This is a genomic window from Saccharicrinis aurantiacus (assembly GCF_001660705.2).
Classification (GTDB): Bacteria; Bacteroidota; Bacteroidia; order Bacteroidales; family Marinilabiliaceae; genus Saccharicrinis; species Saccharicrinis aurantiacus.
Map to the genome: position 1 here is coordinate 1 of NZ_LYBV02000053.1, position 41227 is coordinate 41227.

34 protein-coding genes and 2 tRNA genes are annotated in these 41227 nt (G+C 34.5%); 8 read left to right on the top strand and 28 right to left on the bottom strand.

Annotation, left to right across the window (positions count from 1 at the left end; genetic code table 11):
• Positions 1-232: 232 nt before the first annotated feature.
• The 7 genes from A8B35_RS22440 to A8B35_RS22470 all read right to left on the bottom strand — a co-directional run bounded on the left by A8B35_RS22440 (position 233) and on the right by A8B35_RS22470 (position 8889).
• Complete coding sequence (locus A8B35_RS22440) at positions 233-3289, bottom strand: type I restriction endonuclease subunit R (RefSeq protein WP_075604084.1); 3057 nt, start codon at positions 3287-3289, stop codon at positions 233-235.
• 306 nt (positions 3290-3595) lie between these two features.
• Positions 3596-4246, bottom strand: a complete 651-nt coding sequence (locus tag A8B35_RS22445; protein WP_075604085.1) for an AAA family ATPase — start codon at positions 4244-4246, stop codon at positions 3596-3598.
• Positions 4247-4530: 284 nt separating this feature from the next.
• Positions 4531-5271 carry a transcriptional regulator gene (locus A8B35_RS22450; RefSeq protein WP_139314994.1) on the bottom strand — a complete coding sequence of 247 codons (741 nt, stop codon included), beginning with the start codon at positions 5269-5271 and terminating at the stop codon, positions 4531-4533.
• A gap of 3 nt (positions 5272-5274) precedes the next feature.
• Entirely contained in the window at positions 5275-5547 is a 273-nt protein-coding gene (locus A8B35_RS22455) for a helix-turn-helix domain-containing protein (protein WP_075604087.1), read from the bottom strand.
• Positions 5548-5876: 329 nt separating this feature from the next.
• Positions 5877-6815: a hypothetical protein gene (locus tag A8B35_RS22460; protein WP_075604088.1), complete on the bottom strand. Its 939-nt coding sequence runs from the start codon at positions 6813-6815 to the stop codon at positions 5877-5879.
• A 75-nt stretch (positions 6816-6890) separates the two neighbouring features.
• Positions 6891-8165, bottom strand: coding sequence for a site-specific integrase (locus A8B35_RS22465; protein WP_075604089.1), 1275 nt, complete (start codon positions 8163-8165; stop codon positions 6891-6893).
• 526 nt (positions 8166-8691) lie between these two features.
• Positions 8692-8889, bottom strand: a complete 198-nt coding sequence (locus A8B35_RS22470) for a hypothetical protein (protein ID WP_075604090.1) — start codon at positions 8887-8889, stop codon at positions 8692-8694.
• A gap of 198 nt (positions 8890-9087) precedes the next feature.
• Between A8B35_RS22470 and A8B35_RS22475 the strand changes: the two genes are divergently transcribed.
• From A8B35_RS22475 to A8B35_RS22485, 3 genes are all read left to right on the top strand, one after another.
• On the top strand, positions 9088-9843 hold the full coding sequence (locus A8B35_RS22475; RefSeq protein ID WP_075604091.1) for a hypothetical protein: 756 nt from the start codon (positions 9088-9090) through the stop codon (positions 9841-9843).
• Positions 9844-10320: 477 nt separating this feature from the next.
• Positions 10321-10743, top strand: coding sequence for a hypothetical protein (locus tag A8B35_RS22480; protein WP_139314995.1), 423 nt, complete (start codon positions 10321-10323; stop codon positions 10741-10743).
• Positions 10744-10909: 166 nt separating this feature from the next.
• Positions 10910-11371: a DUF5675 family protein gene (locus A8B35_RS22485; RefSeq protein WP_075604093.1), complete on the top strand. Its 462-nt coding sequence runs from the start codon at positions 10910-10912 to the stop codon at positions 11369-11371.
• Between the two features lie 246 nt (positions 11372-11617).
• Here the strand turns inward: A8B35_RS22485 and A8B35_RS22490 are convergent, their stop codons facing one another.
• A complete protein-coding gene (locus A8B35_RS22490) occupies positions 11618-14131 on the bottom strand; it encodes a P-loop NTPase fold protein (RefSeq protein ID WP_075604094.1) in 2514 nt (837 codons plus the stop codon).
• A gap of 1777 nt (positions 14132-15908) precedes the next feature.
• Here A8B35_RS22490 and A8B35_RS22495 point away from each other — a divergent pair.
• Positions 15909-20129, top strand: a complete 4221-nt coding sequence (locus tag A8B35_RS22495; protein ID WP_075604095.1) for an SMEK domain-containing protein — start codon at positions 15909-15911, stop codon at positions 20127-20129.
• Here A8B35_RS22495 and A8B35_RS22500 read toward each other — a convergent pair.
• The 20 genes from A8B35_RS22500 to A8B35_RS22595 all read right to left on the bottom strand — a co-directional run bounded on the left by A8B35_RS22500 (position 20116) and on the right by A8B35_RS22595 (position 37919).
• Positions 20116-21357 (bottom strand): McrC family protein, encoded by a 1242-nt coding sequence (locus A8B35_RS22500; protein WP_075604096.1) that lies wholly within the window; start codon positions 21355-21357, stop codon positions 20116-20118. The genes A8B35_RS22495 and A8B35_RS22500 overlap by 14 nt on opposite strands.
• Positions 21357-23006: an McrB family protein gene (locus tag A8B35_RS22505; RefSeq protein ID WP_083634692.1), complete on the bottom strand. Its 1650-nt coding sequence runs from the start codon at positions 23004-23006 to the stop codon at positions 21357-21359. The genes A8B35_RS22500 and A8B35_RS22505 overlap by 1 nt, the downstream gene beginning before the upstream one ends.
• Before the next feature lie 157 nt (positions 23007-23163).
• On the bottom strand, positions 23164-23775 hold the full coding sequence (locus A8B35_RS22510) for a hypothetical protein (protein ID WP_075604097.1): 612 nt from the start codon (positions 23773-23775) through the stop codon (positions 23164-23166).
• Positions 23776-23850: 75 nt separating this feature from the next.
• A complete protein-coding gene (locus A8B35_RS22515; protein WP_075604098.1) occupies positions 23851-25452 on the bottom strand; it encodes a putative phage abortive infection protein in 1602 nt (533 codons plus the stop codon).
• A gap of 6 nt (positions 25453-25458) precedes the next feature.
• The gene (locus tag A8B35_RS22520; RefSeq protein ID WP_075604099.1) at positions 25459-25767 is read right to left on the bottom strand and encodes a type I restriction-modification system subunit M N-terminal domain-containing protein; all 309 of its coding nucleotides are present in this window, start codon (positions 25765-25767) and stop codon (positions 25459-25461) included.
• A gap of 8 nt (positions 25768-25775) precedes the next feature.
• Positions 25776-26357 carry a hypothetical protein gene (locus A8B35_RS22525; protein WP_075604100.1) on the bottom strand — a complete coding sequence of 194 codons (582 nt, stop codon included), beginning with the start codon at positions 26355-26357 and terminating at the stop codon, positions 25776-25778.
• 334 nt (positions 26358-26691) lie between these two features.
• A complete protein-coding gene (locus tag A8B35_RS22530) occupies positions 26692-27381 on the bottom strand; it encodes a hypothetical protein (RefSeq protein ID WP_139314996.1) in 690 nt (229 codons plus the stop codon).
• 123 nt (positions 27382-27504) lie between these two features.
• Positions 27505-27843, bottom strand: a complete 339-nt coding sequence (locus tag A8B35_RS22535; RefSeq protein ID WP_075604102.1) for a hypothetical protein — start codon at positions 27841-27843, stop codon at positions 27505-27507.
• A gap of 11 nt (positions 27844-27854) precedes the next feature.
• A complete protein-coding gene (locus A8B35_RS22540; protein WP_075604103.1) occupies positions 27855-29363 on the bottom strand; it encodes a hypothetical protein in 1509 nt (502 codons plus the stop codon).
• Between the two features lie 51 nt (positions 29364-29414).
• Complete coding sequence (locus tag A8B35_RS22545) at positions 29415-30389, bottom strand: endonuclease/exonuclease/phosphatase family protein (protein ID WP_075604104.1); 975 nt, start codon at positions 30387-30389, stop codon at positions 29415-29417.
• Between the two features lie 9 nt (positions 30390-30398).
• Positions 30399-30821: a hypothetical protein gene (locus A8B35_RS22550; RefSeq protein ID WP_075604105.1), complete on the bottom strand. Its 423-nt coding sequence runs from the start codon at positions 30819-30821 to the stop codon at positions 30399-30401.
• 11 nt (positions 30822-30832) lie between these two features.
• Entirely contained in the window at positions 30833-31348 is a 516-nt protein-coding gene (locus A8B35_RS22555; RefSeq protein WP_075604106.1) for a hypothetical protein, read from the bottom strand.
• Positions 31349-31556: 208 nt separating this feature from the next.
• Positions 31557-32411 (bottom strand): DNA/RNA non-specific endonuclease, encoded by an 855-nt coding sequence (locus A8B35_RS22560; RefSeq protein ID WP_075604107.1) that lies wholly within the window; start codon positions 32409-32411, stop codon positions 31557-31559.
• A 429-nt stretch (positions 32412-32840) separates the two neighbouring features.
• A complete protein-coding gene (locus A8B35_RS22565; RefSeq protein WP_075604108.1) occupies positions 32841-33491 on the bottom strand; it encodes an AAA family ATPase in 651 nt (216 codons plus the stop codon).
• Positions 33492-33695: 204 nt separating this feature from the next.
• Complete coding sequence (locus tag A8B35_RS22570) at positions 33696-34433, bottom strand: transcriptional regulator (RefSeq protein WP_139314997.1); 738 nt, start codon at positions 34431-34433, stop codon at positions 33696-33698.
• A gap of 3 nt (positions 34434-34436) precedes the next feature.
• A complete protein-coding gene (locus A8B35_RS22575; protein WP_075604110.1) occupies positions 34437-34709 on the bottom strand; it encodes a helix-turn-helix domain-containing protein in 273 nt (90 codons plus the stop codon).
• Between the two features lie 176 nt (positions 34710-34885).
• The gene (locus tag A8B35_RS22580; RefSeq protein ID WP_075604111.1) at positions 34886-36025 is read right to left on the bottom strand and encodes a hypothetical protein; all 1140 of its coding nucleotides are present in this window, start codon (positions 36023-36025) and stop codon (positions 34886-34888) included.
• A gap of 62 nt (positions 36026-36087) precedes the next feature.
• Entirely contained in the window at positions 36088-37347 is a 1260-nt protein-coding gene (locus A8B35_RS22585; protein ID WP_075604112.1) for a site-specific integrase, read from the bottom strand.
• 397 nt (positions 37348-37744) lie between these two features.
• Positions 37745-37818 (bottom strand) — tRNA-Arg (locus tag A8B35_RS22590).
• A 27-nt stretch (positions 37819-37845) separates the two neighbouring features.
• A tRNA-Arg gene (locus A8B35_RS22595) sits at positions 37846-37919 on the bottom strand.
• A gap of 366 nt (positions 37920-38285) precedes the next feature.
• Between A8B35_RS22595 and A8B35_RS22600 the strand changes: the two genes are divergently transcribed.
• From A8B35_RS22600 to A8B35_RS22615, 4 genes are all read left to right on the top strand, one after another.
• Positions 38286-38738 carry an SPOR domain-containing protein gene (locus tag A8B35_RS22600; protein WP_075604113.1) on the top strand — a complete coding sequence of 151 codons (453 nt, stop codon included), beginning with the start codon at positions 38286-38288 and terminating at the stop codon, positions 38736-38738.
• A gap of 80 nt (positions 38739-38818) precedes the next feature.
• Positions 38819-40009 carry an FprA family A-type flavoprotein gene (locus tag A8B35_RS22605; protein ID WP_075604114.1) on the top strand — a complete coding sequence of 397 codons (1191 nt, stop codon included), beginning with the start codon at positions 38819-38821 and terminating at the stop codon, positions 40007-40009.
• A gap of 191 nt (positions 40010-40200) precedes the next feature.
• Entirely contained in the window at positions 40201-40473 is a 273-nt protein-coding gene (locus A8B35_RS22610; protein WP_075604115.1) for a DUF493 family protein, read from the top strand.
• Between the two features lie 134 nt (positions 40474-40607).
• Positions 40608-41036: a hypothetical protein gene (locus tag A8B35_RS22615; protein WP_139314998.1), complete on the top strand. Its 429-nt coding sequence runs from the start codon at positions 40608-40610 to the stop codon at positions 41034-41036.
• Positions 41037-41227: the final 191 nt, after the last annotated feature.

Genomic DNA, 41227 nt, shown 5'->3' on the forward strand with positions numbered 1-41227 from the left:
AAGCCAAACAGTGTCGCCATCAAACTAAACTTGTATTTCGGTTTGACTATTGCTGGCTTTAAAAATCTCTATATTGCTGTGCATTTATTTAATTATCAATGTTCAATTACGAGTTATCAATTACGAATGATCAATGTACAATTATCAATTACGAATGATCAATGTACAATTATCAATTGCTAATTAGGAATGATTAATTCGTAATTAGCAATTGATAATTTGTAATTAAATCTTAAGCTGTGCGTCCGTAAAACTCGTTCATATATTCTTTTACCACCATTGCATTAATGGCTTTGCTTTTGGCAGCATCAATGGCGAGATGGTGTTTGGTTTTAAATTGTTGAATCACTAGGCGGAGTATCATTTTCTCCACATAGTTTTCATTCTCCAGTACTTTTGATTTTTGTTCTATTTGTGCATCAACTTCTTTTTTAAGGCCTTGCAGCACTTCGAAAAGTTTAGATTCACTATCTGTTAAGGGATCTTTTTCCATTAACCTTTTGTGCAAACGTGCGTATTTTTCGTCGTTGTTATATTTGGCGCGAAGTAAGAGGTTTTTTCGCTCTAATTCACGTGCCTGGTTGTATATTTTTTCGAGTTCGGCAATATTGGCTTCCATCTCTTCTTTTGAGACTTCGTTTAAGTTTTTCTTCTTAAAAAGACGTTCTAATTCCTCTTTTAGCGAGATAAACTCAGGGTCTTTTGGGTCGAAATTACCGCCCAGGGCTTCACGTGTTTTTTGCAGCGTATCTTTGAGTTGATCGGCCAGAATCATTTCTTCCTCCTTTACTTTGGTAAAGGCAAAAATAACGTCTTCTAAGGCTATGTTTAGTAGGTTACTTGTATCGACACTATTTTCGAGACGTTCTTTGGTATTAATGATGGCCAAACGGTTATTGGCATCACGTGATAGAACGGTTAACTTTTTAAAGTCGAGTTTCTGTAGCAATTCGTAATTACCCGAAAGACGTATTAAGTTATACAAGGCCTTGGCGTTATTTAGTGCCTTGGTAATTTGTAACATGGTGGCCCTGTCGTTTATTTGACTGATTTGTTGGGTAAACACCTCGCCATTTTCAGTATCGAATTGAAATAGTAGATCTTTTATTTCAGCAATTTCCGTTTTGATCTCTTCATCTGATTTAAAGAGATTGGTGTAGTGTTGCATTTCGTCGCCCAACTCGGATTGTAACTCGTTGAAATAATCGCGATTGGTTTTATCAAACTCCTTTTGTATATCGGCAAAATCGACTACATATCCGTACTGAAATGTTTTATAGGTACGGTTTACTCTAGTGAGTGTTTGAAGCAGGTTATGCGCTTTAATAACACGACCGATGTACAATTTTTTGAGGCGTTTGGCATCGAATCCAGTGAGTAGCATGTTAAATACAAAGAGGAAATCTATTTTTCCTTTTTTGAAATCTTCGACTAGGTCTTTACGCTCTTGCTTGGTTCCGATGTCGTGCAGAATAACTGCAGCTGTTTTAACGCTGCTATCTTGTTTCTTTTGTGCTCCATAACTTACTTTGGAGTCGGCAGCCATAAGCAGTGCATCGTCAATGGGCTGCGCATATTTGTTTTGGAATATTTCGTACATCTGCTTGGCCTGTTTGGCCGAGTCGCATACTACCATACCACCAATTGAGTTGTCGTTATTGGCAATACGTGCTTTCTCAAAATCCATCACAATATAATCGAGCATAGGCTCTACAAACTTATGATGGGCATATATTTCTGTTTTATCGGCATTCCCTTTTAGTATCTCAATTTCTTCGAGGGTTTGCTGCAGCGTAAGCTTGTATTGTGTTTCTATTTCTTCGCGAATTAAACGCAAGGTATAGCCATCTTTTATGGATGCATTGTAATAGTATTTGTGAATATAGTTCCCAAATAAGGATTTGGAATTGTACTCGCTACCTAACAAGGGTGTGCCTGTTAATCCAATCTTTATGGCCTTACTATCGGCTTGCTCCAAGTTTGCTAAGAAACTTCCTTTGGGATTGTAACTACGATGTACCTCATCCAGGAAGAAAACACGTTGTACGTTTACTTGATAATCTCCGTTTTTGATCACACTAGGATCGTCTTGAAATTTTTGGATGTTAACCACGGTAATTTCAGCCTTACCTGCACTGTTATGAATTACGGCTGTGGATTTGATATCACGAGCAAAGGCATCGCGAGAATCTATTTCGTGTACCACCAAACCACGTGCTCTAAATTCTTTACTTGCCTGTATGAGTAGGTCGAGTCTATCGACAATGAAATAAAATTTTGGCACCACACTATTTTTGTGAAAATATGCTGTGAGGTGTTTTACGTTGTAAAAGGCTAGTGCTGTTTTACCACTGCCTTGGGTATGCCAGATGATTCCTTTTTTAATGCCCTCATCGAGCTTTTTAGTGATGGCTTTGGTTGCAAATATTTGCGGATATCGCATCACGTGTTTTTCTAGTCCACCATGTTCTTTGACGTAAGCAATGGCAAATTGTAGCAAGAATGCCAATCGGTCTTTTTGAAAGAGCGAGGTGCAAATACGATTTGTTGGCGTATTGGGGCTTTTATTGGTAACAAATTCTTTGGAGCTTTTAATACTTAAGAGATTGTTGTCTTTTAAAACCGATGTTTCCGTGGCGTCATCAACAGTGCCAAGTAAGGTTTCTAAATTAAAGGTTTCTTCTTCTCGGAAGTAGTTAAAGGGTGGCTTTACATATGAAGTAGTAGCATAAAAAGCACCTTCGATGGGTTCTGGCGAATTATCGTCGTACTCCATATTATTGGAGAATACCATGAGTTGGGTGATGTTTACGAACTTACGAAACTTCTTATTTTTAAAACGACGCTCTATTCTATTGTGCTCGGCTATCACACCATCGCGGTTATTGGGTTTTTTAACTTCAATAAAGGCTAAGGGCAATCCGTTAATTAGCAATATTATGTCGGGACGGAATTCTTCATCGTCTTTTTTGTAGGTTAACTCGGTAACTACATTAAAGGTATTGTTGCTGAAATTCTCAAAGTCGATGAGGCGTGTTCCCGATTGGTCTATTAATTTCTCGTAAAAGGCTTTCCCTAAGTCTTCGTTTTCTAAACACAGTGCTACTTCGTCGTAGGTACGTGAAATGTCGAAGTCATTTAATGTTGGGTTTAAACGTTTGACACTTTCTTTAAATATATTGGTTGACGCGTCCCATGATTGATCGTTTAAAGATAAATAGGTATATCCCAGACGAATGAGATGTAGTATGGTTGGTATTTTTACTCTTGAGTCTTCGTTGAATATCATTTCTAGTTAGTTTGCCTTGGCTTTAGAATTACTAAATTGCTTGCTAATTTTTGGGATGTGTAAGATAGAAAAAAATATGGGTTTTGTTTGGGAGGGATTTAGTGTGGGGGATTTAGTTTTGAGGCTGAAGACTGAAGTGATTTACAGTTTTGTTTAGTATCAGGTATCAAGATACAAGTATCAAGATTATTTGCAGCGGTTTGTAAATGATAAGTTATCAGTGTTAAGTTATAAACGGTATTTGCAGCTTAGCCGTTTGGGCGAACACGTGAGGACACGTGCACGAGTATTGGATGCGAAAACAAATTACTTTCTTTTATCCGGTGCATCTTTTGGAAAGGTGATTACATTCATCATTTCGCGCATGCGGCTTCGGACACGTTGGCCGTAAAGTTTTTCTATGTCCTGGGCATTGAGGTTGGTGGTGGCGTGTGTGATGAGGCGATTATTGATAAAGAGGTCGTAACGACTAAGTAAGACTTCGGCCAATACATTGCACTCGGTGCCAAAATGTTTTATGTTGGATTCGGCTCCCAGGTCATCTAAACAGAATGTTTTGGGTATTCTGCTGCCTTGTTTTATGGTGAAGCTTTTTTTGCTGTATCTATGAATGGATTCGAAGCCGTCTTTTTGGAATTCGAAGGTTATATCGCGACATGCCTTAAGGGCATAGCGTTGGTGTGTTTGAAGGATGGTTTGCATGAGTTTCATCAATGCGGTTTTGCCACAGCCTACGGGACCGATGAGGAGGATTCCCTTGCGAGGATCCATTTTATGTTGTTGACATCCGTTGGCATCGTTAATGAAATAGACGAATAGTTTTTTGATGATGTGCATGTCTTCATCGTACAAGCGGAAGTGCGAACCGTAAGTGAGCTTGCCTTGCTTGGTGATGTAGTCGAGGGACTTTTGGAAGTCGTAGATGATGGTGTTGTTTTGGATGGTATAAAATTTCATTTTAGTGATAAGTGTTAAATGATAAGTTATAAATGGGATTTGCAGCTTGGTGTTTTAGTTTTTAGGCTGAAGGCTGAAGTGATTTACAGCTTCGTTTAGTATCAGGTATCAAGACACAAGTATCAAGATGACTTACAGTTATTTGATAATTATTAATGGTTAATTATAAATTGTTAATGCATGGCGTGGCGCCTTGAGATTGCTGCTGCGCGCAATGACGCAATATCTTGGTATTTGCGGCTAATAATAGCAATAGCGTGAGGACACGTGCACGAGCTGTACCTTCAAAGGGGTTCATCGTAGTTGTTGGATGAGGGCGGTGGTGATATAGGTCGGAGTTTGACTTTTTGAGTGTTATTTGGGGCTTTATTTTGGTTTTGGAAGCGCTGTTGTGATACTTCCTTTGCCTTGGTTGTAAACTTTTGAATATTGAGTATCCAATTGCGTGCGGATGCTTTCCAATCTTTCATGGGTGATTTGCCACCAACTAACCAGCCGTTACTTTCGTAATGATTGAAGAAGCGTTCGGCTTCGGAATCGGATTGTGATTTTTGTTGGAAATAGATTTTGATGTATTCGATGGGTGGTGGAGTGAATTGTTGTTTTTTCATATCGGTATTTTCTTGTGATACTATTTCTTCTGAGAAAGAATTTTCTTCTTCTTTAATAGAGAGTGTATTGTTTATATGTTTATTAAAAGGTATCACTTTTGATACAGGTGGTGTACAGGTACCTGTATCAAAAGTGTACATGTCAACTTTACTTCCTTGATTAGGATCAAAGGATGGATGATAACGTATGAAACCGTATAATTCGAGCGCTTTAAGTGCTTTTGAATAGGTATTTGGGGAGCCAATCTTAGACATTTTCATAATTTCCATACGTGTAATTATTATGGGGTTCACAAATCGACAACGATTCCATATTCTAAACAAGGCTAGATAAAGACTAATGTGCAATGGTTTTACCTTAGCATTTGCATCCATCAAGGCGAAAACAGTTGTTTGATGCTTGATGTAGTTCATACCTTAGTATGATTGTTTGTTTTTCTGTAATAGGTCATTTATCTCACCGTTATCATAGTAAATAGTGCCACCTATTTTGGTAAAAGGCAGGGCACCACTTACTCTCATATGCTGCAAAGTGCCAGGAGAGATGTTGAGTAATTCTCGTACCTCATAGGATTTGAGCCATCGTTTTTCGGCTGAGTTGTTATTTTGCTTTAGGAGCTTTTGGATGTCTTCTAAAAGCTCAATTTTAAATTCTCTTAGATCGTCTGTTGTTAATACTTCTAGTGCCATAATATTTGATTGATATTGATTTGACACAAAGGAAAGTAGAAAAACAATACGAAAACAGTGGCAGGGGGTGGTACCACCCCCTAACCACCCCATGATTATCAATCACTTATAGGTGCTATTTATTTTTTCAGCTTGTTTGCATTGAACGATTTGTACAGATTTAATATCATATTTTTTACGACTTCTGCGGAATTTTTATCAATATTATAGTACTTCTTGTAGAGACTATTTCCTGACACTTGTGAACTTGAAGTTGAATTGAGTATTTGTGAAAATATTTGAAGGGTGTCTTTTTTTGTTTTACCCTGTACAATTTTGGCCTCAATGAATTACCGTAAAAGACATGCTAATTGAGGAACTGATAGGTTCGTATCAACTTTTTGAAATGATGGTTGGTCTATTATATTATTGGGTTCTTCTGTTATTGAATAATTACAAAAAAGAATTTCCTTTTCAAGCCAATTAAGTATATTTTTCTTTAAAGACTTATGCTTATTGGTATATCGATATTTCTTATTCTCTATTAATTGAGAGATGTTTTTCTGGAATAATGATAATTTATTAGGGTCAAGTTGCTCATTATCAAATTTTGCTTTATCCTCAATATAGGAGATTACATAATTGTATGCTGATATAGAATTGAAATTATTGGTAATAAATAACGAAACCATATTATAAGTAAGAGTATCGTTATCACTCTTTGAATGCATTACCTTTGCAATTTTAGTTACTAGTTGTTCGAGATAGTGGAGCTGGGTGAAATTATAATTGTTCTTATTTGCTTTAAGCAAATGGTACAGCGCTCGTTCTAGACCGTATATCTGCTTACATTTTTGAATTACTAGGTTTAATTGTCTAGAAATATTTATCATCTTTTTGTCGAAGTAAATACCTGGAACAACAGATTTATAGTCGAAGTATTTAGGAAATTGTCGTTCTAAAAACCCCAAAAGGTTAACGAATATTTCAATATACTCTTCATGGATTAATTTATTACATGTAGCCATTGATTGGCATAATTCATGAGTTCTATAGAAATAGTTTAAGATACGTATGGTTCTTTTTTGAAGAGCCCGTATCTGTGTTTTCAGTTTCTTTGGTTCTGCTCCAGAACTAACCAGTTGAAATAGTTCGTTATTTGCTGAGATTTGGATTTCGTGCATTTCGTCATGGTGGTTAACTCCAAGTGTCAATAAATAAAACACACAGCTTGAAGACCTAGCTTGTTTTTTGGCTAGGTCTTCCATTTGGTTGATAAGATTTAACATGTAGATGTAGATTTATTAGAATTTCATATTGAATATAATAAATAAGGGATCCACATTAAAATGAGAGTTAGTGTTTTATGACACGCTTGTATTAATACATGAGTTCGTATCAGCTTTATTGCCTCTGTTTAGTTCTAATTTTTCATTTAGTGCAGACATATCAGCTCCAATTTTATCATTAAGTACTTTGGCGTATATCTGGGTTGTATTAAGGCTTGTATGGCCGAGTAATTTACTAACTGTTTCTATGGGTACTCCATTGGCAAGGGTTATGGTTGTTGCAAAGGTATGCCTAGCTAGGTGAAAGGTTAAGTTTTTTTTGATGCCACATATTTCAGCAATTTGTTTGAGGTAAAGATTTATGCGCTGATTAGTAATTGTAGGGAAAAGCCTACAAAACCGTTGTGCTTTTGGATGATCTGCATATTTTGCAAGCATTTCTTTTGCCTCTGGGAGCAAAGGAATATGAATAGCTACATTGGTTTTCTTACGTTTTGTACTGATCCATTGATTACCATCTATTCCTATGATTAAATTCTCCGGACGAAGTGTTATTAAATCAGAATAGGCAATGCCTGTATAGCAAGAGAATACAAATAAGTCTCTCACAAGTTCGTGTGAAGAGCTTGTAAAACAATATGTTTTAAGTTTTATAAGCTCTGTAGTGGAAAGAAATTCTCGCTCTGTTTTTGTATAAGTAACTTTATATGCTAAGAATGGATTTTTTTCTATCCACTCCATCTTTAATGCTAAATTTAACATCTTTCTTAATCTGATGAGATGTTTCATTACCACATTATGTGATAGCTTATTGGTTAGGGAGATTACTTCGTAAGAGCGTAGGAAGGCTTCGAATTCATTTACGAAGCGGTAGTCGATCTTCTTTAGGCTAATATTGTCTACTTGTCTTATTTTATCCAAAAATTCGAGTAGATATTTTTCTGTTGTTTTGTAATGTTTTAAGGTGCCTGAGCTTAATTGTGATGATTGAGTGTTGTAATGGTACTCAATAAGCGATTTTAGTGTGTTGCCCTGGTCTAAGATGCCAAAGAATTTATTCTTTAAAATAATAGGGGTTATAGGTTCTTTATCGAGTGTTAACTGTCGATAATTTTCAGTTATATTCGACCTGATATGATTGATGTACGAATTTGATTTCCTATAATCTTTGTAATGGTGCGTAATTGTTTCTTTCTTCTTATCCCAAGAATTTGTGGGTATCTTTTTTAATACACTAAATTCAATTCTTTTTGAGTTTACAGTAAGTCGACACGAGATGATACTATAGTCTGCATCTTTTTTTGTTAATCTAGCAATAAATCTAATTGCAAATGTTTGATTGTCTTTCATGATAATAAATGTTTGATTTTGATGTAAATTCTACGTTGGCACTAAAGAATTATCATCTTTATGATATCAATATCAATCAAACCTCATCATACAATAGAGATGCAAATGGCGCATAACCCCTTGTAAATGTTATTATTTCATTCTAATCGGGAGTAAAATACGAATATTTTATCACTCCCGAATAACTCCCGATTAATTCAATATATATTGGATTATATTGAATTGATAAAAAACAAAAAAGCCTGTAAATCATACGATTTACAGGCTTTTGATGTTTGTTATTAAATTAACAGTGATCCCGTTAGGATTACATCATCGCTTTGTAATAATCGTATAATTAGCTAGTTAACTGATTTAAAAAGTAAGCTACTCACTGATTACTCACCTAATAATTGATTTGTATTAACTTAATTAGTAGTCCTTTGACTTTTACAAAGATACAAAAAAGCATTGCTTTAGTAAACCAATTTAACACAAATTGTATGGGATGAAAATAGAAGTTTAGAGTAGCCAAATAGCATTATGCTTAATCGTTTAGGTATTCTTGCACCAGGCTATTTTGGATACCTGTGTAGTTCGCAAAATCATCAGTTGTAATAAACTGATGCTGCTCTTTACCCATATTGTCTTTAATCTTTTGCAAGAGTCTCCTACTTGCTTTTTCGCTTTTACCAGTGATGCGTTGTACATCCTTGGGATAAATGCACACTCGTGTCAATTTCATAATGCCATTATTACTATATCTATACTTTATCCATACTTAAAGTATACTTTATTACACTTTCTAATATACTAAATACAAGGTTTATTCTAGGCCTTTTGGGTCCAAAAATACGATAAATGGTCATATAGGACATCGAGATTTGAAAGGCTGAAAAACCACGCTTACATTGCTATTATTAATCCATTAAAAAAGGGAATTATGGCAAGGCAAAAAGGAATTATTAAGTTGGAAGGGCGTGTTGGAGATTTGTCTTTTTACAAAAGTGATGGTCAATACTTAGCACGAACTAAGGGAGGCGTAGATGCGGATCGTATTAAGAATGACCCGGCTTTTGTGCGTACTCGTGAAAATGGTGCTGAATTTGGCAGAGCTGGTAAGGCCAGTAAATTACTGCGTAATGTTTTTAAAGCTCCGCTAGCGGTAGCTTCAGATAAAAAAGTAGCGAGCAGATTAACTACTCAGATGTTAAAAGTAGCTCAATCGGATAGCTCTAACATTAGAGGGGAACGTACAGTAACCAAAGGTGATTTGGGTTTGTTACTGGGCTTTGAGTTTAATGTGAACACGAGTTTGGAGGATATCATGAAAGTGAGTTCTGCGGTTAGCTTCGATAGAGCAACTGGAGCTGCCACTGTAAGTACTGATTTTACCAACCCTAAATTGGAGTTGGCAGAGATTGAAGGTGCTGATGTGGCTCGCATGACCATTGGTGTGGCAGTGGTTGATTTTGAGAGTGCAGAATTTGAAGTAAATGTGGCACAGTCTGATGCTATTGATATTACTTCGAAGGATGCTTTAACTTCATCTGTATCAGCGAATATTTCTGCAGATAGTACGCTTCCTGTTTTTATTGTTTTAGGTATCGAGTATTACCAAAAGGTGAATGACGAATTGTACCTCATCAATAGTCAAGATAGTAGAGCACTTACTATTGTTGGCGTTGATACTGTATAGTTATTAGCCGTTAGGATGCTTCGCTTTAAGTGTTGGGTTTTACAGCTTAGATATTAGGGATTGGATATTAGAATAGGGAGATGGAGGATACGGCAATTTCACGGAATGGGAAAGCGGGATTTTTAGGAGGCACTTTTGTGAGTGTGTTGCATGGCGTTTCGATTGGGGGCATGGTGGAAACTATTGTGTATACCATTTTAGGAACTGTGGTGAGCTTTGGCGTATCGTGTTTTTTGAAATATATCGTTAAAAGGTATCTCAAGAGAGGGGCTTAAAGATTTGGTTGTTTGCTTAGGTTGATTCAGTGGTAATGACTACTGATGGTGTTTGGTGTAGCCCTTGGATTCTCAGTCCGGGGGCTTTTTTGTTCTATCTCTTAGGACGCTAGGCTTTAGGTGTTAGGTATGATTTTAGAGTTTTTAAGGTTTGATTATGAAGTTATTTGAGAGGATAAGTGCTTTGTTGGGTGATGGATTGGTGAAGGACGTTGGAGACCTTGTCGATAGGTTTGTGACAACGGGTGCTGAAAAGCAAGAGGCGAAAGCGTTGCTTTTGGAACTGCAGCACAAACAGGAAATGGAAGCTTTGAAACTATCCTTGGAAACGGAGCAGGAGTTTAATCAACGAATAAAAGATTTGGAGGGTACTGCGAGTGATTTAAGCCAATCGGGATGGATGGGAAAAGTAGTGCTTTTCTTACGTGGAGCACAGCGACCTGTGTGGGGTTACTTTGTGGCTTTTATGGATTATATGGTATTTGCCGGGCGTTGGAGTTTAAATGCTAATGAGCGATTGGAATCAGCTTTTTGGATAATTAATTTTTTGGTTCTGGGCTTTTTATTTGGTGAGCGTGCCGTGAAGAATGTGGGACCATTGGTGAGTAAGATGATGAAGAAGTAGGTGCTAGGACGCTGCGCTTTAGGTGTTAGGCTTTAGGTATTAGGATGCTTTACGGCTTGCCTTGAGATTGCTTTGCTGTGCGTGCAATGACGCAATACCGTGGGATTAGTAAAGAGTTAATAGGCTGAAGATTGAAGGCATAAGTGGATTGATAAAAAGGTGTGTTATGGAGTTAAAGGTTTTAAGATATAGTGATTCTAAGGGGAGTACATTGGGGCTTTTGTTTATTGATGGTTTGTTTGCTTGTTATACTTTGGAGGATGAGTATAAAGCAATTAAAGAATACGGCAAAACAAGGATAACTGCAGGCAGGTATCCAATACGATTACGTTGTTTTGGTGGGCATCATTGGAAATACTTGAAACGTTTTGGAGCAGCATTTCATAAAGGAATGCTGCAAGTAATGAATGTACCATTATTCTCTGATATCCTGATCCACATTGGTAATGATGCAGATGATACGGCAGGCTGCTTGCTCTTGGGCAACGTAGCCAACAATAACCAGGTTAAGAATGGTTTTATTGGTAGCAGCACTATTGCTTATTTACGTATCTATGCAATGGTTAGGGATGCTTTATTGAGAGGTGAGGAAGTATTTATTACTTATGCTAATGAGTTGCATTTGTAAATCTAGTGAACTATCTCTGGGCAAGCCCAGAGCCATCATTTAAAAAAGAACAGCTTCGCTATTCACTTTACAACAGTATGAACGTAGCAAACCTAAAGAATTAAACCCATGTTAGGTTAATATAACAAGCCCTAGTATTACTCTATAAAATATATTCTACTTCCGCTAATGGGGTATACCTTAAAATTAGTCGCTCAAAGCTAAAATAGTATGCGATGGTTTTATACTTGATTACACTTTAAATATTCAATAAGTAACGACTAACTGGACTACCTTACCTGTCCGCTCATTATAAGGTTCACCTTTTAATTTAGCTTGCCCATTTAAAGCTTGACTTAAATATTCAACTTCTTCTTCTTTTAATGGCTCTGTATCTAGTCTGCTTAAAATATTTTTTGCCAATAAATAACGATAATAATAAATGCGTATTTGTCGTGGTGTTGCAGAATTCATTCTCTTTATTGCCTTATCCAATACCTCTTTTTCATATATACTTAACTCAAAGGACTCATTGTTTGCTTTATTAGGAGATTCAGTACTATTCAGTGATTTATCCGTTATTTCTATTAAATTGGGAGTATTACCACTATCACTAACTTCCATCTTAGTATTCTTTTCTCTATTGGAATCCAAATCTACAATTCCCTTTTTCACTTTGCCTTCACTCACAAAATCATTTTGAGATTCTAGCTCCTTTGTCTCAACCCTATCTTTTGTTAATGCTCCAAAATAGTCCATCCGTTCTTTAGAACTTAATGTAGATAATTGAATGCCCGAAATGAAAAGTTTATCCATATATTCCTTCTCAAGTTGGACTAACTTATCTTCAAGTTTATTATCTTTTAAAATGTTGTTTAGATTATCAAAATACTTGTTTTTAATTGCAAATTTTAGTTTATCTTGATCAACAGCAACTAATATTAACATTCGTTTAATAATAGTTTGCTCCTCAAGCATCACTCGCAAAGCATCAATGACGTGTACCATCTTATCAACCCCACAACGATCTAGGTCATCAACAAATAGCAATACCCTTGGAGGTTTACTAAAGAATCGCCTTAATATGAAATTATCATATTTATAATACCAGGCGTTCAACAAGAACACAATTTCATTTTGTATTTCAGCTTGTAAACCGAGAGTCTCTTTAAAACTTACTCCTTGAGTATAACGTTTAATAATAGTGGTGGCTTTTAGTCCATATTTATTGTAGATATACATTAATGTTAAACCAAATGTTCCCAATAACGCACTCAACAATTCGGGGATTATCTCAGTCACTTCACTTGGAACTACTTCATACTTATATAATAGATATAAACATGGAATAATAACGAATAACGCAAATACTAAAGTTATAAATGTATTAGGGATATGGCGAATTGACTGTAACCAAATTGTATTTAGTATTCTACCAAAATAATTACTGCCTAAATACTTACTGGATAAACACTCATAAAGGTAAGCCCATACAGCCTCAGTATCCTGATACTTCCAAGCATGGAATTTTACAAAATGAAATGGTTTGTCTTTTTTCTTCTTATCAAGTTTTTTACCCGTATCATAATTAATATTAAACAAGCTGCACAAGTATTTTATAAAATATGTTTTACCTCGGCCCCATTGCCCAAATACACCAACCATTTGACCTTCCTCTCTTTGCATACTCTCTAACAGCCTCGCAAACTCCTTAGCAATAACAGGAACGTTAAATACAGGTTCTATTTTATCACTTCTAAAATAATTAAACCCATGAAAGAGTTCTGCAAAATTTAGCTCTTCCTCTGCTTCTTCTGCTTCTTTATTCTCCTCTTTAAGTTCACCAGCTGATTCTGAGGAATCTGAAGCCAGTGTTTTATTGCGTCTTCCATGAGGACTCCCCTCATAAGAACTAGAATCTGAATACTCATGCCACAACTCTTCACCATAATCAATAATATTTGCACCTTTCGGCATTTTTTGAATAAGGAAGCTGTGCATTTTTGATATAGGTGTTTTATTACCAAAATTAGCCCCCCTATTATTTGACAAGTAAACAAGAGCGTTTCTGGAGTATATGCTCAATACATTATCTGGAGCATAAATAAAAGCGATTTTCCACTTAACAAATTGATGTATACGAATCTTATCAATTTCTTCTAATTGATTTGACTTAGCTTTATTAATAATCTCTTTTATTAGCATACTTACTGTAAGCATGGCTTCCTGCGGAGAATTACCGTTACTTAAATACCCTAACCATGAGTATTCTTTATCGTGCTTATACTTCTTCGATACTGCTTTAGGCCCTTTTCTTTTATATATACCAAATTTAAAAGAACTACCCCCACGAATGCCACCTAAATCAGAATAACCTACTTCTAAATCATAACAAAAGTATTCGGGATATTCTTTAGAGCCACAGTACATATCGAGTTTCATATTTTGAACGACTTCTTCTGGCCACTTTTCTTTAAAGTCTTTTAACCTAGCTGCTTTATCACTTTCAATGTAATTAGTGGTGGTATTTATGTTTGAAACCTCACTTGATGCAAGGTATTCAAGATATTTTGAAACAGAACCAAGTTCTAAAATTTGCAATCCCTTTTTTGTTATAGTATACCTGTGAGAATTCTCTTCTTTTAGATATCCTTCTTTTGCAGCAAACTCAACAGCCGATTTTTTTTCTATAGGTTCATCTTTTCCGGGTGGGGCATAAAAACCACGTTCATTACATTCTGTCAGGATTTGAAATATTATATTATCTTGTTTATTGGTCATGGTTTAATAAATTAAAGAATCATAGAATGAGGTAACTTATTTTATATTGGAGATGTTGTTCATTTCTTATGAGTCATTGTATCTATCTGCTTTTTAATACCCTAGGTGTATTTTGTGAAATTATAATTATAAAAATAATTAACAATAAAAGTATGAATATTTCATTAATAATCAGTTGTATGTAGGACGTTAAGTTGATTTTATCTAAATATAATTTTGAGCTTAAAGGCTTAAACAACCCCTTTTTACAAGTTGATAAATGAAGTCAAGGTTGGAGGTGCTATTTTTTGATGCCCTAACAGGGGTTAGTGCTTAGATGTTGGCTATTAGGGGTTTTACAGTTTGCTTTTAAAAAGTTGCCGATGGCATCAATAAAATGGGAACTGCACCCGCAGGGCTTGACCTTTACTATTTATCGGCTTGGGAGAATTTTGTGAGAGGATTTGAGTTTAATTGTTAGGTGTTAGTTTTTAGGACGCTACGCTTTGGTTGCTAGTTGCTAGTAGGTTGATTTAGGTTTAAGGCTGAAGACTGAGGGCTGAAGTGTTTTACTGCTTGGTTGTTAGCTATTGGGGATTTAGATTTAATACAACTGTTTGTTTGCAGAGCTGCCCGGTAGGGCCAGGTGCCTACAGCTAGCGATAGGAATGGAAGCGCAATGAATGGAGCGCAGCGGAATGGGTTGCGGTGGAATTGTGCGTCGAGCCGACTGCGAGTGGAGCAAGGGTGGCAGATTGGAAGTGAACGTAGTGAATGGGAAATGGCATATGTTGCCGCATTAGTTGGCGTGTGTTTTTGTTTGAATAGGTGTTGGTTGGGAGTTATTTGCTATTAGGAATTTACAGCTTGCTTATTGCAATAGGCTTTCTACACAAAAACCATGACAACTAATGCGAGCCACACGAGGGGTGCAATAGTTTGAAATACAATGGAGGCTAATGGAGCTGCTCAAAATTTAAAAAAGTGTGTTTTTACACGCTTTTGTTTTGGGATGCTGAAAGCTGCTGAGAATAAGTGAAACGTAGTGGTAATTGTACTTGCGATAGCAAAGTACAATTATCATGGAGTGGAATGTTTTGAAGCGACTTGAGGCATGTACAGTGGAATAGCAGGAATGTATTTTAAACTATTGTGCCACGAAGCCCGCAGCGACTAGCAGGCGAGCCTATATGGGGTAGCGATAAACTGGAGGCTTTTGTTTTGGGAGTTTATGGACAAAGCAAGTGCCTACTGGATAGAGTTAGCTACCCGTGAGGAAGACCGTGGGAACGCAAAAGGCATGACAGGCTAGAATTTTAGTGCTTAGTTTGAAGGCAGAAGCCAGTAGTCTGATTTATTGCCTACTTATATGAATATACTACTTTAGTGAGCAGCTTTATTTAAGTGCCTTTGGGTATAAACTTTTTAAATAATGCTGCGATAGCCTGGCGTGATCTTTTGCTGACGAGGGATGACGAACACCGATGGACCTCTACTCTATTTTTGTTATTCATAATTTGTTATGAATGTAGAAATATTTGTATATTGCATACAGGTTAGGTTTGGTTAAAGATTGAAAAGCTGCTATCGTTCTCGCGATAGTGGCTTTTTTTATTTATAGAACACATTATGAATAAAAGTTGACTTGTTCCTTTTATTAAAAGGCATATATAATCTTAAACACAATTGCTTAGCTATACTGGAGGGATTATAAGTATAACAAGACTGCTTAATTTTAAAATAGGATTTTCTAGTTATCTTTATACATTAGATTTAAATCTATCCAATATAAAAGCCAATGACATTACCTAGAGAAACTTACACTAATGAGATAAGAGACCGCTTAGAAAAAATTTCGGGAGAGATTAAATCGCGCTATAACGGTGGCGATAGTACCATTGCTTGGTTGGCAGAACTGCATATACAAGAATTGCTTAATATCATTTTTGAAGACGAGTATAAGTTTTTTAACCTGAACTACAAAAGGAAGAACTATCCGTCTGTTGATTTGGCAGATGTGGATAAAGGTATTGCCTGGCAAATTACGGTTACTAATAATAGAGAAGGTATTAAGGCGAAGATAAGACACACCATAGAGAGTTTTTATAAAAATTTTGATAATGAACGCTACATAGAGCTTTCTAAAATCAAAAAGATTAAAATATTTATCGCCACCGGTATTGAGAGTACTTTAAGTCCCAGAGACATACCAGGATGCATTGAAACTAAAAATGGTGTTGTGACCATTAGTGATGAGCTAATGAATCAAAATGATATTTGGGACTTTAGGCGTTTGATAGATGAGATATGCAAGGTTACAGATATATCGAGATTAGATAAAATACATAAGGCAGTTATAGGGGTTGTAAAACGACCTAAGAGGGTTGTTTTTGAGTATGACAGATCTTATATAAAAAGAACTATTAGTTCAAGTGAAAATTCAAAAGTACAGTTTCATAAGGATCTTTTTAATAGGGAACGAAAGCATATATTGTTATTAGCAAATGCTGCAGAAGGGAAAAGTACTTATGTTGATATAGTCTGTAGTGAATTAAGTAAGGATGGTAATGTGTTTTGTATTAAAGTGCCCTTGATTGGCTATGCTAGTAATTTAGAGAATAGCATTGAGGCTGTATGCCAATATTGGCGTAACTATTTTAAGCAACAACAGCTGATTATATTATTTGATGGTTTAGATGAGGTTAAGGGTGATTTGGTAGATATTGTCTTTAAGGAGATTGAAGAGTTTATCGCATTACACCCTAATACTTATGTAATAACTACCTGCCGTATGAATTATTCTCCTATCGGGGATCAGTCAAGTCAAGTTTTTAAAGCCGTTCCTTTCTTTCTAGATCCCATTACTTATAAAGAATCTATAGTATTTAGTAAGAAAACACTAGGGGATAATCTTGATAAATTTGAGTATGAGATTAAGGCATATGACTATAGCAAGCTTATCACTAATCCTTTCTTTCTGAATGAGCTTATTGGATTTTATCAAAATGAAGGAGCATTGCCACAAACAAAATCAGCATTGATGGCAGGTATTGTACAAAGACGTTTTGAGTTTGAAGAGGTAAAAGTAGGTGAAGTAAAAAGTTTCGTAAGCAGAAATAGATATGAGATATTAAAGAACTTACGCTTATTGTCATTGACCATGCAACTCTCAGGAGAGAATAAAGTGACAGAGATAGAGCTACAACAAACTATCCAAGATAGTAGCATGTGTACAATGGTGAATCGCTTATTCTTAAAACCTATCAAAAATGATAGAAAAGAATGGCGTTTTGAGCATAATAACTTCATGGAGTATTTTGCTGCACAATGTCTGGTTAATTTGGAATGGAGTTCAATTAAAAAGCTTATTGAAGTGCCTGGAACAAATAAATTAAAACCTAGATGGTTAAATACACTATCATTCTATATTGACATAGCCAATGATGAAGCGGATGAGGATGTTTACCGGAAAGTTATTGATTGGCTAGCCGAATATAATCAAGAATCCTTTGTGAAATTTGAGGCCGACAAGGTTCCGTTTATACAAAGATCTGAGATAGTAAAAGGAATATTTAAAGAAAAGAATAAGGATCAGGCTAGAGTTTGGGGAGAGGGTTATGATGTTACAGATCTAGCCAAATTTTCGGATATCGAAAATAATGATAGATTGGTTCTTGACTTATTGGAAAAGCTTAAACAGAAATTCTATTGTGATTCCATTACCAGAGATATTATTGATTTTATTAATCATAGAGTAAATATTTTATCGGTCAAATCAGCTATTACAAAAGTTTATTTAGAAATCTATCCAAGTTATTATAAGTTATCTATTGGCTCAAGTATTATTGATGGTTTAGATCAATGGCGTATTTATGATAAAAGCGTTGTAGAGGCACTGATTAAAGATGGCTCTATCCTAGAGGATGTAGATAGCTTGTTTACAGCATTCAATTATTTATCTGATTCTGGATATCCAATTAATGCTATTTTGTTACAAAAGGCATTTTTAGCAAGTTACAATAGCAAGAAACAAAGTCATACCTACCCAAGCTTTAGTGGTTTGGTTCGTTTAATTCAATCAGGCGATGTGCTTCTTTCGTTTATTACATTTATTAGCAACCTGAATGATCATCATTACTGGGATAATGATGTGTTTTTAACAGATTTATTTAAAGCCATTAATAACAAAAGTATTGAATTACTAGGAGGAAGATTTGAAGATTATAAAACTTATTGCACAAGTGTTAACCGATTGGCTAAGCTTGGCTATTCACCTGAGCGTACTAAAACAATACCGTATTTAATTCCATTTTTGGCAAACTGCCCAAAAAAGGATATTATTTTTAAACAATACTTTTTGCACGATGCTATAAAAAATAAGGGTTTTGTTGGGCTATTTTGTATGGCAGCACTTCTCTATTCTCCTGATATGAATGAATATATTTTCAATTGCATTGACTCAGGAAAGATTACCGATGACAGAGTACATAGTTTCATAAATGCATTGGCCCTATATAATAGAGGTTTATTAGATTGTTTTGAGTTGGCATTAGCAGAACGATATACTGAACGCTTTATGCAAGAACCTAATCCATGGGAAGTTAATAGGAAGGATACTAATGCAATATTGCTAGAGGCTTTGCTCGATAAAACAAAGTTTATAGAGGTTATACAAGTTGGGTTGAAAGCATTTAAAAATGTGATTAACTATGATGATTTAACACATCATAAATACTATCATGTAGACAATATCAATACGCCCGAAATTAATATTACTCTTAAACTATTAAGATGGTTGATTGGTAACGGCAAGCATAAAACTCATAATGAAATTCTCGAATGGTTTAACAATGACGAAGCTTGGGAATGGTTTGTACTTAATCAGCATTTAAGAAGTACCAATAAAAATATACTACCAGAAAGAAACAAACAATGGTGCAGAAACTGGTGCTTGAAGGTTGAGAGAGATATTGATTTTGAAGATGCTATAAAGTATAACGCCATTGAGGGTAAATATAATGTAAACAATTTATTTAATGCTTACATTAGTATTGCACTTACCGTAAATGTTAAACCCATACGAGAGAATGCTATAAAGCTTGTTAAATATGGCGGATTCTTTGATGATGGAAGTTACATTAATGGAGAAAGAAAAGTTAACTACGATGGGTGGATAATCAGTACTATAGGAAGAGAGGGGCTAAACAGAGAGTTTTGTAGCATATTAAAAAGAGGTAATATTGAAGGTTCATTGCTTTTGCAAGGCATCGCTAGATACTTAGAGAATTACTCTTTAAAAGAGTGTACTGAATATTTACCAAAGTATATTATTAACCCTGATATACAGTACTATATTCGAAACCGATTTTTTGATATTTTTATTTCTTTAGATGGTATGTTTACCGATGCGCTTATTGCCTATTTGGATTTGATTGAGAACAATGAGCAAGTAAATTGGTCGATTTTGAAATATCTATATGCAAATGCCCCTGAAGCATGTTCGGTATGGATAAAGAAAAACTACAAAGGAAAAGAATTAAGTGTAGAAGCAAGCTGTGTCTTATTGGTAGATCAACATACTGAAGATGCTATGAAGATGTACTTAAATGAGCTCAAAGAGAGAAAACAACAACTGAGTGATATGTTCTATGACCATGGCAATTTTTTAGAGCTATTAAGTAAAAAGAATGTTGAGCATATAAAGCTAAAGCAGTTTTATTTTGTTGTGTTAGCTAGCTATGCAGATAAAGATTTTAACTATGTAGAACGTGGAAATGCACTTACCTACGTATTCAATGGTCTGCAAAAATTAATTGGAGAGATTACTGATGGTCAGTCTGTTTTTAATGAAACAGAAGCTTTTGTTGATACTCTTTGTCAAGCTCCTTATCACCCTGAATTTAAAGATCAAATTTATTACAGCAATATGAAATTTAAGACAGAGGTAATTGCGGCTTTGGACAAAGGGACGCGTTATAGGAAAGCTTTAAGAGAGGCTGAAAAGGTCATATCTGAGTAATTGTTTTATTTGATCTTATTTGTGGCAATTGAATACCAATTTTCCAGAAATCTTCGAATTGAGGGATGCGCTCTTCTTTTAATGATCTGTTGAGGAAGTTAGGTTTTGCTTCAAGGTTTGGGTAGATGATGCAGCAGGGCAGTAACTCATTGGGAGATGCGTTTAGTTTTTTTCTGATTTTGCTATCTCTGGCATATCCGCTAATTTGGCGTATGTTTTCTATTTCGTAGCGCTGATCATTGTATAGTAGTTTATACTTTGTGTCGATAACTAGTTTTTCATCTAGTTTGAGGAAGTCAGCACTGCCGTATTTTCCTTTAGCCTGGTATTGAATGTTATTGTCATATTCTTCTCTAAGCTTTCCGTATACGTATATCTCGAATAATAGTGACATGTCAATCCAATAGGGCGGTGTTTTCAGCTTATTAGTGGTGGTTGTCTGTGACATGGTATAGGCAAAGCGTTTTAGTATCATTCTGGCCAGCTTTAAGGCTTCTGCATATTCTCTATATATTGGGTTTATACGAACGCTTTTTATTAATACAGCATCTACTTCACTTGAAACATTTTCGAAGGCAGCTAAACAAAAGTTTATTGTACTGCGAATATTTTTGTTGTTTTTGCCATTGTAATACCGATTCAGGTATGAAGCTACAAAGAGTAAAGTCTTTTTTAGCAGCTTATTTTCGAGGCAATTGACAGAATATTCCTGGTAGTTGCAATAGTTTTTGTGGTAACGTGCTTTGGCGATATTGTGGTTGAAGTGTCTAGAGAACTTTATTTTGCCTTTTATTTTTGAGGCCAAGTTCTCTTCTTCCCTTATGTAATCTTTCTTTAAACCTTTTGATACTATTTGCTTTAGTACACTCAGATAATGTATCAGGAGCATAGGCGTGATATCAAAAGCTGCATTGTTTATTTCAATGGGAGTGCTATCTAAATCGATATGGTAAATCTCGCTAAGTATATTGTGTAAGGCTGGCGAATGCAGGCATTCCTGAAACATGGACATCACATCAAGACCTTTAATTTTGGGGTCTACCTTTATGGCAAAGTCTCCTTCCTTGAGCCAATCTACCCCAATAAAATAGCTTGTACATAAACAGGGATCTAAACATAAAAACTTAACTTGACCTTCTACTATAGAGAAATCAAGATTTAGCTCTTTTATCTTTTCTTTAATAGATGGTTCGAAAGAACGGTGTTCAATAGTTTCAAAAACTTCCATTAGCACTTTAAGTTGTCAAGCAGGTTGTCTACCTCTTCCATCCTAACAGTTAGGATGCCGTCTTTAATATACTCTACTAATAAGGGCTTTATTTCATATTCTAACTTTAGGTTTAATTCATCGTATGACGATGCCATAAAGTAGCTATGTCCAACCATGACATCTTTGCATTGGAATTCAGGTGAAGTGTTTGCTTTTACTATATTCTTTACTTCATTGTATAGTTTAACAGCACTTTCAGATAAGTCATCAGAATTCTCAATTAGACCATTATAATATTCGGAAATATGCTCTACTTTGGATTCTAAAGAAATAAACCCAAATCTACGACGAACTGCATAATCAATGTGACCTAAACTACGGTCAGTTGTATTCATGGTTCCTATGATGTATAAGTTATTAGGAATGCTGAATTCGTCATTTGAATATGGTAAGCTGCATTTTACCTCATTTATTTGGCCCATGCGTTTATCAGCTTCAAGAAGGGTGATTAATTCGCCAAATATTTTGGATATGTTGCCACGGTTGATTTCGTCGATGATGAGGACGTAGTTTTTATCTGAATTATCCTGGAGATTGTGGTCTGTTAGCTGAAAATCTTTTTTGAGGTGATTTAAAATTCCCCAAACGTATGATTTATTGTATATGCCATCTGATTCTCCTCGGTATAGTTTTTCGATATTTTCAATACTTGCAGGAAAGTCCTGCCCCTCTTTAGCCTGACTTTTAAGTGACCTTACTCTAAAAGTGATACCTCCTCTATATGTGACAGTAAACTTGCCCTTTTCAATCGTCTCCAATACAATATCATCCGTTACATTTACACATTGCTCCTTGAATTTTTCAATAGCTGCCTGCAGCTCTTTTAAGGAATCTTTTTGAATGGCTTTTTTACAGATTTTCTTAAAAATACCTGGGACAATATCGTAGGTTATATCTTTGCCTTCCTGAATTGGTTTAATCCCCTCTATGAATTCTTCGTAGTCCAATGATTGATGAAAGGTTGTAAATACGATTTGTCCTTCATCTACTGCTTTCTGGTAACTTTTCATTAACTCCTTTCTGTTGGAAGAATCAATATTGTTATTGTTGATTATCCTTAATGCTAATTCTGCAGTAGCATAGGTTTTACCAGTTCCTGGAGCTCCTTGAAGAATGATTTGTTTTTTGAGATGGAGGATTTGTTTAATTTGTTCACTTTTCATGCGATTAATATTTTCTATACTTAGAGCATTATAAAGGTCTGTAGTAGCATCAATTTCTTCTATCTTATTGATCCCATATGAGAAGTTTACACCTTTTACTGTTCCCATTTGACCTGAACCAGGGAGCATATTTTCTTGTAAACCATGGTAAGATATTCCAATTTCAGCGGATTGTTGGTCATAGAAGTGCCATTCTTTAACTTTAGCTCTTAAATTCCATTCCCTATGATTAGACTGAAATCGTTTTAGGCATTCACCATAGGCAACTAGCTGTCTATTATATTTTAATAACAGAATATCTCCTTTGTAAATACTATCATATACACCTTTTTGAGTGGTGTCTTCATGTAAAACAAAAGCATTATCTTTTACTATACGTTTTAAATTATCTTTTACATAATCCTTTCCGAGCTCTCCTACACTGCAGACGAAAAAATTTCTCATTAGTTTTTCTATTTTGCTACTTAATAGCGCAGCTATATAATAAATTTATAATTTTACTGATCCTAAAAATGAACTACTATTACTTTATGTTTTATTTTAATGCCAAGTATATTGTATTTAAATCATTACATATTGTGGTATACCATAATTTAATTCTCTAAAAAATTCTACCTCTATTTTCTGTTCTAAAATTGAGCTCATCAATACCATTTGATTTACACCATTTTATTATTGAATTGATTAAGCCATCAATTGAATTAACAAACTCGCCATGACTAACTAATGCCTTAGCAGTAGGTTTTCTCAACTCTATCTTGCGATAAGCGCTGTAGGTAACATTCTCTTGTCGTGCTTCAAAAAGACATAAATTTGATTCTCTTAAATAATCAGTTTCTTTAAAATCAAATGTAGTATGGTTAGTAAAACAGTTCATTTGATCTACAATTGATTTAGGCATTAAGGGATTTTCAATAAACTTTGCTAATTGAAAAGGGCTAAGCGTTAAATCTACCATTAGAACTTTTGTATTCTTATCGTATTTAATTTCGCCTTTTTTACAAAGTTTGTGATATCCAAATATACTCCTCTTGTGATAAGAAGAATTTACATTTAATGTTTCACTATTTCTTTGATAGTTCAAGTGATACATATCAAAGGAACACTTATTTAAATGTTCTATAAGGTTTAGAACCGTATCTAATTGTCTTTTTTTAAGTTCTCCTGGTAATAGCTTTTTGTACACTAAGAATGCAATAATTAATGTTCCCATGCCAATTGCAATCTGGAATATATTGACTATGTTTATATTAAGGAATTCGTACATGATTTATAATCATCAATTGCTTTAGTCATTATTGGTTTTCTTATTATTTATATACTTCTCTGTTACCCAGAATAGAAGAGGGATTGTAGCAATTAATAATGCCATGCCAATTAGTTGTATGCCTGTTAATTCATTTATACCTAAAGAAAGAGAATATAAAACAAATGATGCAATCCCCATCATTACTGGTTGTACGGCTTCATCGGGCCCAGGGGTAAAAAGCATATATCCAAGCTCTACAGCTGTTGCAGCTGCTAAGCCTATTGATACCATCTGCAGAATGGGCATTTCTGTATATTTAACAACAAAGTTCCAATCGCAATTAGGCCACATAAATAACTCCTGAAATAGTTCATATCCTATAATGCAAATCACACCCGCTCCTATGAGGTATTGAAATATATTCTTTACCACCCTTGCCCAAAGCACGAATTTAGTTTCATTATCTTTTTGTTCTTCTTGCTTTAGGAATTTAATAAACTCTTTACCTTCCATTTCTACTTTTTTTTTACTTGCTTTTTCTTCCTCGTCCCATTCGAAATCAACCACTGGATAAAAACACTGTGGTTTCATTAATGGAATAAATGATTCAGGAAGGTTATTTATTAGGTTATAATCACTAATCAATTTACGATTGTCAATGTTACTATATTCCCACTTTCTACCTAAAGCTGTTAATGAGTTTATGAATAGTAAAGCTTGCTCGTAGTTAGACATTTGTGCTCGAATAGTCTTTATATAATCATATTTGTCATTTTTTGATAGCAACCAAGATGGTTGACGGTCTATATATTTTACTGTTTGGTAAAAATGTCTAAAATAATGTCCTAAATGATATTGGTGTCCTCCAAAGAATTTAATCTTAGGTAATGATTTTGAACATTTCCAAACTTCATTAAGTGGGGCTTTTTTGCTATAGACTATTTTAGATTTTAAGTTTTTAAGATAATTCTCTTTCTTACCTTCACATTCATAAACAGCTACTATTTTAGGTGCTTCATTAAGAATGGCCCTTGTTCCTTTATCTATAAGAACTTTTTGTGTATACTTTCTTAGTTCATCATCTATATCCAAAGGAATTCCCCAGTAAACTAGCATATAAGCCAGTTCATTAATTACATATCTTTTTTTCCATTCTGATTCATCAAGATGAAGGTTCTTTTTAATAACCGAGTTAGGTATATCGATAGTCTTAAAATATTTCTCATTTTGATTTATTACTTCAAGAACGAGTTTTTGAGCAACCTTATACTGCTCAAAGATCGTTTTTATTACTCTTCTTCCAGAAACAAATTCTTCATCCGATTCTCTAGTGTTACTTTTATAGTAAAATGGATTCCTAAAACGCATCTCTGAAATATTCTCACGGTAATATTTTACCATTTCAAAGAATTTTGCTTCTACTTGTTGACGACGAAAAGCTCGGATTTGAAAAAGTAAAGTTACGGCTAATAAAAACGAGCCTATAAACGAACCAAATTGTCCCCAAAGAACAGGCTCGATATTAATTGTAAGACCTGCCCCTGCTCTTATGAACTGGATAATAATTAATACTATCGCTATGACAAATAAGGCTAAGACAATATACCAATAGTTTATTCTAGTAGTTTTTTTATTTTTCATACTTAATTACTCCTCACTCCAATTATTGGCCAATACCTCAGCTTGTTTTAAAACTAAATCAATGGCTTCCTGGCTGTATTCTTTATTAGAGTCAAAGTCGTTAGGTAAGTAATTGTCGTGGTTCTCATCTTTTAGGTTTTCTTCAAGTTGAACTCTACGTTTTTGAAAAGCATCACTGACATATTGTACAAAGATGAGGTCTAATACGGCATGTTTGTATTCTGCATCTGAAGGTCTGGAGCGTAGATTATCAGCTGAAGTCCATAGTTTTTTATCTAATTCGTTTAAGAATTGTTGTTCGTGTTGTGATGTCATATGGTGTATTATTTTTTTCCTAAATATGCTATCATTAAAAAGTTACTTGCTATAAATAGAATGGATATGATGTGATAAAACCAAAATTTTGTTTTTTTCACTTCAAGTCCCATATTCTTTTCATAGGGAATTTGAATTCGTATATGCCATTTATAAAACCCTAATAATGAAAGAAAGGATCCAAAGAATAAAGCAATGACAAATAGACCAGTTGTTTTTTTTGTATAGTGCCATTTATCATTCACACCTTCTTGAGCATTTAACATGAGATCTTTATTCATTACTATATCAGCTTTCAATTTCTGAAAATTGAAGTGTATTTCTTGAGATTGATCTGTAAAGTTGGTTTCCAGCTTTTTTTTTGCGACTTCAATTGAGGTACTATCTTCTTTACTTAAAGTAAAGGCATACTGTATCATTTGTATTGAGTCTTGTTTAATCTTATTGCTAAAAGTAATGGAATCTCTTAGGTAAGCGTTTTTTACTTCGCGGTATTTCACAAACTGACTAACAGCTAAGTTGCCACTAAATAAATAGATCAATATACCTGAAATAGCAATGAATTTATATAGATTATCGGTTGGGGGCATGTTGTTTATTTTATTGGAAGGTTAAAGATAATTAAAAGTGGTATAGATTGGTGTGATTTGTAGGGGATATATCGAAGTTGTTTAAAGTTGTATTGAAAATCTGCGAGTAACACCCTGGTTTCATTGATTTTTTCTAATTTTAATTCCGTAGCATAAGGCTATGCAATTAAAAATTGAACCTTGTCACTGAAAATCAAATTGTAACTCTCGAAATTCCCTTATAACCTTAAATAACTTCATTGTGAGTTTGTTGTTAATGGATTTAAATAGAGAGGTTTTGAGACAATTTGATAAAAAAACTCCCGCTTGATTTCGCAGGCGGGAGTTTATTAGATTATTTTATTTCAATTAAGATTTGCTTATCTATTGAATCAGCATTAGAAATAGGAACCCTTGCAACTATTTGGTATTTGTTTTGCAAGTGGTATGGGTTAGTTAATGTAACGGATGCTGCATTATTTTCCGTAATTGCATATGCAGGTAAATCAGGGTATTCTAACAGTGGTGCATTAGGATCGAAAAAGAATCGCACCTTTTGCCCTTGCGTAATAACGCCATTCTCTTTGAATAACTCTGCTCTTAAAGTTATTTGCCCTAATGTATCTGTACTGTATGGATCGGCTTTCAAAATGAAATCTTCAGCATAAGAAGTAGTGAACTGAATTACGGTATCAATACTGTAATTTGCAACCATTGCTGTTAGTAAGACTTTAGATGGTGAATCAGGGTGTAATAAGAATAAGTGTGCTTCACCAATAGTGTTTATAGTTGTAGCAATTGTGTCGAATCCATTTTCAAAGAGACCAAAGTTTCTTTTAAATGTTACCTGATTGACAGTTGTATTAGGATCTGTTTTAACTTTTATAATTGACTTCGAGTAATGATCTGCGATTGAATCATTATCGATGATTACTTCACTAAAACGAATGATCTGATTAAGCTTATCCTCGTTTATTTGATAATAATCTTTCTCTGTTTCGCAAGCCCATATAAACATTAAGGTAATTATTAAAATATATCTCATGTGTTTAATTTTTTTATTTTTCATTAGCATATACTGTAGGTTTGGCAACCATTTTTTTAAATCTTATACATGATTACATATAAGGCATGATATCTAATAAACCTACTTTAGTTTTACTTTAATTCAATCATTTTCTATGGCAATATTATAATTGCCATAGGTGTCTACCGTACTGCCATTAACCTTTAATTCGACTTTTATGACAATGTTGGTTGGTGAAATAGAACTCGGAACACGAATTGTTGATTTGAATGATTTATATGTTTTTGATAATGTTACATCTTGAGGATTTGTACTCGCATATTCAATACCTGAAGGAGATAATATTTTTGTATTAATCGAAGCTGATTCACTATTGTTTTCTCCTCTTGCTTTTAAATCAATTTCAATTGTAAGTACTTGCCCTTGCTTTTTTATTGCAGGTTTTGGTGAATGATCTTCTATTTTAATTGTGTATAACATATCGTTTTGTTTTAAGGAGTTGGTGTTAATAATTTCTTAAATGTTTTTGCAACATCTATATCAATACTAGCATTGACAAAAGGAGAGGCGTATAATTGATAATCTTCAATTGACGGGTTTTTATTAGCGCGTTCGAACAAAAGTACACCACCACCAATTTTGAGAAATGGGAGTACTTTGTAACCAAGACCAGCAAATACTCCTTTATCATTAATTATCCCACGACTTTTTCCCTCATTAATGAGTGAAGAAAGAGTTATACCAAAGAATAAGTTCGTACGAACCCAGAACTTATCACACTTCTTATAATCTGATAAGGGAACTGATTTATTAATGGGTCTGAATGAGAGAGAGATTGACAGAGTTGGTAACAATTCATTTAAATATGGACTGTATAGGTAACCCAGGTCTGCGGTATAGTAATAACTGGCACGTTTAGTAAAACTACTACTAAATGTAGGTGATGCTGAAGTTATTTTTGTGGTGTTTTCAATCAATGTATTCGTGAGGAATGTTTGTAAATAGTTATCTAACTCCTTATCTGCATCTGTACTTGATTTGTTGTATTTGTCTATGGATTTCTTTAGATCTTTCAGCTCTTTTTTAAGTTCCTTTTTAAAAAAAGATTTATCTTCTGAATCCATGGTAATAGTACTCGTATCAATATCAGAAAAGGCAGGAAGATTTTTCTCAGGAGAAAATTTTCCTAGGCTATCTAAATATTTTAAAAATTTTGAGGTATCAATCTTTGACTGATCCTTAGAAAGAATTAACATGTCTTCAATATTATAACCATCAATCATTTTAAGTAAAATGATACCGCTTTTTTGAATATTCACTGTAAGATTGTTTATATCTGACATGCTTTGATTTAGCTTGTCAACATTCTGTTTGAGATCAAGATATAGATCATTTTTAAATGAATATTTAACTGAGTTACTATTATTTATTTCTTTTGAAACTGTTTGGAAAAGATCCGAGAAATATTCAGAAAACTTTCTGGTATCTTGACTTTTCCCATTTTTTGATTGCGTTCTTTCAAAATAATTACGTTTCAAATATGGTTTATCTATTTTAGCACTAACTGCCGCTTTTAAATGAGCTTTGTCTGCGTTGTCTAAAGATTCCTGGTATTCACTTGTAATCTCAATGTAATAGTTTGTGCTATGATGCAAGTGGAAAGGAAAACCAATATTCTTATCCACTCCTACATCTATAGCGGAAACCTCATATATTGGTTTTCTCTTGGTGGCAAAACCTTTCATTTCTTCCAAGGTGTATTTTGTACTGTCCCTATTGTTTCTGAGGATGGGATAAAATGTAATTTTAAGAGCATCTATGCTTGTACTATCAGGAACGTCCTTAAGTTTGATGTTAAATGGTTGATCAAAGGGAAGAGTAGTGTCAGCCTTTGCAGTGGGATAGCTTAAGCCAATTTCGGGAACTTGGGCATAAGCATTAATGTTAAATACCAGTAATAAGTTGATAACTAATAAATGGATGCATTTTGTTTTATACATATTTTTTGAATTAATAGGTAAGTCTTCTGTTCAAAAATGAAGTGGAGCACTCTACTTCATTAACAATTCAATGTACATAGGGAAATGGTCGCTATAGGTTGCACGCCACTTTTTAAAGCCTTCATCAGATCTGTCTGGCGGCAAGTACATGGTCGCTTTAGCTTCACGGATATTATCATGTAGTTGTTTTTTAACCAGAATGTGGTCTATGATACTATTGAAGTTTTTGCTCATTCGAGTGGATTCGAAGGATTGATCAACATAGTCTTTATAGCCCTTAAGTTCCATGTAGTTGTATAATGTTTGGATAAAAGCTGGTTCCCCATTTGATTTTAATTGATGAGGGTTATCATTGAAGTCTCCTAAGATAATACGGTCTTGTTCTCTGTTTGAGATGTGGTTTTGTCCCATGTAGTAGCTTAGATTTTGTTCAACCATAACCATTGCTGCAAGGTGGTTTTCGTCGTTATCTTTTCCGGAGGCTAAATGTAAATTGACAATTACGAAACCTGGGTTCTTCACTTTGCTATTTGTTGATTTAAAATAGCCCACTAGTGGAACACGATCGAATAAGGACTTAGGACCAACATTATAATCTGGTACAGGCATTTCAAATACCGAGGCGAGCTCTACTTTTGCGGTGTTATAGATAAATGCATTCTGCATATCAGGTTCTCTTATTTTAGGATCGACAGATGCTAGATAATAATTCCAATCGTCTCCGAGTGCTTGAGTGATTTGATATAACTCATTTGAATATGATTTGCCGTTATAAGTTTTACTTAGTGATACTTCTTGAATAGCAACTATGTCAAGATTAAGCGTGTCCTTTATAAGGCTTGCTATAGCATTTAGTTGCTCATCTGTTCGCATGGGAAATTGATTGTATATTTCCGGGAAGCCTCGACCAGCATCTCCTAGATGTTCTATATTCCAGGTAGAAACTTTGAGTTTTTGCTTTTGGGCATTAAGGTTACAGAAAGTAATAAGTATGTAGGTTAAACTGAGTAAAAACGAGATTTTCATAATGTCGAATCAGGGCGTTATAGAATTATTTACATTTATTGACTTGTTAAGCTCATCTTGTAATTTCATATTATCTTCAAAAAGCTTTAATAATAATTCATCCTTTTCATAATTTACAAATACACTTGGATTTAATTGGTTGGTTGGTATCTTATCTAAGCTAAATACCCATGGAAGAATATCTGTTGAGTAACTAGATTTTACTGCTGCGAAATAATCAACAACCTCCTTATTGATCGGATATTGAGCGTTAATTGCATCAAAAGTATTTTTGAATAAAGTTATGTTCGCTGTATTATCTGTATCAATTGCATTGTTAGTCAAGAACATTAAAGTTCTGCATGCAATATCAATATCATTCTGGTTTAGAAGCCTTGAATTTTGTGCAAATAAATTTACAGAGGTGAAAAGTAGAAATATGATTACTTTCATAATATATTATTTTATGGAATTGTTGGTTTCTTGGATTTATCTAGTACTTGAGGAACTGGAGGTTTCTTAGATTTGTCTAATACTTGTTCTATATTTTGATAATTAGAACCATATACTGGAAATACATCTTTACTATCAATGGATTTGATTATTAAAATAGATCCTATTATTAATGCGACTATACCCGGTGAAGCGGTTGCAATTTGCGCACTAATGCCTGCTGATTCGGCTTTAATTTTGGTAATATCTTTCATGGTAAAGAAAGAAACTCCTAGACCTAAAAACATTATTGCGAAACCTGAGAATAAGCCAATTGACCTTTTAATCATGCTCAAGTGAAGATGATAAGCATAGAAGCGATAGTTTGGGTCATTTATTTCTCTAATAGATTCATCAAATACACTATCCTTAAACCATTGTATATTTAGAACAAGTGTAATCCCAATTATAACAAGAACTATAGAGCTTGCTATAGTTAAGAACCAGGGCACAAAACTATTCCAATTATTGATTCCGTCATCTTTCATATGCAATTCACTATTTTTGGGTTTATTAGATTAAAACAAGATTTCTATTTGTATAATACGGTTGAACTTTACACAAGTCTTGTTATTAGTTCAGCTAGCAATAATATAACGTTATATTTATAAAGTCAATAAAACGGGCAAATTAACTTTCATTTATTTGATGGTTCAATAGGTAAGTAGTGATTCAATAAGCCAATTCACTTATGAGCTACGATTGATTTTGATGGTGACGGCAATAGCCGTTGGCATTATTGGTTTTAGATTTGCAGCGGTGACCAGTGCTCTTGGCAGTTCCTTTGCACTGATTGCTACTTACTGCTGGTTTTACATTATTAGGAGCTGATTTTGTTGAGGTACGAGACCAGTCGTTGATATTTCCTTTTTGGCTTTCTAGTTTAGCTTCTAGCTGATCATCTACTTGTGAAAAGAAATTGATACCTGTTAAGGATTCGATGCTGTCTACAGGTAATATAAATTCAGATAATGCTTTCTCTGATTTTTCGTTTGGTAGCACAAAGCCAATCATAAGCTGTGATGAGGGTTGGTAAATTACCTTATAATAAGAACCAGGTACAGTTACTTTGTTACTGCCAATTGCTCCCATATTATCTTTAAATATAGGACCAGTTACTACATGGGTTTCTGTGCTCCATCCCCACTCACGTACTAAAGCTTCTAGGTTTTTCCAAATGCCTCTATTGAAATTAGGCTTTTGAGGGCTCATGTTTGACATGTAGAAGGTTTGGCTCATGGCGGTATGATTTACTTTCATAGCTGCAGCTGGACATAAATGGCCACGGTCGTATCCAGAACCTTTGTAGTCTTCCAGGGAAGCAGAGCTTGTGGATACTTTTGGGTCGGGACGGAAATCATCTGTACGCTTAGCATTGCCAGCATTTATGGTGTAATAGACCCACTCAGCTTGTTCGTGGTCTTCAATATAGGATAGTGAATAGTAAGCATGTTCAACCAACTCGCCATTTATGGTTGGTTGGTATTGGGCGAATACCAATAATGAGGATAGGCTTAGGGTGATGGATAGAATGTACTTCTTTAAGGGCATAACTAGAACTTTTTAGCAATTAAAACTGCATGTGTTATTGATAAATTTTAGGGGCTGCGAAAGTAGTGCTCACTTGAGTGATCGACAATGATAAATGTGAGGTTTAGTATGAAGATTATTGGATGAACGCAGAGACACGGGGGCACGGGGTTTCATTTTAAATATCAAGAGAATTTACTATCATTTGATAAAGGTTAATCCTGCCTCACGACAAACAGGTATTGTTATTAGTTTGCATTGCAGCCTTTAGGAGTGATAAGCTATAAACGTGATTTACTTCTTTTAATTAAGCATGAAGCCTAAGATTGCTTTGCTATGCGCGCAACGACGCAATATCGTGAATTGGCAGCTTGGAGAACAGCCAGGGTCAATTGCACGAGGGTTGAGTGCAAATTTTGCACATACCACATCTATTTTAGTAAACATTAATCATCTCCTTTTATCTAGTGAATCTTTTGGAAATGAGATTACATTCATCATTTCACGCATCCGGCTGCGGACTCGTTGGCCGTAAAGTTTTTCGATGTCCTGGGCATTGAGGTTGGTGGTGGCGTGGGTGATGAGACGGTTGTTGATGAAGAGGTCGTAACGACTGAGTAAGACTTCTGCCAATACATTGCACTCGGTGCCAAAATGTTTGATGTTGGATTCGGCTCCTAGATCGTCGAGGCATATGGTTTTGGGTATTCTTCGCCCAGGAACATTGGTGAAGCTTTTTTTGCTGTATCGGTGAATGGCTTCGAAGCCGTCTTTTTGGAATTCGAAGGTGATATCGCGGCAAGCCTTGAGGGCATAGCGTTGGTGGGTTTGTAGGATGATTTGCATCAATTTCATCAAAGCGGTTTTGCCACAGCCTACTGGTCCGATGAGGAGAATGCCCTTTCGGGGATCCATATTGTGTTGTAGACATCCACTATGGTCGTTGATGAAATAAACGAATAGCTTTTTGATGATGTGCATGTCTTCATCGTACAAACGAAAATGTGAACCGTAGGTGAGCTTGCCTTGATTGGTAATGTGATCAAGAGACTTATGGAAGTCGTAGATGATGGTGTTGTTTTGGATGGTATAAAATTTCATTTTAGTGATAAGTGTTAAATGATAAGTTATAAATGGGATTTGCAGCTTTTGTTTTAGTATCAAGTATTAAGATGATTTTTAGCTTTAATTGATCGTGTCGCCTTGAGATTGCTACTGCGTGCAATGACGCAATGGCGTGGGATTGTGGCTCAGAACAGCTGTAGCTAACACGTGGGGACACGTGCACGAGCATTATAGCATTTATCAGAGGGGTTCATCGTAGTTGTTGGATGAGGGCGGTGGTGATATGGGTCGGAGTTTTGTTTTTTGTGTTCCGTTTGGGTTTTTATTTTGGTTTAAAAAGCGTTGTTGTGATATTTCCTTTGCCTTGGTGGTGAACTTTTGAATATTGAGTATCCAATTACGTGCAGATGCTTTCCAGTCTTTCATGGGTGACTTCCCTCCCACTAACCACCCGTTACTTTCGTAGTGATTGAAGAAGCGTTCGGCCTCGGAATCGGATTGTGCTTTTTGTTGGAAATAGATTTTGATGTGCTCAATGGGAGGTGGAGTGAATTGTGTATTTTTCATATCGGTATTTTCTTTTGGCTTTAATTCTTCTGATAAAAAGTTTTCATCCTCTTTAATAGAGAGTGTTGTTTGTATGTTTATAGAAGGTATCATTTTTGATACTGAAGGTGTACAGGATATAGTATCAAATCTGTACAGGATAATGAGGCTTCCTTTTGTTTTATCGTAGGATGGATCGTAACGAATAAATTGGTGTTTGTGCAAATCTTTTAATGCTTGCACATAAGTATTTGGAGAGCCTATTCGTGATAGGTTCATGGTTTCACTCCTGGATATACTTATGGGATTTTTAAACCGATTGGTATTCCACATTCTAAAAAGTACTAGGTACAAACTGATATGATAAGCCTTGAGGCTCTTTATCTGATCCATCAAAGCGAAAACATTAGTTTGATGCTTGATGTAGTTCATACTTTAGTATGATTGTTTGTTTTTCTGCAAGAGTTCATTTATCTCACCGTGATCGTAGTAGATGGTACCTCCTATTTTAGTAAAAGGCAGTGTACCGCTTACTCGCATATGCTGCAAAGTACCAGGAGAGATGTTAAGTAACTCTCGCACTTCATAGGATTTGAGCCATCGTTTTTCTGGAGTATTGGAGTTTCGATTTAAAAGCTTTTGAATGTCTTCTAAAAGCTCGATTTTGAATTCTCTTAGATCGTCTGTTGTTAATACTTCTAGTGCCATAATATTTGATTGATATTGATTTGACACAAAGGAAAGTAGAAAAACAATACGAAAACAGTGGAAAAGGGTGGATTCACCCCTCTCCACCCACTGATATTCAACTCGTTACAAGGGTGAAATTTATTAAAATTACCGTATTTAGACCATTAGATAATCATTTTTGACACTACGTTAAGTTAAATAGATTGATATAACTTTTGGAATAGTTCTTTGGTTATTCTTTTGGATCTTTCATCAGGATCATTACAATTATTGTAGAGACTTTTCTTAGAAATATTGCTACTCTTTTTTGAGGTGAAAGATTTTGAGAATAGCTCAAGTAAGTCTGGCATGTACTTTTTATCAATTAAAGTAACTTCAGTCAATTGGCGAATAAAGCAAGCCATTTGCCCCACTGTGAAATTGGTTTCAATTTTTGGGAGCTTTTGATCGGGTTCAATGTGTATGGCTTGTGTGTTGCCATGTTCCTTAAAATGTGTAATCTCGTTGTTTAACCAATTTAGGATATTTTGCTTTAAAGAATCATGCTTGTCTGTATATTTGAATAGCTTGTTTTCTATTATTTGAGCAATATTTTTTTTGAAGCTAATTAGTACATCTATTTCTTTGCTCCTCTCATGGTGGGATAAGGAACTATCTTTAATGTAATCTACAATAAAAGCATAGGCCGATGATGAATTGTGATTGTATGTTATTAATAAAGAGATGAGACTATAAACATTGACCGTAGATTCATTTGCGGCATTAATAACCTGCACCATCTTTTGTAATAGTGATTGAAAATATTTGATTTCATTAAAGTTATGGGTACTATACTCATTACTGAGAAACCCAGTAAAGGGTTTAAGAACTAAGTTGAAGTTAGTGATATGCCTTGTGCTATCAATAACCTTTTTTATGTGCTCAGAAATAACTTGTTTCTTTCTGCTGGCGTAAATATGTGGTGCGATTGCTTTACCATCGAAGTATCGGGAAAACTGACGTTCCAAGAATACTAAAAGGTTAAACACCATATCCACTAGTCTTTCGTGAAATATTAACTTACAGTTCTTATGATGTTGGCATCGTAGGTTGACTGAATAAAAGCAATCGAGTATCAGGATCAGTCTTTTTTGTAAGGTGCGAATTTGAGTTTTTAAGGCTTTGGGTGATTCCTTGGTAGCTACAAATTGAAAGAGTTCATTTTTAGCTTTGGTCTGAATATTATTTATTTTAAGTGAGGTATTCAGTTCGTTGGACAATAAAACAAATAAGCAATTTGAAGACTCGGTGTCTTTACAAACCAAGTCTTCAATTTGAGTAACAAGACTAAACATATGGTTGTGATTAGTTTATATTCAATATTGAATATAATAATAAATCTTATTAAACAGTGATTTTAAATTACTATTGTGTCTGAATTGGAACCCTTCTGTCTTTGACTAAGTACCTGTTCTAAGTTTGACATATCACTACCAATTTTATCTTGAAGTACTTTGGCATAAACCTGTGTTGTTGTTAGGGTTGTGTGGCCAAGTAATTTACTTACCGTCTCGATAGGCATACCATTTGCTAGTGTTATAGTAGTAGCAAAAGTATGTCGCGCTAGGTGGAAAGTCATGTGTTTGTCAATTCTACATAATTTTGCAACTTGTTTAAGATAAATGTTCACCCTTTGGTTTGTAATAGGAGGAAATAAACGACAAGCTCTAAGGGCTTTGGGATGATGGGAGTAGGCATTGAGAATTCTAATTGCTTCTGGTAACAAGGGAATTTGTAAGGTAATATTTGTTTTTTTACGTTTGGTATGAATCCATTGTTTACCATCAATACCTATAACAACATTCTCGGGGCGAAGCGAAATAAGATCTGTATAAGATATTCCGGTATAACATGAAAAGATGAATAAATCACGAACTAAAGTATGATATTGAGTGGTGAACTTACATTGGCTCAATGTTGCTAATTCTTTAGTTGTGAGGAATCCACGTTCTACTTTAGTATAGGTGACTTTATAGTTCTCAAAAGGGTTTTTATCTATCCATTCTAATTTTACGGCAAGGTTCAATATTTTTCTTAATCGAATGAGGTGCTTCATAATTACATTATGAGATAGATTATTGGTTACCGAGTTAACCTCATATAATCGCAAGAAAGCCTCAAATTCATTAACAAACTTGTAGTCTATTCGCTTAATAAAAAAGTCTTCAGTTCCTTTCTTGTTTTTTAGGAATTCAAGTAGATATCTTTCTGTTGTTTTGTAGTGTTTTAAAGTTCCTTCGCTTAATTGAGAAGATTGTGTTTGGTAATGGTAGCTTATTAGCGATTTTAATGTTTCGCCTTGTTCTGCAATTCCTAAAAAGCGATTCTTAAGTATCATAGGAGAAATGAGTTCTTCATTCAATACAGTCGCCCGATGTAAATCGTATATTTTAGACTTAACTCGCTGAATATGTAAATTACATTTTCGAAACTCGGAATAGTTGGCTGTTAACTTTTCTTTAGAAGAGTTCCATGAATTAAGGGGTACATCTTTAAAAATGGAGAACTCGGCTCTTTTGCTATTTACAGATATCCTACAGTAAATAGATACTTGCTCTTTATTACTTTTGTTTATTCGAGTAATAAAGGAAACGGAAAATGATGTTTTGTTGGTCATGACTTTTGTATTTGATTGTTTTTAAATGCACTAGTTCTCTTGTATGGCTGCAAAAGACTTTGCTACTAATTCAATCAATATCAATCAAAAAATATGACCTAAATAAGAAGGCGCGCTCACTCACCTAAATTACTGTCTGTCAGCCCCTAACAATATTACGGTGAGTAAAACACTCTATTTACTCACCAAAAATTGATATTACCAGGCTTACATAGAGCAGATTTTGGAGCTTTATAAAAGTTCGAATCCACTACCTAAATGTATAAAATTAATTTTACTCACTGATTACTCACTGCAAATTCAATATATATTGCTTTATATTGAATTGATAAAAAACAAAAAAGCCTGTAAATCATACGATTTACAGGCTTTTGATGTTTGCTATTTTCATTAACAGTGATCCCGTTAGGATTCGAACCTAAGACCCTCTCCTTAGAAGGGAGATGCTCTATCCAGCTGAGCTACGGGACCATCCTTTTTATTACATTCATTAATATGTGATCCCGTTAGGATTCGAACCTAAGACCCTCTCCTTAGAAGGGAGATGCTCTATCCAGCTGAGCTACGGGACCATCATTATTTTTGATGTTTGCCTTTCTTTTAAAGCGCTGCAAAGATAAACAATTATTATTCGTTAAAACAAATAATCAACAATAAAAAATAGATGTTTTTTTAAGCGCATTTGATACAATATTGTATATCATATATTTGACATAAGCGATTGTGTGTTTTTATTAATTTTACGACCCAAATTATAAACTAAAAATGATAAACCCTTTATAATTTCTAGGATATCTGTAGTTGAGCACAAAATTGAGTTAAACTATAACATTATAGTACCTTAGTCACTATTTTTTGTTGGAGTGATAAAAAGAATGTCCTATTTTTGAAAGAATTTTAAATCTCGAATAAATAACTTTTATACTTAAATAATTATTATGAATAAGTGGATAATAGGCATACTTGCAGTTGGCACACTATCATTTACCTCTTGCAAATCGTTACAAAAAACAGGTTCCTCTAGCTTTGATGATAGCGAATCACCCTATGTTGAAGAAGAGCCTGTAGTAAAAGAAACAGAACCCAAATCGGATGCCAAACCAATTATAGTTAAAGAGGAAAAGGTTAAAGTTATTGAAGAAAAAAATACAGAATCCTTTAAGTATTATGTAATTATTGGTTCTTTTAAGGTTTTAGAAAATGCTAGAAATTACAAAACCGATTTAACCCAACAAGGTTTTACTCCGGTTATACTTGAAAATACAGAAGGTTTATATCGTGTTTCTGTTTCAGCATACAATAAAGAAACTAGTGCACGAAACAAGATTGCCAATATTCGTCATCAATACGAAAAGTATAGTGATACATGGCTTTTAAAAGCAAAACAATAAAGTAAGCATAGTAATATTTAAAACTAAAACTTTATTTTTGGCATCATATTACCTAAATAAAATAGATAACATCATATAAAATGTACAAACCAGTTAATTTATCAACCGATATATACTATGTTGGTGTAAACGACAGAAAAACTAGTCTTTTTGAGAATATGTGGCCTTTAGATAAAGGGGTTTCATATAATTCGTATGTAATTGCCGATGAAAAGGTAGCCATAATTGATACTGTTGAAGCAGGACAATTTGAAAAATGGTTGGCCAAAGTTAGAGCAATTCTGAATGGAAGAAATGTAGATTATCTTGTGGTTAACCATATGGAACCAGACCACTCTGGCGCTATTCGAATTCTTACTGAGCTATATCCAGAAATGGAAATAATTGGTAATAAAAAAACAATCCCTATGATTGAGGGATATTATGGTATAACTGAGAACTGCAAGCTTGTAAAAGAGGGTGATTCAATTGAACTAGGAAATAATAAACTTTCGTTCTATCAAGTACCAATGGTACATTGGCCAGAGTCGATGGTTTGCTTTGAAGAAAATAATCAAATTCTTTTTTCATCCGATGCCTTTGGTAGTTTTGGTACTTTAGACGGTGGAATTTTTGATGATGAATTAGACTTTGATTCATATATTGATGAGATGCGTCGTTACTACTCTAACATAGTTGGTAAATATGGTAACCCTGTACAAAAAGCTTTACAAAAGTTAGGTGGTTTAAATATCAAGATGATTGCTCCCTCACATGGTCCTATCTATCGCGAGAATATAGAGCGAATGATAAAAATGTACGACCAATGGAGTAAATATGAAGGAGAAGAAGGCGTAGTTATTGCCTATGCCTCAATGTATGGAAATACAGAGGAAATGGCAGAAGTAACAGCAAGAGCCATTGCCGAAGAAGGTATTAAAAATATCAAAGTATATGATGTTAGCAAAACGCATCCATCGTATATAATATCAGATATTTTTAAATATAAAGGACTTATTTTAGGTAGCCCTACTTATAGCAACGAGCTTCATCCAAACATGGAGTCACTAGCACTTAAAATACAACACATGGGCATTAGCAACCATTATTACGGTGTTCTGGGTTCGTTTACTTGGGCAGGAGCCGCTGCTAAAAAATTAAATGTAGTTGCCGAAACATTAAAATGGGAGGTTGTTGCTGAAGCGGTTGAAGAAAAACATGCTTTAAAGGCTGATAAATATGAAGCTTGTAGAGAACTTGGTAAGGCTATGGCCGAAAAGTTAAAAGCTTAATTCTAGATAAAGAAAAATCCCCGTTTGAACTTAGCTCAAACGGGGATTTTTTATGCAATAAAAATAGCTTTCAGCCCACACTGTATTTTATCATGGCAAATACAATACTGCCTACTTGGTGTAAAACAAAAAATGAATAGCTATTATATCACCAACTCAGATAAATCCCTTATTTTTGCAAAAAAGTAATTATGGCAAACAAAGATTATGACCAACTAAAGGCAAAGTTGGAAGAAAACAAAATATGGCCCTTATTATACATGTTTAAATTTATTGCTCCTAATGAAGATGGCAAAGTAAAACAAGTGGAATCTTTACTACCTAAAGGTGGAGAGATATCGCATAAACATACGAAGAACTTAAAATACGTATCGGTTAGTTGTAAGGTTAAAATGCCTAATGCTCAAAGTATTGTTGATGTAATGGAGCGCATTACTAAAATTGAAGGTATCATCAGCTTATAACTATCAAATCGACATCATTTAACACTTAAAACCTCTAATTTAACACAATTAGAGGTTTTTTGCATTGAAATTACCATATCTTTACGTTCTCTGGCGAGCATTAATCATTACAATAATCTTATAAATGAATGGTTATGAAAGAAACAAAGTTTTGGCAAGATCAAGAAAAGGATTGGAAATTCTATTTTGATGAAGGTAAAAGCTATTTAAAAACTTGTAATAAACTCATTAATAAAAAAGGAGTATTTGATAATGAGTTTATCTATAATTTAGCGGTTTTAGCGGGCGAACGAATAACGCTAGGCATGCTCTTAAGCTATAACTATATTCCGGCATCTACAAGTTTATCGGGCATGCTAAAAGAGGGTAAAGAATTATATCCATTGGCAACCGAACTTATTGTTGGGGCAAGAATTATTAATCGTTTTCAAGCATTTTGCTCACTTGATGTTGTACCACTAACAGCACCAAAAGATGATGAACTTATTGAAGTGGTAAAGTACATAAACTCTGTTGATGCATTTTGCTCAGAACATCTGAATCAAGAAGTTTCAGTGATATAAAATTTTTATTACACCCCAAATTGCACATAAATAATCTCTCGATAGTCCTATTGAGGGATTGTTTTTATATTGAAGGCTACTCCCCTATTGCAATCATTACTTCCCTTTAATTACAATTACCCCGAAACTACCATAACTTAATAGCTCCACACATTTATTATCAAGTTCTCATTACTTATTTAGGATACTCC

Excerpts from the sequence above, each read along its gene's own strand:
- A8B35_RS22440 (WP_075604084.1), bottom strand. The coding sequence starts at position 3,289 with ATGATATTCAACGAAGACTCAAGAGTAAAAATACCAACCATACTACAT.
- A8B35_RS22445 (WP_075604085.1), bottom strand. The coding sequence starts at position 4,246 with ATGAAATTTTATACCATCCAAAACAACACCATCATCTACGACTTCCAA.
- A8B35_RS22450 (WP_139314994.1), bottom strand. The coding sequence starts at position 5,271 with ATGAACTACATCAAGCATCAAACAACTGTTTTCGCCTTGATGGATGCA.
- A8B35_RS22455 (WP_075604087.1), bottom strand. The coding sequence starts at position 5,547 with ATGGCACTAGAAGTATTAACAACAGACGATCTAAGAGAATTTAAAATT.
- A8B35_RS22460 (WP_075604088.1), bottom strand. The coding sequence starts at position 6,815 with ATGTTAAATCTTATCAACCAAATGGAAGACCTAGCCAAAAAACAAGCT.
- A8B35_RS22465 (WP_075604089.1), bottom strand. The coding sequence starts at position 8,165 with ATGAAAGACAATCAAACATTTGCAATTAGATTTATTGCTAGATTAACA.
- A8B35_RS22470 (WP_075604090.1), bottom strand. The coding sequence starts at position 8,889 with ATGAAATTGACACGAGTGTGCATTTATCCCAAGGATGTACAACGCATC.
- A8B35_RS22475 (WP_075604091.1), top strand. The coding sequence starts at position 9,088 with ATGGCAAGGCAAAAAGGAATTATTAAGTTGGAAGGGCGTGTTGGAGAT.
- A8B35_RS22485 (WP_075604093.1), top strand. The coding sequence starts at position 10,910 with ATGGAGTTAAAGGTTTTAAGATATAGTGATTCTAAGGGGAGTACATTG.
- A8B35_RS22490 (WP_075604094.1), bottom strand. The coding sequence starts at position 14,131 with ATGACCAATAAACAAGATAATATAATATTTCAAATCCTGACAGAATGT.
- A8B35_RS22495 (WP_075604095.1), top strand. The coding sequence starts at position 15,909 with ATGACATTACCTAGAGAAACTTACACTAATGAGATAAGAGACCGCTTA.
- A8B35_RS22500 (WP_075604096.1), bottom strand. The coding sequence starts at position 21,357 with ATGGAAGTTTTTGAAACTATTGAACACCGTTCTTTCGAACCATCTATT.
- A8B35_RS22505 (WP_083634692.1), bottom strand. The coding sequence starts at position 23,006 with ATGAGAAATTTTTTCGTCTGCAGTGTAGGAGAGCTCGGAAAGGATTAT.
- A8B35_RS22510 (WP_075604097.1), bottom strand. The coding sequence starts at position 23,775 with ATGGGAACATTAATTATTGCATTCTTAGTGTACAAAAAGCTATTACCA.
- A8B35_RS22515 (WP_075604098.1), bottom strand. The coding sequence starts at position 25,452 with ATGAAAAATAAAAAAACTACTAGAATAAACTATTGGTATATTGTCTTA.
- A8B35_RS22520 (WP_075604099.1), bottom strand. The coding sequence starts at position 25,767 with ATGACATCACAACACGAACAACAATTCTTAAACGAATTAGATAAAAAA.
- A8B35_RS22525 (WP_075604100.1), bottom strand. The coding sequence starts at position 26,357 with ATGCCCCCAACCGATAATCTATATAAATTCATTGCTATTTCAGGTATA.
- A8B35_RS22530 (WP_139314996.1), bottom strand. The coding sequence starts at position 27,381 with ATGAGATATATTTTAATAATTACCTTAATGTTTATATGGGCTTGCGAA.
- A8B35_RS22535 (WP_075604102.1), bottom strand. The coding sequence starts at position 27,843 with ATGTTATACACAATTAAAATAGAAGATCATTCACCAAAACCTGCAATA.
- A8B35_RS22540 (WP_075604103.1), bottom strand. The coding sequence starts at position 29,363 with ATGTATAAAACAAAATGCATCCATTTATTAGTTATCAACTTATTACTG.
- A8B35_RS22545 (WP_075604104.1), bottom strand. The coding sequence starts at position 30,389 with ATGAAAATCTCGTTTTTACTCAGTTTAACCTACATACTTATTACTTTC.
- A8B35_RS22550 (WP_075604105.1), bottom strand. The coding sequence starts at position 30,821 with ATGAAAGTAATCATATTTCTACTTTTCACCTCTGTAAATTTATTTGCA.
- A8B35_RS22555 (WP_075604106.1), bottom strand. The coding sequence starts at position 31,348 with ATGAAAGATGACGGAATCAATAATTGGAATAGTTTTGTGCCCTGGTTC.
- A8B35_RS22560 (WP_075604107.1), bottom strand. The coding sequence starts at position 32,411 with ATGCCCTTAAAGAAGTACATTCTATCCATCACCCTAAGCCTATCCTCA.
- A8B35_RS22565 (WP_075604108.1), bottom strand. The coding sequence starts at position 33,491 with ATGAAATTTTATACCATCCAAAACAACACCATCATCTACGACTTCCAT.
- A8B35_RS22570 (WP_139314997.1), bottom strand. The coding sequence starts at position 34,433 with ATGAACTACATCAAGCATCAAACTAATGTTTTCGCTTTGATGGATCAG.
- A8B35_RS22575 (WP_075604110.1), bottom strand. The coding sequence starts at position 34,709 with ATGGCACTAGAAGTATTAACAACAGACGATCTAAGAGAATTCAAAATC.
- A8B35_RS22580 (WP_075604111.1), bottom strand. The coding sequence starts at position 36,025 with ATGTTTAGTCTTGTTACTCAAATTGAAGACTTGGTTTGTAAAGACACC.
- A8B35_RS22585 (WP_075604112.1), bottom strand. The coding sequence starts at position 37,347 with ATGACCAACAAAACATCATTTTCCGTTTCCTTTATTACTCGAATAAAC.
- A8B35_RS22600 (WP_075604113.1), top strand. The coding sequence starts at position 38,286 with ATGAATAAGTGGATAATAGGCATACTTGCAGTTGGCACACTATCATTT.
- A8B35_RS22605 (WP_075604114.1), top strand. The coding sequence starts at position 38,819 with ATGTACAAACCAGTTAATTTATCAACCGATATATACTATGTTGGTGTA.
- A8B35_RS22610 (WP_075604115.1), top strand. The coding sequence starts at position 40,201 with ATGGCAAACAAAGATTATGACCAACTAAAGGCAAAGTTGGAAGAAAAC.
- A8B35_RS22615 (WP_139314998.1), top strand. The coding sequence starts at position 40,608 with ATGAAAGAAACAAAGTTTTGGCAAGATCAAGAAAAGGATTGGAAATTC.